Annotated in this window: 47 protein-coding genes and 1 riboswitch (1 of these 48 running past the window's edge); of the genes, 9 read left to right on the top strand and 38 right to left on the bottom strand. The window is 51.3% G+C overall.

Annotated features, from left to right (window positions below; all coding sequences use genetic code 11):
• Positions 1-1528: the 5' portion of an MDR family MFS transporter gene (locus AC1VOR_RS20470; RefSeq protein ID WP_482620596.1), read on the bottom strand. 17 nt of this gene lie to the left of the window's left edge; the window shows 1528 of its 1545 coding nt (coding positions 1-1528); its start codon is at positions 1526-1528; the stop codon falls past the left edge of the window.
• 144 nt (positions 1529-1672) lie between these two features.
• Here AC1VOR_RS20470 and AC1VOR_RS20465 point away from each other — a divergent pair, with 144 nt between their 5' ends.
• Both AC1VOR_RS20465 and AC1VOR_RS20460 read left to right on the top strand, forming a co-directional pair.
• Positions 1673-2758 (top strand): M24 family metallopeptidase, encoded by a 1086-nt coding sequence (locus tag AC1VOR_RS20465; protein WP_482620594.1) that lies wholly within the window; start codon positions 1673-1675, stop codon positions 2756-2758.
• Positions 2759-3020: 262 nt separating this feature from the next.
• Positions 3021-4712, top strand: a complete 1692-nt coding sequence (locus tag AC1VOR_RS20460; protein ID WP_482620592.1) for a methyl-accepting chemotaxis protein — start codon at positions 3021-3023, stop codon at positions 4710-4712.
• Positions 4713-4859: 147 nt separating this feature from the next.
• On the opposite strand, the gene AC1VOR_RS20455 is transcribed toward AC1VOR_RS20460, so the two are convergent.
• From AC1VOR_RS20455 to AC1VOR_RS20400, 12 genes are all read right to left on the bottom strand, one after another.
• The gene (locus AC1VOR_RS20455) at positions 4860-5243 is read right to left on the bottom strand and encodes a retropepsin-like aspartic protease (RefSeq protein ID WP_482620590.1); all 384 of its coding nucleotides are present in this window, start codon (positions 5241-5243) and stop codon (positions 4860-4862) included.
• Positions 5233-5490 (bottom strand): hypothetical protein, encoded by a 258-nt coding sequence (locus tag AC1VOR_RS20450; RefSeq protein ID WP_482620588.1) that lies wholly within the window; start codon positions 5488-5490, stop codon positions 5233-5235. Before AC1VOR_RS20450 ends, AC1VOR_RS20455 begins: the two co-directional genes overlap by 11 nt.
• Before the next feature lie 134 nt (positions 5491-5624).
• Positions 5625-7253, bottom strand: coding sequence for a cobyric acid synthase (locus AC1VOR_RS20445; RefSeq protein WP_482620587.1), 1629 nt, complete (start codon positions 7251-7253; stop codon positions 5625-5627).
• 33 nt (positions 7254-7286) lie between these two features.
• Positions 7287-8141 carry an adenosylcobinamide-GDP ribazoletransferase gene (gene cobS / locus AC1VOR_RS20440; protein ID WP_482620585.1) on the bottom strand — a complete coding sequence of 285 codons (855 nt, stop codon included), beginning with the start codon at positions 8139-8141 and terminating at the stop codon, positions 7287-7289.
• On the bottom strand, positions 8138-8707 hold the full coding sequence (cobU, locus tag AC1VOR_RS20435; protein WP_482620584.1) for a bifunctional adenosylcobinamide kinase/adenosylcobinamide-phosphate guanylyltransferase: 570 nt from the start codon (positions 8705-8707) through the stop codon (positions 8138-8140). The genes cobS and cobU overlap by 4 nt, the downstream gene beginning before the upstream one ends.
• The gene (cobT, locus tag AC1VOR_RS20430) at positions 8704-9783 is read right to left on the bottom strand and encodes a nicotinate-nucleotide--dimethylbenzimidazole phosphoribosyltransferase (RefSeq protein WP_482620583.1); all 1080 of its coding nucleotides are present in this window, start codon (positions 9781-9783) and stop codon (positions 8704-8706) included. The genes cobU and cobT overlap by 4 nt, the downstream gene beginning before the upstream one ends.
• A gap of 36 nt (positions 9784-9819) precedes the next feature.
• Positions 9820-10614 carry an ABC transporter ATP-binding protein gene (locus AC1VOR_RS20425; protein WP_482620581.1) on the bottom strand — a complete coding sequence of 265 codons (795 nt, stop codon included), beginning with the start codon at positions 10612-10614 and terminating at the stop codon, positions 9820-9822.
• The gene (locus AC1VOR_RS20420; protein WP_482620579.1) at positions 10611-11660 is read right to left on the bottom strand and encodes a FecCD family ABC transporter permease; all 1050 of its coding nucleotides are present in this window, start codon (positions 11658-11660) and stop codon (positions 10611-10613) included. Before AC1VOR_RS20420 ends, AC1VOR_RS20425 begins: the two co-directional genes overlap by 4 nt.
• Entirely contained in the window at positions 11657-12670 is a 1014-nt protein-coding gene (locus tag AC1VOR_RS20415) for an ABC transporter substrate-binding protein (protein ID WP_482620577.1), read from the bottom strand. The genes AC1VOR_RS20420 and AC1VOR_RS20415 overlap by 4 nt, the downstream gene beginning before the upstream one ends.
• Positions 12671-13141: 471 nt before the next feature.
• Positions 13142-13354, bottom strand: a riboswitch (cobalamin riboswitch).
• Positions 13355-13418: 64 nt separating this feature from the next.
• Positions 13419-14372 carry a THUMP domain-containing class I SAM-dependent methyltransferase gene (locus AC1VOR_RS20410; RefSeq protein WP_482620575.1) on the bottom strand — a complete coding sequence of 318 codons (954 nt, stop codon included), beginning with the start codon at positions 14370-14372 and terminating at the stop codon, positions 13419-13421.
• Positions 14373-14556: 184 nt separating this feature from the next.
• A complete protein-coding gene (locus AC1VOR_RS20405; RefSeq protein ID WP_482620574.1) occupies positions 14557-15411 on the bottom strand; it encodes a TIGR03915 family putative DNA repair protein in 855 nt (284 codons plus the stop codon).
• Positions 15396-16718, bottom strand: a complete 1323-nt coding sequence (locus AC1VOR_RS20400) for a putative DNA modification/repair radical SAM protein (RefSeq protein ID WP_482620572.1) — start codon at positions 16716-16718, stop codon at positions 15396-15398. The genes AC1VOR_RS20405 and AC1VOR_RS20400 overlap by 16 nt, the downstream gene beginning before the upstream one ends.
• Before the next feature lie 133 nt (positions 16719-16851).
• On the opposite strand from AC1VOR_RS20400, the gene AC1VOR_RS20395 reads away from it, so the two are divergent.
• Complete coding sequence (locus AC1VOR_RS20395) at positions 16852-17328, top strand: RNA polymerase sigma factor (protein WP_482620570.1); 477 nt, start codon at positions 16852-16854, stop codon at positions 17326-17328.
• Positions 17325-17654, top strand: a complete 330-nt coding sequence (locus AC1VOR_RS20390; protein WP_482620569.1) for a zf-HC2 domain-containing protein — start codon at positions 17325-17327, stop codon at positions 17652-17654. The genes AC1VOR_RS20395 and AC1VOR_RS20390 overlap by 4 nt, the downstream gene beginning before the upstream one ends.
• Positions 17655-17823: 169 nt before the next feature.
• Here AC1VOR_RS20390 and AC1VOR_RS20385 read toward each other — a convergent pair whose 3' ends face one another.
• From AC1VOR_RS20385 to AC1VOR_RS20370, 4 genes are all read right to left on the bottom strand, one after another.
• Positions 17824-18564 carry a histidine phosphatase family protein gene (locus AC1VOR_RS20385; RefSeq protein WP_482620567.1) on the bottom strand — a complete coding sequence of 247 codons (741 nt, stop codon included), beginning with the start codon at positions 18562-18564 and terminating at the stop codon, positions 17824-17826.
• A 473-nt stretch (positions 18565-19037) separates the two neighbouring features.
• Entirely contained in the window at positions 19038-19994 is a 957-nt protein-coding gene (cbiB, locus tag AC1VOR_RS20380; protein WP_482620566.1) for an adenosylcobinamide-phosphate synthase CbiB, read from the bottom strand.
• On the bottom strand, positions 19994-20725 hold the full coding sequence (locus AC1VOR_RS20375; protein WP_482620564.1) for an adenosylcobinamide amidohydrolase: 732 nt from the start codon (positions 20723-20725) through the stop codon (positions 19994-19996). Before AC1VOR_RS20375 ends, cbiB begins: the two co-directional genes overlap by 1 nt.
• A complete protein-coding gene (locus tag AC1VOR_RS20370) occupies positions 20722-21819 on the bottom strand; it encodes a pyridoxal phosphate-dependent aminotransferase (RefSeq protein ID WP_482620562.1) in 1098 nt (365 codons plus the stop codon). Before AC1VOR_RS20370 ends, AC1VOR_RS20375 begins: the two co-directional genes overlap by 4 nt.
• Before the next feature lie 223 nt (positions 21820-22042).
• Here AC1VOR_RS20370 and lplA point away from each other — a divergent pair, with 223 nt between their 5' ends.
• Both lplA and AC1VOR_RS20360 read left to right on the top strand, forming a co-directional pair.
• Positions 22043-23047: a lipoate--protein ligase gene (gene lplA, locus AC1VOR_RS20365; protein WP_482620560.1), complete on the top strand. Its 1005-nt coding sequence runs from the start codon at positions 22043-22045 to the stop codon at positions 23045-23047.
• Positions 23048-23090: 43 nt separating this feature from the next.
• On the top strand, positions 23091-23891 hold the full coding sequence (locus tag AC1VOR_RS20360) for a Cof-type HAD-IIB family hydrolase (protein WP_482620558.1): 801 nt from the start codon (positions 23091-23093) through the stop codon (positions 23889-23891).
• 167 nt (positions 23892-24058) lie between these two features.
• Here AC1VOR_RS20360 and clpP read toward each other — a convergent pair whose 3' ends face one another.
• The 7 genes from clpP to AC1VOR_RS20325 all read right to left on the bottom strand — a co-directional run bounded on the left by clpP (position 24059) and on the right by AC1VOR_RS20325 (position 30555).
• The gene (clpP, locus tag AC1VOR_RS20355) at positions 24059-24643 is read right to left on the bottom strand and encodes an ATP-dependent Clp endopeptidase proteolytic subunit ClpP (RefSeq protein WP_482620556.1); all 585 of its coding nucleotides are present in this window, start codon (positions 24641-24643) and stop codon (positions 24059-24061) included.
• A gap of 18 nt (positions 24644-24661) precedes the next feature.
• A complete protein-coding gene (locus tag AC1VOR_RS20350) occupies positions 24662-25525 on the bottom strand; it encodes an RNA polymerase sigma factor (RefSeq protein ID WP_482620555.1) in 864 nt (287 codons plus the stop codon).
• A gap of 194 nt (positions 25526-25719) precedes the next feature.
• A complete protein-coding gene (locus AC1VOR_RS20345) occupies positions 25720-26496 on the bottom strand; it encodes an MBL fold metallo-hydrolase (RefSeq protein ID WP_482620553.1) in 777 nt (258 codons plus the stop codon).
• 27 nt (positions 26497-26523) lie between these two features.
• Positions 26524-27588: a sulfate/molybdate ABC transporter ATP-binding protein gene (locus AC1VOR_RS20340; protein ID WP_482620551.1), complete on the bottom strand. Its 1065-nt coding sequence runs from the start codon at positions 27586-27588 to the stop codon at positions 26524-26526.
• 255 nt (positions 27589-27843) lie between these two features.
• Entirely contained in the window at positions 27844-28440 is a 597-nt protein-coding gene (locus AC1VOR_RS20335) for a TetR/AcrR family transcriptional regulator (RefSeq protein WP_482620549.1), read from the bottom strand.
• 5 nt (positions 28441-28445) lie between these two features.
• Positions 28446-29078, bottom strand: a complete 633-nt coding sequence (locus AC1VOR_RS20330) for a YigZ family protein (RefSeq protein WP_059051485.1) — start codon at positions 29076-29078, stop codon at positions 28446-28448.
• Positions 29079-29199: 121 nt separating this feature from the next.
• Positions 29200-30555, bottom strand: a complete 1356-nt coding sequence (locus tag AC1VOR_RS20325) for a glucose-6-phosphate isomerase (RefSeq protein ID WP_059051483.1) — start codon at positions 30553-30555, stop codon at positions 29200-29202.
• A gap of 230 nt (positions 30556-30785) precedes the next feature.
• On the opposite strand from AC1VOR_RS20325, the gene AC1VOR_RS20320 reads away from it, so the two are divergent.
• Positions 30786-31682, top strand: coding sequence for an NAD(P)-dependent oxidoreductase (locus AC1VOR_RS20320; RefSeq protein WP_482620547.1), 897 nt, complete (start codon positions 30786-30788; stop codon positions 31680-31682).
• Between the two features lie 88 nt (positions 31683-31770).
• Here AC1VOR_RS20320 and srtB read toward each other — a convergent pair whose 3' ends face one another.
• Both srtB and AC1VOR_RS20310 read right to left on the bottom strand, forming a co-directional pair.
• Positions 31771-32577, bottom strand: coding sequence for a class B sortase (srtB, locus tag AC1VOR_RS20315; RefSeq protein WP_482620545.1), 807 nt, complete (start codon positions 32575-32577; stop codon positions 31771-31773).
• Between the two features lie 75 nt (positions 32578-32652).
• Positions 32653-37005 carry a DUF7601 domain-containing protein gene (locus AC1VOR_RS20310; RefSeq protein ID WP_482620543.1) on the bottom strand — a complete coding sequence of 1451 codons (4353 nt, stop codon included), beginning with the start codon at positions 37003-37005 and terminating at the stop codon, positions 32653-32655.
• Positions 37006-37311: 306 nt separating this feature from the next.
• On the opposite strand from AC1VOR_RS20310, the gene AC1VOR_RS20305 reads away from it, so the two are divergent.
• Complete coding sequence (locus AC1VOR_RS20305; RefSeq protein ID WP_482620541.1) at positions 37312-38736, top strand: hypothetical protein; 1425 nt, start codon at positions 37312-37314, stop codon at positions 38734-38736.
• A gap of 80 nt (positions 38737-38816) precedes the next feature.
• Here AC1VOR_RS20305 and ppnP read toward each other — a convergent pair whose 3' ends face one another.
• From ppnP to AC1VOR_RS20245, 12 genes are all read right to left on the bottom strand, one after another.
• Entirely contained in the window at positions 38817-39134 is a 318-nt protein-coding gene (ppnP, locus tag AC1VOR_RS20300; protein WP_482620539.1) for a pyrimidine/purine nucleoside phosphorylase, read from the bottom strand.
• Between the two features lie 30 nt (positions 39135-39164).
• On the bottom strand, positions 39165-41189 hold the full coding sequence (tkt, locus tag AC1VOR_RS20295) for a transketolase (protein WP_482620537.1): 2025 nt from the start codon (positions 41187-41189) through the stop codon (positions 39165-39167).
• A gap of 232 nt (positions 41190-41421) precedes the next feature.
• A complete protein-coding gene (locus AC1VOR_RS20290) occupies positions 41422-44358 on the bottom strand; it encodes a VWA domain-containing protein (protein WP_482620535.1) in 2937 nt (978 codons plus the stop codon).
• Positions 44342-46456 carry a vWA domain-containing protein gene (locus AC1VOR_RS20285; protein WP_482620534.1) on the bottom strand — a complete coding sequence of 705 codons (2115 nt, stop codon included), beginning with the start codon at positions 46454-46456 and terminating at the stop codon, positions 44342-44344. Before AC1VOR_RS20285 ends, AC1VOR_RS20290 begins: the two co-directional genes overlap by 17 nt.
• Positions 46457-46520: 64 nt before the next feature.
• The gene (locus tag AC1VOR_RS20280; protein ID WP_482620532.1) at positions 46521-47408 is read right to left on the bottom strand and encodes a DUF58 domain-containing protein; all 888 of its coding nucleotides are present in this window, start codon (positions 47406-47408) and stop codon (positions 46521-46523) included.
• A complete protein-coding gene (locus tag AC1VOR_RS20275; protein WP_482620531.1) occupies positions 47405-48394 on the bottom strand; it encodes an AAA family ATPase in 990 nt (329 codons plus the stop codon). Before AC1VOR_RS20275 ends, AC1VOR_RS20280 begins: the two co-directional genes overlap by 4 nt.
• Positions 48395-48420: 26 nt before the next feature.
• A complete protein-coding gene (locus tag AC1VOR_RS20270) occupies positions 48421-50118 on the bottom strand; it encodes a phage tail tape measure protein (protein WP_482620530.1) in 1698 nt (565 codons plus the stop codon).
• Between the two features lie 29 nt (positions 50119-50147).
• A complete protein-coding gene (locus tag AC1VOR_RS20265; protein WP_482620528.1) occupies positions 50148-51164 on the bottom strand; it encodes an ABC transporter permease in 1017 nt (338 codons plus the stop codon).
• Positions 51151-52089 (bottom strand): ABC transporter ATP-binding protein, encoded by a 939-nt coding sequence (locus AC1VOR_RS20260; RefSeq protein ID WP_482620526.1) that lies wholly within the window; start codon positions 52087-52089, stop codon positions 51151-51153. The genes AC1VOR_RS20265 and AC1VOR_RS20260 overlap by 14 nt, the downstream gene beginning before the upstream one ends.
• Positions 52086-54455, bottom strand: a complete 2370-nt coding sequence (locus AC1VOR_RS20255) for a DUF7408 domain-containing protein (protein WP_482620524.1) — start codon at positions 54453-54455, stop codon at positions 52086-52088. The genes AC1VOR_RS20260 and AC1VOR_RS20255 overlap by 4 nt, the downstream gene beginning before the upstream one ends.
• 228 nt (positions 54456-54683) lie before the next feature.
• A complete protein-coding gene (gene purU, locus AC1VOR_RS20250) occupies positions 54684-55583 on the bottom strand; it encodes a formyltetrahydrofolate deformylase (protein ID WP_482620522.1) in 900 nt (299 codons plus the stop codon).
• A 34-nt stretch (positions 55584-55617) separates the two neighbouring features.
• On the bottom strand, positions 55618-56730 hold the full coding sequence (locus AC1VOR_RS20245; RefSeq protein ID WP_482620520.1) for a deoxyribonuclease IV: 1113 nt from the start codon (positions 56728-56730) through the stop codon (positions 55618-55620).
• 142 nt (positions 56731-56872) lie between these two features.
• Here AC1VOR_RS20245 and AC1VOR_RS20240 point away from each other — a divergent pair, with 142 nt between their 5' ends.
• Complete coding sequence (locus tag AC1VOR_RS20240) at positions 56873-57352, top strand: DUF2621 domain-containing protein (RefSeq protein ID WP_482620518.1); 480 nt, start codon at positions 56873-56875, stop codon at positions 57350-57352.
• Positions 57353-57671: the final 319 nt, after the last annotated feature.

Genomic DNA, 57671 nt, shown 5'->3' with positions numbered 1-57671 from the left:
GATCATCTTGAGCGTTGCCCAGCATCCGGTTCTTAGGCATGAAGAACACGATCACCACCGCACAAGCTGCGGGAATTAATGCCCACATAAAAGTATGCGCAATGGAGGCCGCCAAGGCCTCCGTTATGCTTTTTAGCACCTCTGGTGGAATCTGTGCCCTTCTCTCCGGGCTTAACGCCTCTTGCGCGTTCCCAAAGGCAGCTCCGATCGACTCACTCCCCGCAAAAGCTTCTAACATACGGCTCGACAGCAGATTTCGCTGCGCGATACCAAAGATGGTGATCCCCAGCGTCATCCCCAGTGAACGCAAGAAAGAGTTCGTAGAGGTGGCCGCTCCCCGGTGACGCATATCGAAATGATGTATGGCCGCCATGCTCAGCACCGAGAAGGAGAAGCCGACGCCAAACCCGGTCAGAATACTGTACGCCGTCAACACGAGTCGTGAAATATCACTGCTGAGTGTTCCCAGGGCAAAAATTCCACTTACAAAGCAAATAGCCGATAACAACATGACTGCCCGATAGGACATCCGTGAAGCCAGCATCCCTCCCAGCATACTAGAGGCCACCGAGCCAATCATCATCGGCATCAGCACAACACCGGAATTCGTTGCCGAACCTCCGAAGACGCCCTGTACAAAAATCGGAATATAGACGGTAGCTACAATAAATGCACTCCCATAAAGCAAGGCAAGCAAACAGCTTGTGGCAAACAGTCGGTTCTTGAACATGGCAAAGGAAATAATCGGCTCGCCAGCCCTCGCCTCCACGAACAGAAAAATGATAAACAAAACAAGAAATCCACCAAGCAACCCGAGAATCGCTGCGGAATTCCAGGCATACTTGTCCCCACCCAGTTCCAATGCAAACATCAAGCATACCACTGCACCAACCAGCGTGAAGGCACCACCCCAGTCAATGCGCTGCCGCTCATGCGTCACGGACTCCTTATAATAAATGATAATCAGCAGCAGAGAGACAAGACCAATCGGGATATTAATATAGAAGACCCAATGCCAACTGAGGGCATCCGTAATCAAGGCACCGAGTAATGGGCCGAAGATACTGGACGTGCCAAATACAGCGCCCATAAGCCCCGTCATCTTCCCACGCTGCTCCACCGGAAAAATATCATAGATAATTGTAAACGCAATCGGCATTAACGCCCCACCCCCGATGCCTTGAATGGCCCGGAACAAGCTAAGCTCCACCATGCTGCCAGCAAATCCGCACAACACAGACCCAAGCAAGAACATGATAATACCGAACAGAAAGAATCGCTTGCGCCCATACATATCCGATAACTTGCCGAAAATCGGGGTTCCCGCCATTACAGTTACCATATAGGCCGAGGTCACCCATACGAACTGCTCCATACCTCCAAGATCGCCCACGATCGTTCCCATGGCTGTCGTCACAATGGTGTTATCCATCGCGGCCATCAAGATGGCCAACATCAAGCCGAGCAAGATATATCTGGTTTGCTTTTTATTTTCCGCTATCAACAGAGCTCTCTCCTTTACATGCATCCTATTCATTCTTATTGAGACAAGCTCTCCTCATTTTATTGAATTTCCATCAAAAGTAAACCTTTTTCTGCAAGCTACCGTTCTCAACAGGTTTGACCTATAATAGAACCAGAGGTTTTGTAAGGAAAGGACGATGGTTTGAAAATGAATGCCAAATGGTTGGAGATTGAACGCAAGATGCATGAATCAGGTGTGAATACCGTATTGATTACGGACCCAAAACATGTATATTACCTCACCGGCTTCCTAAGTAACCCGCATGAGCGCTTCCTTGGAGCAATTCTGCAAGCTGGAAGTAAGCCCTTTCTGCTCGTTCCTGCACTGGATGAAGAAGTTGCTCGCGCCGCCGCTGATGTGAGCGAAATCCTGACCCATGGAGATACCGATAATCCCTATGAAGTGCTCAAATCGAGACTTGGTGAGGTAAAGGGTACGTTTGGCTTCGAGAAGGAGCAAGTGTCCGTCGCTAAATTTGAGCAAATGAAAGATACGTTAGCCTTTGCCGGATACATGGACGTTGGTACATGGCTTCGCGATTTGCGAGTCAGCAAGAGCGCTGCTGAAGTAGGTAAAATCAAGCATGCCGTTCGCCTGATTGAGCAGGTGCTTAGCGAAACGTTGCTTCAGGTTCAAGAAGGTGTGACCGAAAATGAGCTCGTGGCACAGGTGGAATATCAAATCCGTAAATTAGGGGCAGATGGCCCCTCCTTTGACTCGATGGTGCTATCGGGCGAGAAAACAGCGCTGCCGCACGGCGTGCCTGGCACCCGACAAATCCGCAGGGGCGATCTGTTGATGTTCGACATCGGCGTTTATGCCGATGGCTACGCCTCGGACATTACCCGAACTTTCGCGGTTGGAGAATTGTCTCCGGAACTGATTAAAATTTATGAAACCGTGCTTGCCGCTAACGAGGCAGCGATTGCAGCTATCAAACCCGGGGTGACCTTCGCCTCTATTGATCTTGCTGCACGACAGGTCATTGAAGCGGCGGGGTATGGCAAGTATTTCCTTCATCGGCTTGGCCATGGCCTGGGCATCGATGTCCATGAGTTCCCTTCCGTCCATGGTGAAAATGAATATCGGCTGGCAGAAGGACATGTATTTACGGTTGAGCCGGGCATCTACGTACCTGGGGTAGGTGGCGTGCGCATTGAGGATGATGTATTAGTCACGGCAACCGGGGTGGAAGTGTTAACCAGTTACCCTAAGAACCTCACCTATATCTAACACTTGATGTAACTGTAAGGAGCTTTGATGCCCTTCTCAGGGCTCAAGGCTCTTTTTATTTTTCTATTTACCTACATTTCTAGGCATTTTTACATAAATAAAAGCCTAAAAACCAAAATAAATATGACAAACTCATTTTCAAAGGGCATATTTTCCTATAGAATAATGCTTATGAACCAGTGGTAGAAAAATAGACACTGCAGTTCCTATGAAAACCAATATAAATAACAAATATTCTAAGGGAGATTGGAGAGGATTTTCTTTGTTTAAGGGCATAAAACGCTCTATAAGCCGCAAGCTGATGACTGCATTTGCGGCGGTCATCGTCATTTCATCGCTATTGTTTAGTGTCAGCTTTTATTACATTTCGATGGGCATCATTAATCAGAATGTGCTGCCTCAATTCGATAAGGTTCTGCTGACCAGTACCCAGGATATTTTCAAACGCCTGGATACCACCCAATCGTTGCAACTATTAAGTGGTAACGAAAACTCGCGGTTTACGGTAGAGAAGTATTTGACTTCCAGTGCCTCCGAGTTTCAGCTTAACACCGCTTATCTGATTCACCTTCAGGAAGAAGGCGCTACCGTGCTCGCCGCCAATGAGAACTCAGGCATGGCTCCCGGTGATAAGCTGGAGATTCAAACGGCCATGACAGAAGCAGCGAGTGGCGGAGTCAAGATCAGTGATCTCTACTCCGACAGCTTTGGATCACACAAGACGGCATTTATTGCCATTCCCGGCAGCAAAGCATTACTTGCTGTAGGTCTCGATGCTACCTTTATTGATGAGAAGCGCGCAGAAATACTAAATATCTGTATCGGCATTACCGCTCTCGTTATTGTGCTCGGCATGGCTACCGCCTACCTGATCAGCACACGCATCACGAAACCAATCAAGAAGCTGGTTGCCGCCACTGACAAAATGGCGGTTGGCGATTTCCGGCAAACGATTGAAGTCAAGAGCCAGGATGAAATCGGGCAATTGGCCAGCAGCTTCCGGACGATGACGACCCAACTCAAAGAAATGTTTGCAACCGTAATGCAAACCTCTCACTCCGTTGTGGGCGCCTCTGATCAACTGTCAACATCGGTAACGACCTTCGAAGATTTGATTGCCCGCTCCAATATGGCTACTCAGGAGATTGAGTCCGGCAGTATGACGATTGCTTCAGCCGCCGCCGAAAATGCCAGAGCCATGGAAGAAATCTCCCAAGGCGTACAGCATATCGCTTCTTCCTCCGCTGAGGTAAGCGACCGGATTGGACAAGCTACTGCCCAGGCAGGAACCGGGAATGAGCTGGCTCAAACCGCCGTACAGCAAATGCGCCATGTAGAGGATGCAGCCAACCGTACGCTGGCGTACATTCGTAATCTCAATGACCGCTCAGAGTCAATTGCAACGGTGGTAGGGACGATTACCGATATTACAAAGCAGATCAATATCCTGGCCTTAAATGCAGCGATTGAAGCTGCTCGGGCGGGTGAACATGGCAAAGGCTTCGCTGTTGTTGCTGAGGAAGTACGTAAGCTGGCAGAGCAATCCCGGCTGGCCATGGAAGAGATCAGCGAGAACCTGCTCAGTATTCGCGAGGAGTCGGAAAACTCGGTCAATGCGATGCAGAATGCCAGCGAGGAGATTATCTCGGGTACAGAACGCGTGAAGCAAGCCGGTCAAGCTTTTGAACAGTTGACTGAATTAATTCACAACGTAAACCTGACCATTCAATCCGTCTCGGCTTCAACTCAGCAAGTATCCGCTGGCACAGAAGAAGTTACGGCCTCTGTTGAGGAATCAGCCAACATTACGGCCAAATCGCTTGAGAATATGGTGCAAATCTCTGACTATTCCCAACAGCAGCTTGCCGAAATGGAAGGCCATGCTCAAACCGTTCATTCCTTGCACAAGCAAGCGGTATTATTACGCGAGTCTGTTGAGAAGTTCCAGATTTAAAAGCCTGTTGCTTCCGAAGTCGTTTTCTCCGAGAACATGTAGCTCGCTACTCAGTCCCTGACTTCATCCAACTTTTTTATCCCTATTGATAGATTGTCTACTCAAATAGAGCAAAATAAAAAGATTAGGCGTCCAAACCTAATCTTTTTATTTTGCCGAGTACATAACAAGCCCCGCCAAATCCAGCACAATATTAGCCTCCATCAAAAGATCTAAACCAAGCAGCCCATTAATCGCAAGCTTCTCGTGAATAGATCCAACATCCAGCTTATAATTATCAATGTTTAAGTTACCTAACTGAATTGAATCAAATGTTTTGCGAAAACAGCTTTCTTCCCCACCAATGCCAAACGCAGTAATGATTTCATCTCCAGTCTCGAAGTAAACGCCAATATCTGCTACAGCATCAGCAGATAACAAAGTATGAGATGCGCCTGTATCAATTACAAGTTTGTCGATAGTCAGAGCATGTCCTCTATAAATCAAGGTTAGAGATGTTAGTAGCAACCCATCAACATATTCAATTTTCATGCTGTACGACTCCACGCAATCCGCGAAGCATTCGAATTTCAACCTTCAGCTCCTCGTTTCCAGTGTGTGACACAATCACACCATTCTGAGATTGTAGTAATTCTTGAGTCGCTTCTTTCGGGTCCTGAATGGCACAAATGAGTGCGACTTCATCAACAAGCTTGGTGTTGCCTACGGTATGTGAAGCAAGGATTTGCAGCTTGACGTATTGGTCAGGATAAATCTTACGAACTTCTTCCCATTGCACGGCTGGCACCTCCAGTTCGGTTTATCCATATTGTATCAGATTATTGGACATAAAAAAGCTCTCCAAAACGATGTACTGGTATTATTCCCCTTCAAGGAGAGTTATGTAGCATAGCTTGCACGGTTAACCACGGCTTATGCCTCAGACTTGCGCTGAACACCAGCAATCTCATATAGCTTCTCCATCTGCAAATGTGCGCGGACATGATCAGCAAGCCGATCGAAGGCCTCCTCCTTGCGTGCTGCCATAGAGATAGTAGCTTCCAAAGGAGCTAATCCCTTGCTCACGCGAATCCCGTTGAGCCAAGCACGCCTCCAGTCATCATTATGAAACAATCCGTGCAAGTAGGTCCCGAACACTCTCCCATCCTTGCGGGCTGCCCCTTCAAGATGAGCCTTCTCTACTTGCGCATTGTGGCTGGTGCCTTCAGTGGAACGGACTGCAAATAATGGGGCAATGGATACGGGAGTACCTTGAGCAGGCATCGGTGTAGTGACCCCGGCATGAATCTCATAGCCCTCTATGAATAATTTATCTTCCGTCGCGTGCAAGCGCAGCGGTGAATCATTTAGCGTCGTTCCTTGTACACGGACAGTCTTCTTTCCGGGAATAAAGGTGGTCGTCAACGGTAGCCAGGCCAAACCTACGGCAGACCTTGAAGCCGTAGCTTCCACTCCCTCAGGATCATGGAGCTGCTCCCCAAGCATTTGATATCCTCCGCAGATCCCAACCAATTGCGTGTGTGTGTCACGCCGCAAATGACGGGATATTTCCTGTTCCAGTCCTTGAAGACGCAAATAGTCCAGATCGCCGAGCGTATCCTTCGTCCCCGGCAGGATAATGACATCCGGGTTCCCCAGATCTGCGGCCTTATCTACATAGCGGACCGAAACATCAGGCTCTACCGTTAATGGATCAAAGTCGGTGAAATTTGAAATCCGAGGGTAGCGGATTACGGCGATGTCCAGTTCCGTCTGCCCTGAGGCTGGTGGAGCCAAAGCATAAGTATCCAGTACGACAGAATCCTCTGCTTCAATATCCATATCAGGCATGAAGGGAATGACGCCTAGTACAGGGATGCCGGTACGCCCCTCCAGCCAATCCAGACCAGGCTTCAGGAGAGATACGTCACCACGAAACTTATTGATGATGAAGCCCTTTACGCGGTCCCGTTCATGCGGCTCTAGCAGTTCCAACGTCCCGACCAAAAAGGCAAATACACCACCCCGGTCGATATCTCCGATCAGAATAACCGGAGCATCTGCCCAACCTGCCAAATTCATATTTACGATATCCCTATGCTTAAGGTTGATTTCAGCCGGACTCCCCGCACCTTCCATTACAACGATATCGTATTGCTGGCGCAGCCGATTCAGAGCGTCCATCACCAGCGGCTGAGCTTTGGGTAAGAACTCTTCCCGGTATCTAACCGCACTGAGATGCTGATGCGGACGACCATGAACTACGATCTGCGAGTGCATGTCCCCCGTCGGCTTGAGCAGCACCGGGTTCATATCGGTTGTCGCTGCGATTCCGCAGGCCTCCGCCTGCGTTCCTTGTGCACGACCGATCTCCTTGCCGTCTGGCGTAACATATGAATTCAAGGCCATGTTCTGGGACTTGAACGGGGCAGGTTGCAGTCCATCCTGTACAAAAATGCGGCACAATGCCGTCACAATTACACTTTTCCCTACATCCGATGCTGTGCCTTGCACCATTAGAACTGCACCGTTGTTGGCAGTTGTCTTGTTACTACGCTCCATTGCGCTTCGTACTCCTCTCTCGCCAGCCCGTTCTCACGGCAAAATCAGCACAGCCAGCAGTAACAGCAAAGCTTCCAGCCCTTCATTCAGCGCTCCGTAGGTATCCCCCGTCAAGCCCCCCAATTTGTGGCTGATTCGTCCCGCTGCCCAGGTGCCAGCTCCCCAAGCCACAACCGGATGAAGGATGATATAGAGCATGGTCTTCATCAAAGCAGACTGCTCAATCCCTTGAAGAGCCAGCAGCAGAAAGAATAGCATGGCTGCAATCGTGAGCAACAGGGCAAGTACGGTAGACTCCTGAGTCTCGCGTCCCCCCACAGCACGGAATTGTCCGGCCAGCCCTTCTCCTTGTCTGGCCTTTGGCCAGTGCTGCATGGCCCGGGTCATGAACCAGCGACTCCATATCGCCGCCGTCACAATGGCTAAGCCCGATTGAACAGGACTATTTTCCAGTAAGGATAAGATTAAAGACAGCTTAAGCAACACCAGCAGCAGGCAAGCGAGTACGCCCATGGCACCAACCCGGCTGTCCTTCATAATATCCAGCATTCGCTCCCTGGACCGGTAGCTTAGCAGCCCGTCAGCCGTATCCATCCAGCCATCCAGATGCAAGCCACCCGTTAGCCACACCCAGACGATCAGAGCTAGCACAGACGCAGGCCAGGAAGGCAGCAACCAGGCGAATAAAAGACCCGCAGCCCAGACGCAAATACCAATCGTTGCTCCAACCAAAGGATAATATACTGCGCTACGTCGCAAGAGATCAGGTGTAAAGTCCAGTTCCTTCCGAATCGGAATACGGGACAGGAATTGGAACGCCACAGCAATTTGATGAGATAGGGGATAAACGATATTATTTTGCGGTTCTTGAGATTTAGGTTCGCTCATAAGCGATACTCCCTGCTTTTTAATTCTATCGGGATGCCTGCTGTTACTAGAAATACCTGGTCTGCCAACGCTGCAATTGTCCGATTCAGCGTGCCGGCCAAATCCCGATATTGCCGCCCCAGCGGATACTCCGGTACAATTCCATGCCCTACCTCATTCGTGACCATCACGAGCGTACCAGGGAATTCAGCGACAGCCGCAGCAAGTTCTTCAATTTGCCCCATGACTATTTCGGTCGCCAGATTAGGCTCATCTCCAGCATCCAGCAAGATATTGGATAACCATAAGGTCAGGCAATCGACCAATACAACGGGAGACCGTTCTCTGCTTCGGTCTGCACCTAGTTCCATTAATAAGGCCGGAAGTTTGTAGGGTTCTTCCAGCGTAGTCCAGCCATATTCTTGCTGCTCACGCTGTTGCCGGTGAAGAGCAATGCGTTCCCTCATCTCTTCATCAAAGGCTTGTGCCGTGGCAATGTAAGTGGCCGAGCCCGCTTGCTTCATTACAAAGCGTTCGGCAAACGTGCTTTTTCCGCTACGCGCTCCCCCGGTCACCAACACCTTCATCGGCTTAGCTCTTCGGAAGCAGTACCATCCGATACTCCCGCACTTTCGAAGGTAGCCATCTCGCTCATAACCTGGCAAGCGGCATCCACGAGATGCAATGCAAGCACCCCTCCTGTGCCTTCACCCAGGCGCATGTCCAGCTCCAGCATAGGCGCAAGCTTCATGGATTCAAGTAATTGGCGATGCCCTTGTTCGTGAGAAACATGGGAAGCAATGACGTAATTAGCCGCTTCTGGTGCTAAGCGTACGGCTACTAATGCAGCCACTGTAGAGATGAAGCCATCAATAACAACGGGGCAGTGCAAAGCAGCGGCCCCCAGGATAATCCCGGTCATCCCGGCAATCTCCAATCCACCCACCTTGGACAGTACATCAAGCGGGTCTTCTGTATCAGGAGAGTTAACCTCCAGCGCTCGTGCCACCACATTCCTCTTGTGCTCCAGACGCTCATCTGTAATCCCTGTTCCCCGGCCCACACTTTCCAGCGGAGAATAACCTGTAAGGCTACTCATTAAGGCTGCACTGGCCGTCGTATTGCCGATCCCCATCTCTCCGGTTACGAACAGCCGGGCTCCCCGCTCGGCTTCAGCAGCAACCACATTCGCCCCCACCAGTATAGCCGCTTCCGCTTCCTCCCGGCTCATCGCTGGACCTTTAGCCATATTCGCGGTGCCATAACGGAGCTTGCGCTGAAGTAAATTCGGATGCTTAAGCTCTGCGTTTACCCCGATATCCACGCAAACAACCTCGGCTGACGCTTGGCGAGCCAAGACATTCACAGCCGCACCGCCAGCGAGAAAGTTAAGCACCATCTGCGGAGTCACTTCTGCCGGAAAGGCACTTACTCCCTCTTCGCATACTCCGTGATCCGCCGCCATAACGACAACGGTCCGTTTGGAGAATGAGGGCTGCATTTCCCCGGAAATACCGGATAGCTTAACCGCCAGTGCCTCCAGCTTGCCAAGACTGCCGGGCGGCTTCGTCAGAAGGTCCAAGTGCTCCCCGGCTGCCTTCATCGCTGCCGAATTCAGTGGGGTAATCTCCCGTATTAACTGTGCTAATGATTGAAATTCCATGTTCATTCTCCCTTTCTCAGCCATTCCTGCCTTTGCTTACGGAGTAGCGTCCCCTCGCCGCAGCAAAAGCTGGGGAATGTCCAGATCCGGGTGGGCAACCTGGTGCGCATGAACGCCAAATACCTTGGCTACCAGGTCTGGTGACAGAATATCCTGCGGAGCGCCCTGTGCCACGATACTTCCTCCACTCATAACAAGCAGGCGATTACAATACATCGCTGCCAAATTCAAATCATGCATCACTGAGATGACTGTTAGCCCTTCTGTGCGCTGCCAGTCTGCCACCAATTCCATGAATTGAAGCTGGTAACGCAAATCCAGATAGGTAGTTGGCTCGTCGAGCAATACCAATTCCGGCTGCTGAGCCATGACCTTCCCCAAGGCGGCCCGTTGCCGCTGTCCCCCGCTAAGTACACTGAGCGGGCGGTGTTGCAGTTCCATCAAATCCAGACGCTCCATGATACCGTCGATTAACCGGGCGCCTGCCAACGAATCACCTGGCTCACGCCCCCGCCAGTCCTGATAGGCAAACCTGCCCATCTCCACCACCTCACGGACCGAATAACCTACAGGCGGCAGACCATCTTGCTGCAATACAGCAATTTTATGCGATAACGCCTTGCGCGAGTATGTCTCCAGCAGCTTTCCATCCAAGCGTATCTCCCCGCCATTTGGCTTCTCTACACCAGAAATCAAGTTCATGAGTGTGGTCTTGCCGCTGCCGTTCGGGCCAATCAGACCCCAGAACTCACCGGACTGCACCTGCCAACTCAGCTTATCCAGTATGTTGTAGCGGCCAAAGGATTTGGATATGTTCGTGATCTCAATCAACGCATCTCCGCCTCCCTTTGCTTCTTCTTGAGGTATAACAAATAACCGAAGAAGGGTGCGCCCACAAAGGCGGTGATAATACCAAGCGGGATCTCGGTAGGGGCAAGCAACGAACGGGCGGCAAGATCACTCCACATCATGAAAATGCCGCCACCAATCGCCGACAACGGAATAATCAAGCGATAATCCGGCCCTGTAATCAAACGAATCATATGAGGAACTACCAGTCCAACAAAGCCAATAACTCCTGATACAGATACGGCTGCCGCCGTCATCAGCGTTGCCACCAGCAGCACCAGCAGCTTGGTCCGCTCTACGGCCATCCCGGAATGAGCGGCTTGACGCTCTCCCAGAGACAGCAAGTTCAAATGCTTGGCTCTACTCCATAAGTATAACGCTCCCAGCAGCAAATATGGGAAAAGGATGGCCGTATACGACCATCCACGCAAGCTTAAGCTGCCCATTGTCCAGTATAAAATTTCGTTGACCGTTTTCTTGGACATGGCCGTCAAAAAAGAGACCACGGCTCCAAGAAAGGCCTGCATAACAACCCCCGAGAGAATCAGGCTTTCGATCGGAATCTTGCCGTTCTCCCGCGCCAGCCACAGGACGATCCACAACGTGATTGATCCGGTGATAAAGGCGACAACCGGAAGTGTGAACACCCCCAGCAAGGAGAACTGCCAGCCAAAGAATATCAGGACGGCTGCCCCGATGGCCGAGCCAGACGATACGCCCAGCGTATAGGGATCAGCCAGGGGATTGCGCAGGACGCCCTGGAACCCAGCCCCGGCAACCGCCAGCGAAGCGCCCACAAGCATGCCGAGTAGCACTCTCGGAAGGCGCACCAGAACGACGATTTGCTCCGATGCCACTTCCCAATCAGGGGTAATCAAGCGGCCAAGCCCCGGAATCCGGTGCAGCAGAATAGCTGCAATCTCTCCAGCAGGCAAATAGACCGAGCCGATTCCGATACAAAGCAGCAGCGTCACTGCGAGCAGCAACAGCCCTATCGTTCCGTATCCGGCCAGTTTGCCACGAATCATGGTTGTACCAAGTCCGGATAGATCGCCTTTGCCACCTCAATAAGTCCTTGCGTAATCCGTGGTCCAGGACGGCTCAGCAAGTTATCTTCCAGACCAAAGACTTGATCTTCCTTGATAGCTTTGATCTGATCCCAACCACCACGGGCTTTAATAATATCAGCCAAAGTTTGATTGTTCTCATAAACCAGGCTCTTTGCGTACAAGATGACGTCCGGATCAGCCTGAATAATGTTCTCTTCATTGATTTCTGACCAGCCCTCAATGTCAGATGCTACATTAAGTCCACCAGCCAGCGAAATCATTTCATCCATAAATTCGCCCTTCCCCACCGTCCATCCCGGGGAAAACTCGATGTATACCTTTTTCTTCTGATCTTCGCTCACGGATTTGACAGCTTCGGTAACCAATTGCAGCTCCTGCTCCATCTTGGCCACTACTTCCGCCGCCTGGGCATGGTGATCAGTAATGGTGCCAATCAATTCAATATGCTCTATTGCGTCCTGAATCGTCTTGGGTTCGGACTGGAATACCTTGATGCCTAAATCACCCAAGCTCTTGACCGTAGCTTCGTTAATGAAGCTGGCGGTAACAACCAGGTCAGGCTGCGCAGCAACGACGGCCTCTACATTGACCTTGGAGGTCCCCATGCGTGGCTTGTCCTTCACGGCTTCCGGATAATCATCCAAATCGGATACGCCAACGATCTGCTCATCCAGTCCCAGTGCAAACAATACTTCGGTATCCGAAGGAGCCAGGGATACGATTTTTTGTGGAGCCGATTCGAAGGTAAATTCCTGACCACTCGAATCCTGTACGGTTAGCGGATATTCCGTATGAGCAACGGCTTGCTCGCTCCCTGCATTTGTACCTGCATTTTGCTCCTGAGCCGCAGGCGTGTTCGTGTTCGTTCCCTGATTCTGGTCTACAGCTGCATTGTTACTGCCGCAGCCTGCCAATACCAACAGCGTAGCCAGCAATAGACTACCCCAAATTTTTTGCCATTTCTTCATGCTTTGACCTCTCCTCTGTGTCTGAATTTCGCCTTATAGAGGTTGTTCCAAAAGTTGTCTTCCCAAGACGAAGCTGTTCAAGGAGTGAATTCGACATCAAATCTTGAATTCAACCGGGCCTAGCCTATGCTTACGTAGCATGTTTCTTGCAGAAACATTTGAGTTGCTCACGTACCCATGCTTCCGAAGTCGTTTTCTGCGAAAACGTGTAGCTCCGCTACTCAGCCCCTAGCTTCATCCAACTCAAGCGTTTTGAAAAAACGCACATCGAAAGCATAAGCTTCGGTCCTGAAAACCTAACTTTTGGATCACGCACTTACAGGCGTCAAAGAAAGCACTCAAAAAGAAAAACCCACTCCAGGTCGGATGGGCTACGTCTACAAAGTCATGCCAGCAAACGGTGGCTTAAGCCACAACAATCGCTATAGGCATGGGTGTCTTGGCAGAACGTTATCCTTTCCTCGAAGGACCGTCATTGAGTTCCCGTGGCAGGTCTCCTGACTTACAGGTGCCGACGATGCTCGCCTTCCCATCTCCCGTCTGACGGTAGACAGTGGCTATTGTGAGCTCGTCCCTGTTTACAGTGGCGGGACCGTGCCAGAGTTGCACCGGCTTCCCTTTTAACCCAAAGCTCACCTGGCGTTACGCCATGGCGGCATCGGGACCTACGGGTACGATTGTACGCTTGCTTAAGGCTTTCTTCTCTATTGGATTATAGGGGAAAAGCAGGATGCTGACAACCTGCATCCTAATGATGAACCAGCCAGATACGACGTGCAAACCTCCCCTTCATAGTCACACAACGATCCCTGATGTGAAGTCCGGCATCCTCAAGCTCTTCCTCCAACGGCTCGGTCGAGACGATAACCGCACGGCGACTAATCCGGCGTATACTGTCCAGCATCTGCCTTCGCTCTGCTAGCGGAAGCACTGAACAAAGATTATATGGTAGATCAACGATGGCCGCCGCATATTCCCCTTCAAGCTCCTTCAAATCCTGGATAGCCACGATGGCGGTATCCTCGTAACCAAAATGACGAAGATTACTTCTGGCCCCGCGTATCGCAACCGGGTTAATATCGCGACCAACGATATCCACGCCCATGGACAAGGCTTCAATCAGGACATTGCCCATGCCGCAGCAAGGATCAATAGCCTTCAGACCTTCTGGATCAGGTAATGCGATATTCACCAATGCCCTGGCGGTAACCGTAGTCAGCCCTGTGGAGTAATTATGTGGTTTATGCTTATGAGCGAGCCACACCGGATCGGCTGCATGGCAAATGCCAAGTGTCCATCCTTCCTCTCTGGCGAGCAAGCCGAAGGTCACATCTGGATTTTTCATGTCAGCTTTCCCCCGTATGCGACCACCGATCTGGCGCTCCGCCTCTCGCTGCTCCTCATAAGTGTATCTTAGCCCACATTTCAGATATACAACCTTGAACGTTGAACCCTCAAGGTACAAATCCCCGACCTGTTCCAAGAGCTCCTCCAGGCTGTCCCTGGCCAACAGCACATCCAGCCGCAAGGAGATGAACGGGCTGCGATTCGGCGCAAGCCGCCGCGCACTTACGATATAAGGCATCTCTGCATTAAAATCACCAAAGAGTGCCCGAAGTTCCATATGGCATAGCTCACGCTCGTTCTCATGGCTGACATACGGATAGATATAAGCTGGCCCCTGTTGTTGGATCAAATTCAAGCTGTACGACTTCCCCTCTGCATCAATGGCTTAGCTTACCACATATGTGAATTCTAGCTGGTATATAAGATTTGTCTGATGTGCAGATTTCTCTATCTCACATACCTGATTAATCCTATTGTATCAGATTTCACTGTAGTACCTGGCAGCCCAAGTGGTTTACTCTTAGCGGAAGATTCCGCGCTTACTTATCTTGTTTTGAACCTTCGGGCAACCGTTTTGATGCACCCGTCTTATACAGAAGATTCGTCTCCTGACTAGCAGACTGCTCTACTTCCTGCATCTCCGTTAATTGCCGCCAGTATCTCTTGGGCATATGTGACATCTGTCCGCGAGGATTCAAGCGTTCCCGTATCGCTACCGTATTGTAGAACTGCTTCCACAAACGACGGTATAGTTGCTCCTCTTCCCCGGCGGCGGGCAAAGTCAACTCATCAAGCTCCATAAGCTCAGTATGCCAAGCTCCCCCTTGTACTGGACGATGCACCAGAGCTTGTCCATGCGTCTTGTCATGAATGAGGAACATTTCCTGACTGTAACGGTCACAGAAATGAGGGGCTAGTAGCGGGAGAACGTAATTCTTTGGCTCAATCACGGAGACAAGCACCTCATCATACACCGAAAAGCGGACAAATCCCGTCAAGGCATGGGTCTCCGTATTTAAATGGCGCACCGCTTTGTTCAACCGATACACCGTATGATCGGTCAGCATCCCCATCACTGCGCTTCCCTTGGCAAAGCCTAATCGCAAGAAGCGGTAAATCAACAAATCCTTCTGCGGGTCACAAGTCAAGAAGCCTCGACGTACCAGCTCTTGAGCTGCGGGGGATATCTTCTGACCAATTCCCTTGTAGACCCTAGCTGCCTTCTCCTCACAGGTCTCGACAAATCGGGTTTGAAACAACGTATATTGCGGGTCAGCATCCGAGCGGAGATCAACTAGCTCCTCCTTCCGTTTAAAGCTATCGAACACGCAGCTAAGCAAGCCGTCAAAGCTGCCATCATAGCCATACGCCGCTTCCGTTAGCCAAGCAGCCATGGTGTTGGTTCCCCTCTCGGTGAGCCTATACCTGCCAGCTCTGTTTCATTAAATAGAGTGAGCTGCTCTACCTTCGGCCGGGGTAGATACATCTCAATCTCCTTGCCGGACAGCAGCGATCTTAAAATAGTGCTCTCGTTCACCTTGAGCCCTTCCAGTCTCCGGCCTGAGCAGGTAATGAAATACTGCGCCCGCTTCAACACCACACCCAGCTTCTTCAATCCGTGAAAATCAAGGCTTCCCGTTCGGCGCGCTGCCATAATTCGCTTGGCACTTCTTACGCCAATGCCAGGTACGCGCAGCAAGGTGTTGTAAGTCGCCCTGTTCACATCCACGGGAAAATGTTCGATATGTCGGATCGCCCAATGGCACTTGGGGTCCATCATCAGGTTGAAGTTCGGCGTGCTCTCGTCAAGCAGTTCCTTGGCTTCAAAACCATAGAAGCGCAGCAGCCAATCTGCCTGATACAAGCGGTGCTCCCGGAGCAACGGGGGCTTGCTGTCGATGGACGGCAACAGGGCATGCTCGGCTACCGGGGTATAAGCAGAATAATAAACCCGTTTCAACTCATATGTTCTATATAACGCCTCGGTCAGCTTCAGAATGCTCAAATCGCTATCCGGGGTCGCTCCAACAATCATCTGTGTGCTTTGTCCTCCAGGTACAAAACGAGGGGCATGACGGTATTTGACCACATCCGTACTATTCTCACGAATACCTTGACGTATAGCCGTCATCGGCCCGAGAATATCCGTCTTATTCTTGTCAGGTGCCAGCCGGAGCAAGCTATCCTGAGAGGGCAACTCAATATTTACACTCATCCGATCTGCCAGCAGGCCAAGCCGGGAGATCAACGCCGGATCAGCGCCCGGAATTGCCTTGACATGTATATATCCACGAAAATGGTAAGTCCTCCGCAACAGCTCCAGCACCCGAATTAACTGCTCTGTAGTATAATCCGGATTTCGCATGATGCCTGAGCTTAGAAACAACCCTTCGATATAGTTACGACGATAGAAGTTCATCGTCAGCTCCGCCAGCTCTTCAGGTGTAAACATGGCCCGCTGTGTATCATTAGATCTGCGGTTAACACAATATTTGCAATCATAAATGCAGCCGTTAGTCAGCAATACCTTCAACAAGGAAATACATCGTCCGTCCGCCGCGAAGCTGTGGCAAATTCCCGAAGCCACCGTATTGCCTGCGGAGCCTCCATTTCCTCCACCCCGTTCCACCCCACTTGAAGAGCATGAGGCATCATATTTGGCCGAATCGGCTAGTATCGTCAGCTTGTCATATACGTCCATTCCCGTTATCCTCCCTTATGTCTGTAATTATATTGCGAACATATGTTCTTGTCAAAGCAATCTAGTATGATGAATTTAAAAAACCTTGAAACGTTTTGGCGAATACCGGGTCTTATAGACAGGAGGTGAGAGAGTGCCGGACTTCGGAGAGATATACGCGGAATACTTTTCTGACGTGTATAAATATGTATTAACCCTGTGCCGGAACGAAGCGGTTGCAGAGGAAATCACTCAAGAGACCTTCTTCAAGGCCATGAAGCAGATTAACCAGTTTAACGGAAGCTGCAAATTGTACGTCTGGCTGTGCCAAATTGCCAAGAACACCTACTTCTCGCTTGCCGATAAACGATCACGTTTGGCTCCGGCCCTGGACCCCGAGTTTCCTGACAGGAACTCGGACCCAGTCAGGGACTTTTCAAATCAGGATATTGCCAGGCAACTGCACCAGCAGCTACATCATCTTAAAGAGCCCTATAAGGAAATCTTTACCTTAAGAGTGTTTGGCGAATTGCCCTTCTTGCAAATTGGTGAGTTGTTTGGGAAGAGCGATAACTGGGCCAGGTTGATTTTTTACAGGGCAAAAAAACAATTACAGGAGGCGATGAAATGAAAGTATCATGCGAGGTCATCCGAGATTTGCTACCCTTGTACCAGGATGGGGTATGCAGCGGGGATAGCAAGGCTCTGATCGAGGAACATCTGGCCAATTGTGCGGAATGCCAAGCTGAGCTACAAGCTATGGCCGGGGAGTTGTCCGGCAATCACGCTGAACGCAATCTGGCTCAGGCCGAAGTCGTCAAGAACATATCTAGGAAATGGAAATCCGGGATGCGAAGATCGTTGTGGAAAGGCATTTTATCTACTGCACTCATTGCTGTTTTCGTTATTCTGTTGCTTTACACTTTCATAGATATTCGGATCGTACCCCAGCCGTAAACCTATGCAAACACAGAGTTTGGCAGCTTGGTGAAGCCGTCTTAATGAACAAGTTAAAAAAGGAGGGCTAGGGCTGTATTGGATTAAGCTCACTGGTTCAGCACCAGACCGGATACCCATTCAACTCGCTCACCATGCTTCTCCCTCCATCCACTTATTCACTACTTTTCTATAGGGCAAGGCTAAGTCGCTGGATGCCTCCGGGTGCCACCCGGGTATCCCAGAAATTTAGCTCTGGCTGGACAAGTGAGCTAAGCTTTGCAATTACCCCACCATGAGTGACTATCAATAGATGTAAGGGGGAATTACTCGTTGGCTCCCGAAATTTGTCCCCTATAGTCGTCGGAGGCTTATCAATGCCATGAACCGGCGTATGGGAAGACAGGCTGTCTGGCGGCAAATGCAAAGGGCGATCTGGTGACAAATCAGGTTCTACTGACCCTTTTGGGGCTGCCTCTTGTCCTGCTGCCGCTCGCACCAGCACCTGCGAGATGGTCATTAGTTCGGCGTATAGGTCCATCACCCTCGCCTCAAAAGCTTGCCAGGATTCTCCCCCCGGCGGGGTCACCATCTGAGGATGATCAATCCATGACCGGTAATTCTCATTATCCTTAAGTTGCTCATACGTGCAGCCTTCCCAATGACCGAAATTCAGTTCCCGCAAGCGGGAGTCGGGCTGCATGATTCCAATTAAATCGGGCCGGGCTGTTGCCAGCGTTTCACGGCAGCGACGTAGATCACTGGCGTAGACTGCCGCGAAATCGACTCCCTTCAGCTCCCGCTTCAGCCCTTCCAGCCCAGCTTTTACTCCAGCTAATAACGGAATATCACTATGCCCCTGATATCGGCGTTCGCGGTTCCAAGCAGTCACCCCATGCCGTACCAGCCACCATTCTACCGTTGCCGCCATCCTCCCGCCTCCTTTTTTTCCTTGCATTGTACACAGTGGGTAATCTCATCGGTTATTGAAAACTAAAACATGTTGAATTATCAAGGGCCTGAAGACTAGTGTGGGACTCCGCTTGCCGATGCTACAACATCCACCCTAGCAAGTCCGCAAAATTCATAATTAACAGGAAATAATAACGCCGATATTAGCATGACATATTCCCTATAAAGTGCGCCTATGGCCTGTCACGCGTTAATTAGCGGGACTGTTTCCCGTTAATTCTAAAATCTCATTGTCTCATTAATGACCCCAGTATCGTTTTACTTCAAAAGCGGGCAACTTGGGGTTGAAGGACCACCGTGACTGCATCCTCCATTCTAGCTAGCCCCCTACCAGCTCTCGAAAGCTTGCTTTGTTCACCACATTTAGCTCATTTTAGCTTCCGTTTGTTTTATTCAGCTTAGTTTATTTTGTTCAGCCCCGTTTGGAGGGCTCTAGCGAATCTCCATGCCCAGCAGCGCCAGCGTTCCCAGAATGACCAGGGCATTTGCCACCCAAAACATCAGCTTGGACGTTTTCTCTACATCCTCTGGCTCAAGCTCTCTCGTCTTGTCGCCCATGTAAGCCCGGAACGAGGTTACGCCATGATAGCTGTTCTCCCCGCCCAGTCGCACGCCCAGTGCACCAGCTACCGCCGCTTCCGGGAAGCCACTGTTCGGGCTGGGATGAGCGGAAGCGTCGCGTCGCACAGCCCGCCAAGCTCCTCGGGCGTCTAGCCGCAGCGCCCCGGCAGCGGCGAACAGAAGCGCTGCGGTGAAGCGAGCTGGAATGTAGTTGGCGATATCGTCCAACCGGGCAGAGGCCCAGCCGAGATCGATGTATTTGTCGTTCTTATAGCCGACCATCGAGTCGAGGGTGTTGACCGCCCGGTAAGCCATCGCCAGCGGAGCGCCGCCCAGCAGGGCGAACAGCAACGGCGACACAACGGCGTCGACGATGTTCTCGGCGACGGTCTCCACGGCGCCGCGCACGGTCTCCGGCGCATCCAGGTGCGCCGTGTCACGGCCGACGATCATCCCGAGCGCGCGGCGGGCCGCAGGCAGGTCACCGCGCAGCAGGTGCCCGGCCACGTCCTGCCCCGCGTCGCGCAAGCCCTTGGCGGCGATCGTCGTCCAGATCAGGGCGGCCTCCACAGCGGCCGCCAGCCACGGGCTGACCTGGGCCAGCAAGCGCAGCAGCGCCCAGGTCACAGCAAAGCTGCCGCCAGCGACCAGCAGCGGCAGCAACACGCCCGCCACGCGGTAGTGGCGGGCAGGGGCGAGGCGGCGGATGGCCGCCTCCAGCGCGGCGATCACCTTGCCCATCCCCACCACAGGGTGGGGGAGCCAGCGCGGATCGCCAAGCAGCCGGTCGAGCAGGTACGCGACCGGCAGCACCCACCACGCCGCCATCACCCGCGCGCTCCCGCTGCGCCCACGCGCAGCGATTCGCTCACGGCGGCGTAGACCAGGCGGCCCACCATGCCGCCCAGGTCCGTAGCGGTGCCTGCATAGGCGTGCAATAGCGGCCATTCGGCCCGCTGACTCACGCCAAGCATGACCGCATCGGTCGTGGTGCCGGTGGCCGGAAGCCCGTTCTCGGCGTCGCATACGCCGAGGTCGCCCAGCGCGGCCGTCTTGGCCTCGGTCGCCGTGATTACGGCGTTGACCATCGCGGACGGCGTCAGCCGTCCATCTACGGCCAGCAGCACATTAATCGTTCCCGGCGTCCAGGAGGCCGGGAACGTCGTCCGCCGAACGCCTGCGCGCGCGGCGTTCGACACCCCCGCCGTCGCACAGCAGAAGACGGCGAAGTCCTCGCTGCGCTCCTCCGCTACCGCCGCATGGCGAAGCTGAACGGCCGTCAATAGTCCGGCCGTGCCCGCGGCGGGATACCCCCATTCTCGCAGCAGTTCTGCGATATCCCTTACCGGATCATCGCAGCGGTAGAAACGATCCACGTAGATGTTGGCCATCCGTTTGACCCCTCCACTTCCTCCACCAAAAACGGCGCTACCCAGCCCGTCCAATTCCTCGGGGGCCTCCAGCAGCAAATGCCGCTCTCCGTAATTCAATTGCAGGCCCGGCCATACCCGGGACGGATACACCGCCCCTGGCTGTGCTTCCAAAAATGGTGTCGTCATCTTCCCGTTCCCCCCATGACTTCCTTCATCTCCTTGATTAATTGACGGCAAGCCGCCGCCTCCTTAACGGCGAGCCTGATATCCCGCTCCGTCAAGCCAGCGTACATGGCACAGCTACGCACCAGCAACGACCGCCGCCCCAAGGCTTCTTGCATCTTAGATGCAGTCCAGGACTCCGGCAATCGAACCAGCAGGAAATTGGCCTGGCTTGGCCAAGTCACGCAGTCTAACTCTTCAAGTTCCCGGCGTAGCCAATCTCGTTGCTGCTCTACGAGAGCCAGCGTTGCTCGCTCATAGTCCCCGCTGACTCCCAGGCAAAATTCTCCGGCGACCAAGGCCAGTGAATTAACGCTCCAGGTTACCTGAACCGCTCTCATTTTGTCAGCTACCTCGGGACTAGCCAACGCATAACCCAGTCTTAACCCTGGAATCGCATAAAACTTGGTCATCGACCGAATCAAAATCAAATGTGGGTAAGACGATAATTCTGCGAGCAGGGTACAGCGCTGCTCTGCAGGGATAAAATCAATAAAGGCTTCATCCATAACCACATATGTACCATGTTGCTCCCCCGCTGCCGCAAATCGACGCAACTCGTCCAGCGTATATTGCACACCGTTCGGATTGTTGGGCTGGCCGATGAAGATCAAATCCGTATCCCGAATCAGCCGCTCTACCTCCTCCGACTCCGCCCGGAATTGACGCTCCTCTCCCCCATATACCGACATTACAAGGCAACCAAACTGCTCAGCCAATGTACGATATTCCGAGAAGCAAGGCTCCACAATCCCTACCTTGTCAGGTGCCAGGCCCAATAACGCCAGTGCCATATTCTCCGCTGCACCATTGCCAACAACGATGCCGGCCACATCCGTCCGGTGGTGCTCCGCTAACAAAGCCACAAACCTGCGATGACCGGGGTCCGGGTAGCGGACAATGCCCTCAAGGGCCTCGCTCAACCTATCCAGCAATCCTGGAGGTGGCCCCAGCGGATTAATATTTGCACTAAAATCCGTCACCTGCTGCGCGTCCACACCATAACGAGCCGAGGCCGTCAGTAAGTCTCCCCCATGTCCGTATACTTCCAAATCCATTACGAATCCCTCTTCCATTTATAAATACAGCTATGCGCCTGACAGCAAGCTTCAATGCCCTCATTATGGAGTTTTCGGTCCCCCCACGTCAATAACCGGAATTGAACAGACCTTTTCCCTTTGGTTTCCGGGACAATTGGTTTACAATAAAGAGTGAGCAAGTACATCTACATATCGGAGCTTTCCTATCAGGTTTGAAAGTGTAAATAGGAGGATGAGAACCATGTTGTTCATTGATAACGAAGGAATTACGGATGCGTCCGTCAATTTGGCCATCGAGGAGTACTCCCTGCGCCATTTGCCACTGGAGGATGACAGCTATCTGTTGTTCTATATTAATGCGCCATCCATCATTATTGGCAAGCACCAGAACACGATTGAAGAGATTAACCAGGAGTATGTCAAGGAGCATGGCATTCAGGTTGTGCGTCGGCTGTCCGGAGGCGGAGCTGTATATCATGACCTGGGCAACCTGAATTTCAGCTTCATCACCAAGGATGATGGACAATCCTTTCATAATTTCCGTAAATTTACCGAGCCTGTCGTTCAAGCACTTAAATCCTTGGGCGTAAATGCCGAAATGACTGGACGCAACGACCTTCAAGTGGGCGAACAGAAGATTTCCGGCAACGCTCAATTTGCTACCCGTGGACGGATGTTCAGCCACGGCACGCTGATGTTCAATCTGAATCTGGAGGATGTACAAGCCTCGCTTCATGCAAATCCGGAGAAATTTAAATCCAAAAGCACCAAATCGGTGCGCAGCCGGGTTGCCAACATCGTTGATTTTCTGGAACAGGGCATGACCATTGAAGAATTCCGTAGTGAATTACTGCGCCACATCTTCGGCATGGAGCCGCAGGCCGTTCCTCAGTATAAGCTGACCGAAGCGGACTGGAGCAAAATTCATGAGATATCTCAAGAGCGCTACAAGAATTGGGATTGGAACTATGGATTGTCCCCCGAAAGCAACGTGAAGCATGTCAAGAAATTCCCGGTAGGCATTATCGACTTGCGGATGAATATTAAGGACGGATACATTCAGGAGATCAAGATTTATGGTGATTTCTTCGGCGTGGGCGACGTTACCGATATCGAGGACAAGCTTAGAGGCATTAAATATGAAGATACTGCGGTCAAGGAAGCTCTGGATGGCCTCGACGTCAAACACTACTTCGGGAACCTGGAGTTTGATGATTTCATCGGTCTGGTGTTTCTTGAAGAATAATCATAGGCGCTTAGGCAACTTAGATAAAAAAGGAGAGAGAACATTGTACAAACTGATAGCTATCGATATCGACGACACGCTGATTAACGACAACCGAGAAGTGACTCCTGCCACGCAGCAGGCTCTTGAGCAAGCAGTTGCCCAAGGCGTCGTCGTTACCCTGGCGACGGGCCGCGCCTATGCTTCAGCACAGGCCATCGCTCGCCAAACCGGCCTTAACGTGCCGATTATTACCTACCAGGGAGCCCTGGTCAAGAATTTGCTGGACGAGAAAGTGCTGTATGAACGCTATATGCCGCAGGAGGCTGCCTACAAGCTATTTGAATTCTGTATCGAGCGTAACCTCCATCTGCAAACCTATATTGATGACAAGCTGTATGCCCGTGAAGAGAACCAGAAGCTGATCGACTACACCACCCTTAATGGAACCGCTTATTATGTGGAGCCGGATTTCTCCAAGCTGGTTGCCCAGCCAACGCCTAAGATGCTCATCATCGACGAGCCAGATTATCTGGACCAGATTGCTCCGGAAATTCGTGAGCTACTGGGAGATGGCGTACATGTGACCAAATCCAAGCCAAACTTCCTGGAGATTATGCACCATGAAGGCACCAAGGGCCATGCGCTGAAATTCCTGGCTGGCCACTTTGGCTGCGATCTCTCACAAACCATTGCGATCGGTGATTCGTGGAATGACCATGAAATGCTGGAAGCCGCCGGTCTAGGCGTTGCTATGGCCAATGCAATTCCCGCACTCAAGGACATCGCCGATTACGTCACTCTGAGCAACAACGAGGATGGCGTGAAGCATGTAATTGACAAGTTCGTACTGAATGCGGAGTAATTCGTAACGACTTATATTCTCCAAGAGCAAGAAACAGCCTTGAGCAGTGAGTTAACTCGCTGCCAAGGCTGTTTCTGATTTGAGGAACCTCCCCCGCCCTACTGAGCATCGTTTGTGGGGGGGAACTCATGCAGGATTTGCTGAATTACTCTCCCTCATGCAACTGTTCATTCAGCAGCAGATATAACTTTATCCACCAGGCCATACTCTACCGCTTCCTCTGCGGTGAGGAAATAGTCTCGATCCGAATCCCTCTCAATTCGCTCTAGCGGCTGTCCCGTATGGTCAGCTAGCAGCTTATTAAGCCGCTGGCGATGCTGAATGATACGGTTCGCGTGAATCAGCATATCCGACGCCTGTCCCCGCGTCCCCCCATGAGGTTGATGAATCATAATTTCACTGTTGGGCAGAGCGAGCCGTTTCCCTTTGGTTCCACCAACCAGCAGAATCGTCCCGAAGCTCGCCGCCATGCCTGTGCAAATCGTTGAAATGTCCGGCTGCACAAATTGCATCGTGTCATAGATAGAGAATCCGGCGGTTACCGATCCGCCAGGACTGTTGATATACATCTGGATATCCTTCTTCGGGTCCTCGGCAGTCAGAAACAATAGCTGCGCTACGATGGCATTCGCCATCTGATCCTCAATTTCTCCTGACACCATAATGATTCGATCTTTCAGCAATCGCGAATAAATATCATAGCTCCGCTCGCCGCGAGCTGTTTGTTCAACGACATAAGGTACATGATTCATTCATTTGGCCTCCCTTGGTCAGGCAACCATGATGAGCGAATTCCCTCCTCCATATGACATGCTGGAATAGGAGGAATACCCAACCATCATTGGCTGCATCGATTGGGACGGCAAGGACTGCTGGATGATGGCTCCTGCCACGGCCATTGGATCATCGGTGCAGTTCAGGCACAGCTCAATTAGACGCGCGGTGTCTCCGTTGCGAAAAGCCATTAAATAATGTCGCAACTGTTCTGTATCTTGCAAATCTCCACCTGCTTCACTGACCTTTTCTGCCCCCGGTTCCTGTTGACTGCGTCTGACATGGCTCAGGGCAGATCGGGCACGATTCAAGGCCGCTTTGACCGCTCCTTGCGATGTATCCAGCATCTCTGCAGTCTCTGCCGTCGTGTAACCCATTAAATCACGCAATACATATATTGCTCGCTGCCATGGCGGCAGCTCATCGATGAGGATTTGAACAGCAGACTCCATCTCCTCAAGTCTCTCTTCCTCTGCAACCTCTTGCATAAACGGTTTCATGCTATCCAGCTTGGAAGCCAGTCTTTCTTGCTTCCGTATCATGTCGATCCATGTATTGCGAGCAATCCGAATCATATAAGCCTCCCAGTTCATTTCCTGCTTCGTACCGGGTGTCCGGATGGCCGAAGAAGCCAAAGCTTTCACGCAGGTATCCTGAACCAGATCCTCCGCCTCCCAGGTTGAACCCGTCATGGACAAACAATAAGCGTACAAAGAACCCAGCAGGCTCGGCAATACACTTTTAATGTTTTGTTCCAGCGGGTAGTTAGCCTGATTACCGGACTTGCTATGTGATTCAACCTGTTTACTGTTATCATGTGGTTTGTTGCTACTGCCATCCACGGACTTCACAAAGGCCATATTGGGGGCCCCCCTTTGCTGGTTCCTTATTGCTCCTGCATATATGCATTTTTTGTCTTACATGATGTAAACGAAGAACTTGTGGCAAAGGATACGCTCTTCTGACTGCCTCCAAACCAATGCAGAGTCATCAGGCGAACTGATGACTCTGCATTGGTTTGATCACCTTCAATAAGCTGCACTAACAGAATAGATTAATTGTGCAGCAAGACCGTTAACCCGCTCACGGCAAATTCCGCTCCGTTCGGTAGTTCGTAATTACGTCCGAGATCAATATCATGAGACATATGCGTAAACAAAGTCCTTCCCGGACGAACCTCGCTCAGCAACTCCAACGCCTCAATTACATCGTAAACGGAGCGAGTCGCAAATTCTGCCTGCTCGTGGTAGAAGCTCGTTCCCAGCACCAATAAATCGAGATGATGGAGCGGCTTCTTTTGTTCCTCAGGCAAATCAATGGAATCGGAGCAATATGCCCAAACATATCCCTGTTTCTCCAACCGGTAAGCATAGGAGTAGCCATTCTTGCCATGAAATACCTTCCACCCACGAATGTCCCAACCTGCCAACTGGCAGCCCTGCTCATCCAGTGAATGCAGGTCCAGATTGCCGGGCAGCCACGGATACTGCCTGATGATCGTATCCATCACTTCAGCCGGCGCATATAGCTGCCCTCGTCTGCCCAGCCAGCGGCAAGCATCTGCCCATTCAGGCAATCCACCAATATGGTCAAAGTGGGCATGAGTAATGAGAATATGCTCGGCAAATCGCTGCTTACGGAGCTCCATGCCACTTCTCCAGTCCGGGCCGCAATCGATGAGGAAAGCCCCGTCCTCTCCCTCAACCGCTACGGAGGAGCGGTATCGCCGGTTTAAGCCGGTGCTTCGTGCTTCCATACACACCTTACAATCGCAATACACTCTTGGCACTCCCATTGCGTCCCCGGTGCCTATAAAAACAAGCTGATCCATTCAGGAGTCCTCCCTCAAGTTATCACTTTAGATGATAACACTGAGCGGATCACGCTTCAACGGATTCTCCAGTACCCAATTTCGTTCTTCATTATATAGATAGGCACGGTGCACCAGCACCCGAACCTCCTGTCCCGGCTTCAAGCTCTCCTTCTCCAGAGAGCGGAAGGTGGTCAACGTCTGCCCGTCTACTTCCACCTCTACCAGCCATTCACTGCCGCGAAAGTGCAAATGCTTAACTACACCCGGGGAAGTGGCTGATAGCAAGGCAAATTCATGCTCAGGGCCAACTTCGATATATTCCGGGCGAATCAAAGCCTTCGTAGCCGCTCCACCGCTCTCTTCCTCGAAGCCCTTAAGCGTTGCCGCGCGCTCCACCAGTGTCGATTGGCCAATAAATGAAGCTACGAACGGAGTAGCCGGTTCCTTGTATATATCCCAAGGCGTACCTTTTTGCTCCAGGCGTCCTTGGTTAATAATCATAATTTCATCAGCTACCTCGATGGCTTCATCCTGATCATGAGTTACGAAGATGGAAGTAATTCCAACCCGTTCGATGAGATTGCGCAACCAGGAGCGTAGCTCTTGGCGAATCTTCGCATCTACCGCTGCAAACGGTTCGTCCAGCAAGAGCAATTGCGGCTCTGGAGCCAAGGCCCGGGCAAAAGCAACCCGTTGCCGCTGTCCACCAGACAATTGATGCGGATATCGACCTTCGAACCCGCTAAGTCCGGTCAACTCCACTAGTTCCATCACGCGCTCCCTGATCTGTGCCTTGGCTACCTTCTTGACTTGGAGGCCGAAGGCAATGTTATCGAATACAGTCATATGCTTGAACAAAGCATAACTCTGGAAGACAAATCCGATGCCCCGCGCCTGTGGCGCCAGGTCATTCACCCGCTGTCCGTGGAATACAATTTCTCCGTCATCCGGCTGCTCCAATCCGGCCAACATACGAAGAATCGAGGTTTTCCCGCCACCACTTGGACCGAGCAGTCCGATCAGCTTCCCCTTCTCAATAGCAAAGCTCACGTTCTTCACCGCGTGGAAGCTACCAAAATGTTTGTCCAGATTCTGCACCTCTACATGCATGCGGGCAACACATCCCTTCGACAAATAGATTCATTTCAAATCATTAACTAACAATATTCCGATGAATTTACTATATTTTATGTTACAGATAGATTATCAAACCGCTGCCATCCCGTCAACGCTCCTAAAAAAAATAAAACCAGGTGAGCACGGGATCTATCCTGCCGTGTCAAGTGGTTTTGTCAATTAATGTAACACAGTGCTACTGCTATGCTAGTGTAATTCAATAAAGTGCGAAGCTAAAACAAAAACGCCTTATGACGTTAAACGGTAACTACTGTGGCTTAACATTTTCACATGCGCCACAGCCGCCGGCTTGATCTCTTCAAAAGTAAGCCGATCTTGAATGTAATAAGAGATAAATCCGTGCATCCCTAGAAACATACTTAATGGCAGAGAAGGATTACTCTCCAACGGATGCCGCTCTTCTTGCAAAAAACTGCGAACAATCGACTCAAACATGTTGAAGCACTTCGTCTGTTCGTTGCGACAATAAGCTAGAATTTCCTCGTCTCTCAGCATAAACATGATTTCGTATTGATGCGGATGCTCCAAGCCATACTTGATAAATTCCAACATCAGTTGTTCAGCCTTGGTGAGACCTTCCGCTGGCGTACGTTTGGTTACCTGCTGACACAGGTGGGTCAACGACTCAAAGTCTTTTACCACGATGGCGTAAAATAATTCGGCCTTTTCCTTGAAGTGATAATAAAGCGAGCCGTGACTGTATCCCAAATGCTGACCGATGCTTCTCATGGAAATGCCACGATAGCCCTTGGTAATAAACAGGTGCCTTGCTGCTTCCATGATTCTTTCTCTCGACAACTCCTGATCTACTGCTCTTCTTGCCATAGGCATTATTCCCCTTCAATAAAGTAAACCTTGTCACCTTCCGTCATCACAGCCTGCCCTCCGGTCAGATCAGTCATCCAATCGATAAAGGCCTTCGTTTCTTGATGGAAAGGCAGACAGCACAATGTTACCTTCTCCGTGAACATCGTCTCTCCTGTACGAATGCTCCGGCTTCGCAATTCATTCTCCACCTTGCCCAGCCATGTATAATCCAGTTCCACATATACTTCCTGATGAAGCACCTTCGTAACAGCCTCGCCCGCCTCAATTGCCGCGACGGCTCCGTCCGTGTAGGCACGAATTAATCCTCCCGCTCCCAGCATAATTCCACCAAAATAACGGGTGACCACGATAGCTACATTCTTTAGGCCCTGATTCTTGATAACTTCCAGAATAGGCTTACCTGCGGTACCACTAGGCTCCCCATCATCGGACTGCTTCTGAATCTCATCCCGCTCCCCAATCATATAGGCCGAGCAGTTATGCGTCGCATTCCAATGCTTCTTCTTGATCTCCTCAATGAAGAGGATGGCATCAGCTTCGTTTTCTACCGGTTTGACGTATCCGATAAACCTCGACTTTTTAATTACAATTTCCTTCTCGCCGGCCTGTCGAACCGTCTTGTACTTCTCCAGCATATAAAAACCCATCCTTATGAATGTGCCAAGAAGCAGCTCCTCCGAAAATCTTCGGCGAACTGCTTCCTGGCGCTGATGTCCTAGTCATCTAAAGCCATTATGCGACTTACAATGAGCAAATTTATTCGGAAAGTCTGGCTTCCAATTCAGCCTTTTCCTTCTCGTAACCCGGTTTGCCCAGCAAGGCAAACATATTCTTCTTGTAAGCTTCAACACCCGGTTGGTCAAATGGATTAACACCCATCAGATAACCGCTAATACCGCAGGCCTTCTCGAAGAAATAAACGAGATAACCAAAGGAATATGGCGTCATATCCGGTACATTAACGATCAGGTTAGGTACCTGTCCATCCGTATGCGCCAGTAAAGTACCTTGGAATGCCTTCTTATTAACGAAGTCCATCGTTTCGCCGGCCAGGAAATTTAGTCCGTCCAGATCGGCAGGATCAGACTCAATCGTAATATGGCTAGGTACTTCGCTTACTTGGATCACCGTTTCAAAAATATTGCGGTTACCCTCTTGAATGAACTGCCCCATGGAATGCAGGTCTGTAGAGAAGTCCACAGAGGCCGGATAGATTCCTTTATAATCCTTACCTTCACTTTCGCCGAAGAGTTGTTTCCACCATTCGGAGACATAGTGCAGGGATGGTTCGTAGTTCACGAGAATTTCCGTGGCTTTCCCTTTACGATACAAGGCGTTCCGCACAGCAGCATATTGATAACTGACGTTCTCCGCCAAGTTAGGATTGCTGAATTCCTGCGCCGCATCGGCTGCGCCCTTCATCATTTCCTCAATGCTGATTCCTGCTGTAGCGATTGGTAACAAACCTACGGCAGTAAGCACGGAATAACGTCCGCCAACATCGTCAGGAATAACGAAGGTCTCATAACCTTCCTCATCAGACAGCTTCTTGAGTGCTCCCTTGGCGCGGTCCGTTGTTGCATAAATACGCTTGCGTGCTTCTTCCTTGCCATATTTCTTCTCAAGTTCTGCACGGAAAATACGGAATGCAATCGCTGGCTCCGTAGTCGTTCCCGATTTGGAAATGACATTTACGGAGAAGTCCTTGCCTTCAATTAAGTCTAGTAAATGATTTACATAGGTAGAGCTGATATTGTTCCCCGCGAAATAAATTTCCGGTGTCTTGCGCTTGTCCTTTGGCAACAAATTGTAGAACGAGTGGGACAAGGACTCAATCGCCGCACGAGCGCCCAGATAAGAGCCGCCGATGCCGATCACGATCAGCACTTCGGAATCGCTCTGAATCTTGGCCGCCGCCTTCTGAATGCGAGCGAACTCTTCTTTATCGTATTCGGTCGGCAGGTTAATCCAACCTAGATAGTCTGAACCTGCACCCGTACCTTTATGTAACTGCTCGTGAGCTGTACGAATCGGCTCAGCCAAATAATCAATCTCATGCTGTCCGACAAATTGCAAGGCTTTGCTGTAGTCAAACGTCACTTTTTTGGACATTGCTGAAACTCTCCTCCGTCTATTTAATATCTCACTGACCCATCCTTGAAGAGGTCACATCCAAACGCCAATAACTGGAAGAATTAAGCCCGATTTGAACAACCTCTCAAACAACTTAAACCTAGGATACTGTAAAACAGGCATGAAGACAAGGGTACAATATACACCTTTTGGCCAAGCATGGTAAAATAATTAAGTGATGTTCAATTCTTAAGAGAAGGTGACTAGACTTGAAAAAGATCGGATTTATCGGCCTGGGCACGATGGGTTCTCCCATGGCTGCAAATCTCCTGAAGCAAGGTTACCCGGTAACCGTATATAACCGGACAGCGTCCAAAGGAGCTGCTCTTGCCTCCCAAGGCGCCTCCCTGGCTGCCACTCCTCGCGAGGCTGCTGCGAGCGCCGATGTCATTATTACAATGGTAAGCAATGACGCCTCTATTGCAGCGGTGTATGATGGCCCGGATGGCGTGCTAGCTGGCATTCGCCCGGGAACTACGGTAATTGACTGCTCTACGATATCCCCGGCATTGGTCAAGAAGCTGGCAGCAGACGTAACAGCGCTTGATGGTGCCTTCCTTGATGCTCCTGTAACCGGAAGCTCGCCAGCGGCGATTGATGGCACACTGTTGTTCATGGTAGGTGGATCGGCAGAGGTACTCGCGAGTGTGATGGACCTGTTTGAAACCATGGGGAAAAAGGTGCTGCATATGGGCGACAACGGCAGCGGATCTGTAGCCAAGCTGGCACACAATACCATTGTTGGCATTAACAATCTGGCGTTGGCTGAGGGTTTCGCTATTGCTGCCAAATCGGGGCTTCCGCCCGATCTGTTCCTTGAGCTTGTCCAGCTTGGTTCCGCCGGAAGTAAAGCTGCCGAGCTGAAGGGGCGCAAGATTATTGAGCATGATTTTACCAATCAATTCTCTTTAGCACTGATGCTTAAGGACTTGAAGCTCGCTTCGGCACTGACAGACGGCTCGGATATTCCTTCTCCCATGCTCAGTCTGGCCCGCAGCCTGTTCCAGGCCGGGCAGACACAAGGCTACGGCGAGGAGGACCTCTCTTCCGTAGTGAAGCTGTATGAAGGCTGGATTGGCCAAAAAATCGGCGACAACGGCAAATAAGAGACTTTATTCAAGCATGACAAACAGCAAGCCAGAGGATTTGTACTCCTGGCTTGCTGTTTTTTTCTATCCTAATACGGATGTTCCCCTACCTGACAGGAACCAGCTTCCCGAACAAAGCATACCTGGCATTATTGAACTCATAAGAGCAAGTGCATAAGGCAACGATTCGGTCATTTGCTTCGATGTCTACCTCCGCTTGAAAAGTAGATGCTTCTCTCAATTCCGTGGTATAGGCCATGAAATCCTCATTATCCGTAAACTGATAACGAATGAATTCATAGTCGCCATCAGCCACAATGCCGGCAAAAAATTCAATCGTATAGGCTCCATCCGGAGTATATAACTTCATGTGCGGATGAGCCGCGAAGTATTCCTGGTCTTTATATTTCGTCAAGGAAGAGAACATGGAGCCATCCTTCATGTTATGTCCATAAATGATCGTATTCCTGGCCGTGAAGTCACCTGGCGTGCGATAATCTACAAACAGACTCCCCAATTTATTCGGAGCCCTGGTGAACAAATGATTTAAATAGTATTCATTATCCTTCCCCTGTACAACCGGATAGTCCACAACACTTCCCTCTGCCGTAATCCAGGCTGTGACATCCGAATTCACCTGTTGTAACTGCTCAAAATCGATGAACTTCACAGTTCCCTCATCTAAAATGTCCAAGGCTTTGGCAAACGACTTCGACTCATCTGTAGCCAGATTCATCCCCATGTCGCGGCGAAGCTGCTCGTAGGATTCGTCCCCGGCAGCATACTCCCTGTTCGCAGAGATAAGCAGATAGCCGGAGATCAGAGCCCCAAGCAGGCTTATTCCCATCAACACACGTAATATGCTACGGATAACGACATTGCCGTTCTTTTGCCTTGTCTCTTTGTCTACCATATAATCGTCCCTCTTCATTAAAGAGGGCTTGCGCCCGCTCAATCTCTCTCGCAGCACAAGCCCTCTCAAACTCCACTATTTCATGACGCTCTTTCTATTTCTTAACCGGAGCAAGTAATATGCCCCAGACCATACCAGCAAGGATAGCAGCGAGATCCACAATCCAGCCTGCGCAATTCCTTGGTATAAGGAATCCCCGGTTTTAGGTGTGCCATTCCCGGAGTGACCTGCCTGGTTGCCTGGAGAAGCTGGCTTCTCCAGATCATCGCCACTGCCTGCTCCAAGCTCGTCATCCTCTGTTCCCTGTCCCTCGTTCTCAGCATCAGGAGTGGATACGTTGCCGCCGCCCTGATTGTCTGTGTCTCCACCAGTCCCGCCAGAATTTTCATCTGGATCATCATTTGGATTACCAGGTACTACCGTTCCCGGAATCGTTGGAATACCTGGCTCCTCCTCAGGCTCATCATTAGGCTTTCCTGGCTCCTGAGGGAGAGATGGCTCTTCAGGCTCAGAAGGTGTGGAGCCACCAGGATTTGACGGTGAGGTGATGATGTTCTTAGTATTGGTAAAGGCAGCCGTCTGCACTTCATCCGTTCTAATCACACCGGAGTCTCCCGTACTCGTCGTTCTATAACCTTCCTTGGCATAGTCTTCCTCAGTCACCGTATAAGTGGTGTCTTTGGGCAGACCTTGAATCGCAATGCTCTCCCCGTGAGCCAGCGATACCGTATCCCCGCTCTGAAGTGTTCCGTCTGCAGCTCCCCCAATTCCCGTATAAGCATACGTTCCGGAAGCACCCGCAAAAGTAACGGTAAAATCAAACTTCTTGCTTTGGTCTCCGGCGTTGCCAGTCACCGTTTTGCTAATAATCAAGCTGCCTGGTTTATCCTTGGTATTTGTATACGAGACGGTCTGAGTATCATCAGCGATGATCTCTCCAGCAGCATTCTGACTGACCGTAGTATAACCTTCGGCCGAATAATCAGCTTCGGTTACGGTATACGATGCATCCTTAGGCAACCCCTTAATCTCAATACCTTCACCATGAGCTAGAGAAACTGTATCTCCACTTTGCAGGACTCCGTTCCCTGCCCCACCTGAACCCGTGTAGGAATAAGTCCCGTTCGCTCCATGAAAGGTAACGGTAAAATCAAACTTCTTGTTCAAGTCCCCGTCATTTCCGGCTACAGTCTTAGCGATAGCCAGATTTCCGGCCGTACCTGTTATGAAGTTAGCCACAGTCAACTGGTTTGAGCCTGTTCCTGTCTTGCCATCAATGGAAGTGGTAATTTGACTTCCAGTGGTTGAAACGATGACCTCATGCTCTGTACTGTCCAAAGTATATCCAGCAGGTGCAGCCGTTTCCCGGAGTACATATTTCCCATCCAGGATCACCTTCAGTCTGAGCGTACCACTTGCTGTTGTGATACCTTGGCGAATGATGGTACTTCCATCTTCGGAGAACAAGGTGAATTCTGCTCCTGACAGCCCTGTAGTCCCATCTGTCTTGGTGATTTCGAGCCAGCCGTTTCTTTGCAGCGTGGCTGCCGCATCTGCACTGCTGATGGCATAATTCACCGCGTTCACAGCCGTATCTACATTGCCGCTCGACAAGCGAACATGGTTAGTTACTGTACCTGATTCACCCGTGATGTCAGTCACATAAGTGAAGCGAAAAGCCTTACTGGTATCTTCAAGAATGAAGCTTAGTACACGACTCTGATTGTCATACGTTACGTTCGTTCCCAAGGTCAGCGGAATGACCGCACCTTCCTCCAGCGTACCATCCGGCTTTAAAGTCATTTCCTTGGCTGTGATATTCCCATCAATCAGCAAGTTCCCTTGAGCATCTGTACGCAGATCCAAACCTGTTGGTAGCGTATCCTCAATGGTCTCGCCGATATCCTGAAGCTGATAGGGATTGTAATCCACGGTCCAATGGAGTGTGCCTGCTTGTGGAATCGTGTTGGATTTCTTAACTAGCTGGCTTGCAATGGAGACGCTTTGATTGACCCGAACCCCATTACTCCAATTAGCAGCAGACAAATTCAGTTGATTGGTCATGGAAGAATTTTTGTTATTATCAAAATAATTTGCAAGCGTTGCATCCGTTGGTTTTGCCTTCACCAAAATGACGTAAGGCTGATCCAGCGTAGCAAAGGTAAAGGTGGCTGTTCCGCCTGCCACATTCGCTGCTTGCAGTAACACCGGGTTGCCAGTGGCGTCAACAGAAGCTACGTTGCCCTTCGCTCCTGCAAATGCAAGATAGGACTGGCCTGGCTCGATGTCTACGAACTCCCAGCCTGTAGGCAAGGTATCCGTTACAGTAATCTCGCCCAACACTTCATCATCTGCGTTCTTCACGCTAGAAAAATCAAGACTATCCGCATTTACACTAAGCCGGAAAATCACTGACTTATCGGTGTAATTAAAACCTTCTGCCGCAGCTCTCGTGCGATTATTGACCTCGGTTATCGGATCAACAATCGCTTCTCGCTTCAGTAATTCCTTAGCCAGCAGACTGCTCTGATACTCTACATCAGCGGTGTTATAGTTTAATTGGGTCGTCCCGCTGTATAACATCGCGGTGTTGTATACGGTGGACGTTTTATTTCCTGCGTAAATATCCGGGTTTGTAATCAAACTGTCAAAGCTAAAGCTGTTTGGGACAGTAGTAGATAATCCCGAAAATTCCAATAAATCAGCTACTCGCTCTCCGCCCTGCTCAATCGCAATGACATTCAAGCTTCCAAGACCAGAGGCAGTAGCAAAACCGCCTGCATATTTTTGATCGTAACGTGGGGTCAGATCTTGTTGGTTCAGGCCAGCAGGAATGCCTGTTACCTGATTCAGGTCAATGCTGTTACCATAAACCAGCAGATCATAGACCTTCAGTTCCGGGATAGGCTGACCTTTTGTATCCACGTTCACCGTCCACTTCACCTGACGGCTATCACGATCTACTACACCAGATTTGCTAATCGCATTAAAACCGATACCTACAGTTTCACTATCCTGTGGAGTGGTTCCGGTTCTTCCCGTCCAATCCACACTTGCTGTATTTCTAAATGTTATTTCTCCAGTGGTATGGTCAGTGTTCTCCACCTTAGTGACGATAGTCAGTACCACCTTCTCGCTCACAACAGTCGCAGGATACGTGTAAACCCCACCCACTGGCCCAGCAGCAACCGGGGTATCGACATTGCCTGTGGTCCACTTGGCAGACTGCCATTCCAGACCTTGCGGCAACGGGTCTGTGATCGTCAGGTTTTCTAATGTAGCCCCCATTTGATTCGCAGTGATTGTCCAGGTGATGGTACGATTGCTAGGGTCGTAAACGCTGCCGTTATTGATGTATTCGTTGTCTGCTTTACCCGTCTTCTCTATCCATTCAGGTGTAAAGGAGACCCGGAACGAAGGCGTCTGTACAACTTCATCCTGTTGATTTAATAGTTGAGCTTGATTGGAAACACTCTGAGCGCCTCCGGCATAATACTTTTCATCCGGAATCGTCGTCTGGAACGTGATGATTTGCTCACCCACCGAAGGATCTGCAAAGGTATGAGCTAGTTCAGTCCCCGTCACATCAGGAGTTGTTGGAGCTCCGTTAACTTCAAAGGAACCGGGAACGTACTCTCCAACCTGAGCCAGCTCATCTTTGAAGGTGTAATCCTTCAAATCAATGGGGTTCCCGGATTGTGTGGCGCCCACCTTGACCTCCCAAGTGATCCGTTTGTTCGCCAGATCCGCAGTTCCGTTCTTGGACGAGGTATAGATAATTTCTGCTGGCGGCACGTTTACGGTGTAGGTCTTGCCGAGAATCATAACGCTGTGATCCCCTTCGTCTCCACCGTTACCGCTGGCATCATACAGCAATTCAGCATTAAACCGGCCTACGACCGTATTAATTCCGGTGGTGCCATCAAAGACCTCGTCATCGCCGTCAAAGACAATATTGGCGGTGACCTCCTGGGTATTAGCATCCGTTACAAGCTCAACATGGGCTACCGGAAGACCGCCAAAGGTTAGTTGGAAGGAAGTCCCCGTAACCACCGTAAAGGCTTTACTGAGCTTAAAGGAAGCCGTATCTCCTTTCCTGATCGGATTGGCCGGAGTAGGTTCATCCCCCTCTACAGGCACTCCGAAAGAGATTGACACCGAGATCGGGTCTGTATGACTGATCTTGTCATTTACAGTAATCTCCTTGCCATTCTGAGTGATACTGGCGGATAAATCCGTCAAAGCAGATGACTTATCTGTTGCAGCTAACGCCAAAGGCAGCGTGTAAACCGCATCGGTCACTGAATAGACCGAATCTGTTACCGTGGGGGCATTTTCAGAAAATGCCGCATGGGAAGGAAAAACCATACCGATGAGAACAAGTAAAGCCATTAACCCGCTCATCCATTTTACCCTCATGACTTTCATTACTTTAATTCCCTCCTCGCTCTAGTTAGCGGCTCGCCAGACTGCTCCAAGCTAAGCCTAAAAAACTTCCTGTCGAACAGCATAACAAGGGCGGGATTAGAGCGCTTGAAAAAGCCAACCAGAAAACATAGAAAATTTTCTGAGCTAGGAAAATATAATCATTTTTTGAACTCTGCCGAGAAAACAGCAAGATTCAAGCTGTGCAGTGATATAATCACTATAAAAGGTGAAATATCCGTTAATTTGTGACATTTCATAGACAACTTACCTTCATATAAATTTTTTTCAAGAAAGGAACAAATGTGTGTGAACCCAAATACAAATATGAATTTAGGCTATTTACTCGATGAATTGATTAACATTGCACAGAAGCCTAAAACCGATTTTGCCATCAGCATGAATATGACACCTAGTGGACTCAGCAAAATTTTAACTGGTAGCCGTTTGCCCTCCCTGAAGGAAAAGAAGTTGTTTATCCAGCAAGCCGCCGATTATTTTGCCGAAAGCATTTATTCCCATGGCTGTTACCTGAAGCTCATCAACTTGTTTCCAGTCATTTATAATTTTAAAGCGATTGATGACTTGCGTACTTTCTTGACCTATGCCCTTGAATTCGCGCTCGATAACGACACCGCCGGGGCCCATCAGATTAATCTGGAGTTCAACAAACGAGGATTTTTCTATCTGGGTACCACACCTGTGCTCAATATGCTGTGCATCATGTTATCTCACTATATCAACAGCAGTCCCGATGAATCATTGGAGGTATATAGCACCATCCCCACCTATGATCCCGCATACTCGGACATTCTGCTCAAGACCTTATTGATCAATCCCAACAAATGCACGCATGTCACGCTAAATCAATTTTTTGATGGCTCAATTCACGAATCTTCAATAAAAGGGAAGGGGATTTCCCTCAACTTTATTACATTCAGTCAGAGAGGGTTCAAGTTAAATCTTTGGTCAGCCGCTGGCGATTTGGGGCAACCCTTTCTTCTATTAAAAGGAAAACTCCTCTTCATGTTCGATTCTCAAATTGATGGAACTCCATTGTTAGTTCCCATCATTCATAGAAGCTATCTGAATTTGTTCTATAACAGTTTGATGAATAAGGATATTCAGAAAATAAGTTATGGACGCGATGAGGTTATTGAGTATTTGCACAATAATGGCGAGGCTATTTCACAGATTTTAGAACGAGGAATTGATAGTGTATACGCCTTTTTACCCATAGCCTACCTGCTTGAGAAGTATGAAATTCAGCTTATGGGACTAGGACAGGATATGGCGGATTTTGTTTGGCAATTACTTCAGAGTCTCCTGAATAAACAAACTCAGATTTTCTTTTCACGTAAAGACCTGGATGATTTCCCCTTATCAGGTAAGGTGCTCATTCCCTTTCTAGGTACGTATTCGGTTGCTAAGGAGCAAAGAATTGAGTATATGCAACGCTTGAATACCCATTTACAGGCTGATGAGCACGGAGCAAAATTCAAGATTATTAACAGCAAGCTTAGTAAATTAGCTATCATCTACATTGAGGAAAAATGTTTGATCTACAGCTTCGATGATGAATACGCCATAGAGAAAGTTCACATTTTTAATACGGATAAAGTAAAGCCCATGCTTGACCGCTTGTTGCTCCCAAACCAGGCCACAGCCTTGAAATTCTCTGGAGAGTTATGGCAAGCCTATCAGGAGGATCTGCTGAGCAGGACTTACGTGTAGCCTGCCGGGCCAAAATAAAAATCGCAAGCTCTGAATGAATCATTCATCGAACTTGCGATTTTTTAGATTAAAGTAAGCTGTTAGGAACCGTAAGAGCAGCAGTAGTCTGTTACACTACTCACCTCAAGCTTGAAGGAAGAGTTGGCTGGCACCGTGAACGTTCCGCGTCCGCTGATCTCTCTCCATACGGCTTCGCCGGGGAGCTGTACCTTCAACTCTCCAGACAGGATATCCATCACTTCCAGAGAATCGGTACCAAATTCGTATTCCCCGGGGAGCATGATCCCCAACGTCAGTTTATTTCCATCCGGTAACCAGACGGTCCGACTGGTCACTTTACCATCGAAATAAATGTTGGCTTGTTTGTCTACGGTCACATTTTGCAATTGTTGCGTCACGTTCCCCTCTCCCTTCGCTCTTACGATATTTTAGCTCAATTGAGCTTTAACATGCTTCACGACATTTTCTACAGTAAAACCATACTCAGCAATCACCTTGTCGCCAGGCGCCGAAGCACCAAATTTGTTGATGGCGATAATCGAACCCTTCTCACCTACGAAGCGGTCCCAACCAAACGGATGAGCCATCTCTACGGCTACACGGGCTTTGACCTCAGGCAGAATAACCGAGTCCTTGTAAGCTTGATCTTGCTTGTCGAACAGGTCCCAGCTCGGCAAGCTGACTACACGGACATGGATACCTTCTTCAGCGAGTGCCGCTTGTGCCTTAACGGCAAGTTGCACTTCAGAGCCGGTTGCAATGATTTGGGCCACGGCTTTGCCATCCTTAGCCTCCGATACGACATATCCCCCACGTTTTACCCCTTCACGAGCCGCTGCTTCAGTAGTGTCCAGGATCGGGAGATTTTGCCGGGTCAGTACCAGCGCTACCGGATTCCCCTGATTCTCTACCGCATAGGCCCAAGCTGCAGATGTCTCGTTACCATCTGCCGGACGAATGACCGTCAGGTTCGGGATGATCCGAAGCGAAGCCAACTGTTCAATCGGTTCATGAGTAGGTCCATCCTCACCGACCGCGATGCTGTCATGTGTCAGAACATAAGTTACTGGCAAGTTCATCAATGCGGACAAGCGTACTGCCGGGCGCAGGTAATCCGTAAATACGAAGAACGTACCACCGAATACCTTAAGACCGCCATGCAGCGTAATTCCGTTCATTGCAGCCGCCATGCCAAATTCACGTACGCCAAAGTACAGGTTACGGCCATCACGAGTATCCGGCGTGTACACCGTCAAGTCGTTCAGATGCGTCATGGTCGAGCTTTCCAAGTCGGCCGAACCACCAAGCAGTTGAGGAACGCCTGCCGCAAGGCCATTCAGTGCCTGACCGGAAGCTACACGAGTGGAGACCGCTTTGTCAGAAGCCGAGTATTTAGGCAGCTTGGCATCCCAGCCAGCAGGTAATTCTCCAGCGATGGCTTGCTCGAATTGGGTAGCCAGCTCAGGATACTGCGCTTTGTATTTGGCAAAGGTTTCTTGCCAAGCCTGGTAAGCCGCAATACCACGTTCCTTGACTTTAGCAAAATGCTCACGGACTTCCTGCGGAACATAGAAATCCTCTTCATATACCCATTTGTAGAAATCCTTGGTCAGCTTGGCTTCATCCGTTCCAAGTGGAGAACCATGCGTCCCACCGTGACCGCCTTTGCCTTGCTTGTTCGGACTGCCATAACCGATGACCGTCTTCACTTCAATCAACGTAGGACGATCGCCATCTGCCTTGGCCGCTTCAATCGCAGCTTCAATCGCCGCCAGATCGTTGCCATCCTCAACAAGCAGCGTTTGCCAGCCGTAAGCATCAAAGCGTTGTCTTACATTTTCCGAGAAGCTAAGATTTAGTGTACCGTCAAGGGTAATGTCATTGGAGTCATAAAGGAAGATTAATTTGCCGAGCTTCAAATGTCCAGCCAAAGAAGCAGCTTCACTCGCCACACCTTCCATCAAGTCGCCGTCGCCACAGATTCCATAAGTATAGTGGTCAACTACTTTGAACTCACCCTTATTGTAAGTTGCCGCAAGTTGTGTTTCTGCCATCGCCATACCTACAGCCATGGCCAAACCTTGACCCAGTGGTCCAGTCGTTGCGTCTACCCCGGCCGTATGCCCAAACTCAGGGTGACCTGGCGTCTTGCTGCCCCATTGGCGGAACTGCTTGATTTCTTCCAAAGGCAGATCATATCCACTCAGATGAAGCAAGCTGTAGAGGAGCATGGAGCCATGACCTGCAGACAGGACAAAGCGGTCGCGATTGATCCATCTAGGTTCATCCGGGTTATGATTCATCGATTTGGCAAACAATTGATATCCCATCGGTGCGGAGCCCATCGGCATCCCCGGGTGACCGGATTTTGCCTTCTCAATAGCATCGATAGCCAGCGTACGAATCGTTGTAATTGACAAATTGTCAATGGTGTTGTTGTCAGAAAGTGGCATTCGTTTTCCTCCTTAAATGTAAACCTGCTTTTGAAAATACTGAAAATTTACGCGGCGATTACAAAACATTCATTTTGAAAAAATCATTTTGACTTTATCTATTGTACCACTTCAACCACCCGTTTTCCATACCATTATTCCAACATTTCCGGACTTATAGCCCTCTCTACGATATGGAACAGCCCGGCATGCCATGCAGCCGGGCTGGTGGAGCAGCGGCGCCGCGCATAGGCTAGCGCCGCCCCCGACGCTTGGCCTCAAGCAGGCGGCCAAGCCGCTCTTGGCCGGGCGCAGACTCCGTCTCCGCGCCGGCCTGCCCTGCCGTCTCCTCCACAGGTGGAGACGGGGCCCCGGTCCGCGCGCCTGTGGCCGCGGACCTTGCGTCCGCCCCGCTACGCGGCGGGCGGACCTCCTGCGGCGCCTCCGCCGGGGCGCCGCTTGCTTCGCTGACCTCGCGCACGCGGTCAGCGCTACCGCTACTGCCGCCGCCATAGAAGGCGGCAGTGCGGGACTTGCGGGCCGCCAGTCGGCCCAGCCCGCCAGGCTCTGGCGGCGCGGCAGGCACAGCGCCGCCTGCCGCGGGCCGGGCGCTGCGCCGGACCGGCCGGCCGAGCCACTCCAGCAGCCGGCTCCATGGCACGGCCAGCCGGCGAACAGCAATATCGCCAAGCCACAGCAGCAAGGCCAGGATCAGCAGCAGCCGATCCCAATTCTCCAGCTTGCGGTGGGGCTGCGGTGCGAAGCCAAACGCCGCCTCCGGTGCATCCCAGGCCAGCAGCCTGCCTCCGGTCAACTCGGCTACTGCTTCCAGGCGCTCACCAGACAGACTGTCTGTAGCCAGACGGTACTCCGGCGAATAGGGAATGACGAACCCCGTACTCATGCTGCTAGTCGCCTGCTCACCTTCCTCTACACTTTGTACATGAAGCAGGAAGGAACCTGGCTCCGTCACCCTCATATTACCTTCATAAATCCCCGGTGATACCTGGCTTAAGCGAAGTTCTGTCTCCTCGCCATTGTTGCCGGTCACCTTTCCGGTGAGTTCACGCGGGTAAGGCTCTCCCGCAGCTCGTACCGTAAAACGAACCTCGTCTCCCGTGTGAGCCGTCTCCACCTCGAAGGCGGAGGAGGAGAACTGTGGGAACGTCCATTTAACCATGTCGGTGAACAGCCCCGCATAACCGGACCAGGCGACCCAATCTCTGGACCATTTCCCGGTCAAATCGCTCGTCCATGCTACCGTTCGACCTGAGCCGTATTGCCATCTGGCCAAGAGGGGGTCCGGCTCCGGGCTCGACAGTACCGTCTGAGCCGTAGATTTCGGGGTAGCAGCGACATAACCGTATATTTGCGGCAAGCCGCTCTGGAACCAGGAGCTCCAATCTCCAGGTTGAACCTGCGCCGGAACAAAGGGCTTGTCTACGATATAGGTTCTGGCAATAATGGTCGCCTCACGGCTAAAGATCGCCGGAAGCGTCGTCTCGTCCTTAACCAGATAGTAACGTCCCTTGGCCCCGGATGCCAGAGTTTGCAGCAACTGCACATCGGCATCATCGCCGACAGCCACCGTCGACATTGTGATTTTGCCTTCCACCATGCTATCGATCAAAGTCTGATAAGCCGAATTGCCCGCCGACTGACCATCCGTTAGCAAAATAATATGTTTGCGCTGCGCCTCAAGCTCCAGCATTTTGCTTGCAGCCTGGGACACCGCTGGATAAATATCCGTTCCTCCACCGGACGGAATGCCATGGATGCGCGAAATAACATCTTCCTTGTCAGCAAGCTTCTGCGGCTCTACCACCCACCAAGGCTGATCGTCAAAGGCGATAACTCCCACCGTATCCTTCTCACGCAATAGTTCCACCGTACGGATCGCCGACTCCTTCGCAAGCCTCAGCTTGTCGCCGTCCATGCTCCCCGAGCGGTCAATGACAAGCACCAGCCCCAGGGATGGAATTTCTCGCTTACCTGTAAGTTCCATCGATACCGGCAGCAATCGCTCGATCGGTGTCTTGAAGTAGCCCCCCATCCCGAAGCTATCTTCGCCTCCGACCATCATAAAGCCAACACCATAGGAGCGAACAGCCTGCTCTATCAGATCCATCTGACGTCCGCCTACCTTCTCACCGGATACATTGTTGAAGACGATGCTATCATAAGCGGCATATTTCGCCAGTTCGGAGGATAACATGCCCGGGGCTACAACAGAATAATCGACTAACCCCGCTTGCAAAGCGTTCTCCAGATTAGCCGAAGTCCCCGGCTTCCCTTCTACAATCAGCACCTGGGGAGTCCCGGTCACCCGGGTAAAAGCATAATGTGCATTATTGGCCGACTGCTCGTCACCCTCCAGAAAAATCTCGGCCCGGTAACGATGCAATCCCGGCTCTCTCGCCAAGCCTTGCAAGGAATAGCGATTATCTCCCCGCTGCAGGGTAACCGCATGTCGGCCGATTTCGCGATTATCCTCATATAGCCGAAGCTCACCGCTACCGGCATAGGTACTACGAACAAGCACCTCGAAAGCGAACGACTCGGCAGGATACAGCTTCTCCGGAACAAGGAATTCCTCGATAGACGCATCATTCTCTTCCAGCGCAGGAACGGACAGTACATCGACGACAATGCCCCTATCTTTGAGCAGCTTGGCCTCCTCCAACACGGCTCCAACGTTTTCCTTACCATCTGTAACGAGAACCACTCTGCGGTTCGCTTGCCCCTGGAACAGACTCCCGGCCAGCGATACCGCATGCTCAATATTTGTGAACTCCCGGGATACCTCATTTTGGCCCCATGGCGGAATTTCCGGTGCTTCACTCAAATGTTTATCAATAACTGTATTTAATCCAAATGAAACCGTCGCGGCTAAGTCACCATTGTCCTTGGCCTTTACGGCCTCCCCGACCCAATCATCAATCGGGGCCGTAGATGGAACGCTGGCCGAACGATCGGCAACAAACACAATCTCCTTAATCAGCACCAGGGTAAAGGTATGGAATCCAGCCAAAATGAGCACTAACAGCACGCAAATTGCCGTACGCAAGCCAATGGCCCATTTCCTTCGACCCCCACTCAGCCTGAAGTCTTTACGGTAAGCGTACACCGCACCTACTGCAAGTATAGGCAGCAGAAGCAGCAGCCACGGATGATCAAATTGAACGCCCACGCTGGTACACCCCCCATTCCCCCAGAATAACCAATAAGGCCAGTAATACGATCCATTTGACTAGTGGGGCGGCATCGCGCTTCACCCCTTCGCTATTTGCCTGGGTCAACGGACTTGCGGGAGTATCGTCGTTACTCTGACTACCCTCGGCCTCTGTGTTGACATCCGTCTCCTGGCTTCCTTCACTACCCTGTTGCTCCACTCCGCTGCTCGCATGCTCTGCTCCGGCTTGCAGCTTCGCCGCTAACTGCTCCGTCGGAGCCGTCTCCGACTCCAGGGGATCAGCGGTGACCTCCAGCAAATATCCAGGTTGCTCTGTGCCGTCGCTTCCCGTAACATCCAGCCTCCACAAGCCAGGAATACCCGGGGCCTGTTGGCTGGAAGAAACAGCACCACTATTTAGAAGAACGGCCGGGACTGGCTGTGCTTCTGCCGTCCGCGCATAACCATCCATCGCCGTCCATACGGCAGATGCCGCATCCTGGGCTACAGGAATGTTCATCTCTGTTCCAGCCGCTGCTCGGCCCAGTCCGGTTCTTAATCCGGACTTGAGCCAGGCTACCGCATTATCAACCAGAACAGGAAATTCCGGTTTAAGTGGCAGATCTCCGTCCTCCAGCCTGAACAGGAAGACCAGCTTCGGCCGACCGTTCTCGGTTCCGGCATAAGCTGCCGTCTGTCCCCCTACCGTGAGAATCGACTTAGCCCAGGGAGGCACCTCTGCGTCGATTAATCGGCCTGCCGGGGGCTCCTTGAGCTGCAAATAACGGGTGACCGGGTGCTTAATCGTTTGGGTGTCTGCGCTTTCCAGCGCTATGCCTTGCTCACCCTCGCCGATCATCCACAACGGCGTCTCTGCGAGCAGCTTCGCCCAAGCCCCACTCTTCGTATAGGATGGCAGCGAGCCTTCAATCACTACCGCATCAGGCTTGCTCTCAGGCAAAGCAGGGGCAGCAGGGGCAGCAGATCCCCCTTCTCCACCGTTTGGCGCAGTCGCAGCAATTCGGGTTATTTTCGCGCCCGTCAACTGCAAAGCCTTCTCCAGAAACAAGTTCCCTGACGAGATAAGCCATACATTGGCATCTCCCGCCTGCTCCCGGAAAGCAAAGGCTTCATTGTCAAGGGAATACGCATCCTCAGCATTCAGGGACAAACGGTACACCTCAGCGGATGACAACCCACTGAACTGAACAGTCATTCTCTCTCCTTGCTGAACCGTCAATTCGCGAGAGGCAAGCAATTTGCTATCTCCGTAAAGGTCCAATATCAAATTGCGAGCCTCTCCGTCGTTACGGATAACAGCTACTCCGTGCTGGACTCCTTCGGTTGCTCCATTCTCCAGCCCTTCGCCTTCTTCCGTTCCAGACGAACGCTTAACCCCAAACTGCTCAATCGCAGTGTTGTCCTGTCTATCTGCACCAATGGGCATGATTTGAACAGGCACATCAAAAGCCACTGCTCCAGCGCCAATTCTATCCGGCCAACGCGTATCCGTAACTAACAGCACTTTGGCCTCTTCCCCTCGGGTCAAAGCTGCCGCGAGTGACAACGTTTCGCGGTAAGCCGCGCTCCCGTAGTCTATAGACAGATTATCGATCACGCGGGACAACGAGGCAGTGTCCCTTTCGCGGGTCAATAGCACTTCAGGCCTGTTACCCAGCCGAATTAAGGTTATTTCTTCGCCCGCTCCAGCTTCTCGGACATAAGTATGAAGCTGCTGCTTCATCAGATCCAGCTTGCTGCCTGACCCGGAGTTGCCGGGATTGTCGGAGGAAGCCTCCAGGGATACGGTAGCGCTCATGCTGGCCGAGGTATCGGCAATCAGGACGGTATGCCCCTGATGCTCCCCGCTTCGCCATAGGAAAGGCTGCATCAGCGCAAGCACCAGCAAGGCAGCGGCCAATAACTGGAGCCAAAGCAAGAGCCGATTCTGCAGCTTCTGCCAAGGACGGTTCGCTTCCATATTCAAAAGCACCCGTCGCCAGAGCAAATGGCTAGATACGGGTGTATCGATATAGATACGTTTGAACAAATATAAAATGATGATGATTGGAAGAGCCAGCGCAAACCAGAGACTTATCCATGATCCGATCCCCATATCCGCCTCCTCCTTCCTCAGTGATCTTTATGTTTCTTGAAGCCCCCGATCGCGTTACCCGCTCTCAATTTCCAGAAGCTCCTGCTCCACGCAACATGGCAAATACCGCCTGCTCCACCGGCCAATCCGAACGAATTTGCACATATCGTGCGCCTAGCTGGGCGCAAGCTTCCTTCAGTTCATAGGTGTACTGCTCGACTTCCCGCTCATATGCTTTGAGCACTTTACCACTCATGGCAACCTCCTTACCGCTGCCTAGTTCACTATCAATCAGCCGCAGGTCGCCACTATACCCTGGAGCAAGCTCTTCTCCCGATACAATCTGCACCAGCACCGGCTCTTGCCCCATCGCCATAAGCCTGACAAGTAAGGCCCTCATTTCCTCCGGACCACCCTCCAGCCAGCAATCTGAGAAAATCCAGGCCATCCCCTTCTCTCTGGGACGGACCTGAACCTGCCGTAAGGCCTCTGCCACGTTCCCCCCCGTTAAGACGGAGGCCTCCTGCAAGAACTTGAACAACCGCGAGCTTGCGGCTTTCCCCCTAAGTGGAGGCAGCTTGTCCGAAGGACGATTCCCAAGCAGCAGCGCCTGCACCTTATCCTCGGAAGAAAGGGCCATATAACCTGCGGCTGCGGCCAGCCTTTTGGCCATATCCAGCTTCTGTCCAAAATTCATTGAAGCGGAAATATCCAGATACAGACTTAGGGTCAGTTCCTGCTCATCCCAGTATTGACGAATGAACGGCCGGCCCGTGCGGCGGTACACTCCCCAATCGAACCTTCTAATATCATCACCTGGCGTATACTCCCGGTAATCAGCAAATTCAAGTGAAGCACCAAGCTGCCCGGAGCGTCGCTTGCCCTGCGTAGTGCCGCGCACATGCCGCTTGGACCGGATAGACAAGCGCTCGAGCTTGGGTAACATGGACGGCGGTAGCAGGGAAGCCGTCATTTCCTGTTCTCCAGCAAGCCAAGAATCTCCTGTATTACATCATCCGTAGCAATACCTGACGATTGGCCTTCAAAGTTCAAGAAGAGCCGATGCCGCAGCGCAGGAATAGCTACAGCCGCAATATCTCCCGTCGACACATGCATCCGTCCCTTGCTGACCGCTCTGACCTTGGCTGCCGATATTATCGACTGAATACCACGCGGCCCGGACCCGAAGCGTACGTAGTTGCGCACCATCTCCGGTGCACCCTCCTCCTCGGGATGGGTCATCATTAGCAGACGGATGCCATAATCCAACACCTCGTCAGCCAGCAGAACCTCTCTGGTGGCCTGCCGAATGTCCAGCAGTTCTTGCGCAGAGGCTGCCTTGTCTGCCGATGGCATCAGAATGGAGGTGGTTCTTCGTACAATTTCCTTCAATTCGTCTTGAGAAGGATAACCGACATGAATCTTGAGCATGAACCGGTCCAACTGGGCTTCAGGCAAGGGGTAAGTTCCTTCCTGCTCCAGCGGGTTCTGCGTGGCCAGGACGAAGAACGGCCGCGGCAGACTCCGCGTCTCCCCGCCCACCGTTACCGTCTGCTCTTGCATCGCTTCCAGCATTGCACTTTGGGTCTTCGGTGAAGCTCGGTTAATCTCATCGGCGAGGACGATGCTGCTAAATACCGGACCCGGCTGGAACGTCATCTCGGCACTCCCTTGCGGACCAAACGAGATGACATTGGTACCGGTGATATCACTTGGCATCAAGTCGGGTGTAAATTGGATACGTGAGAAGGATAATTCCAGCGTATCGGCTACCGTTCGAACGAGCGCTGTCTTCCCAAGTCCCGGAATGCCCTCCAGCAAGGCATGTCCTCCTGCAAAAATGCACCACAGCATCTGCTCAACGACATCCTCTTGTCCGACGATGACTCTGGCAATTTGCTCGCGGACACCCGCAATCGTATCACTCCATTTTTTCACTTCAGCCGTTGGCTCCAACATCAACATTCCCCTCTCTTCTCACGCGCTTAATGGCCCGGATCAATCTCGGTAAAATAACTCTCTACCAAACCTTGCAGGCTCTGCGGAAGCTCACCTCGGTTCAAAGCCCGCTTCGCCTCAGCTTCATAATCGCTGTACACCTCTTCATAAGGGCGGCTCGCTCCGTCAAACACCGGGCCCTGCCCTCCCTTCTGCACTTGGCCACCGCTGGTAGGGCCATTATCCACTTCAACATTGCCACCGCCTGATGAGCCTTTACGAGGGGTGGTCACCAGCGACCGGCTACCACTACCGAGTCCCGCACCAGCGCCTTGGCCCTGACCTTGTCCCTGGCCTTGACCAGCCCCTCCACTACCTGAGCCTTGACCACTGCCGCTTCCCTGACCACCTTGACTTTGGCCGTTGCCTCCTTGGCCAGAACCCGGACCTTGACCTTCCATGGCGCCATTACCTTCGCCACCTTCGCCTCCCGGTGAACCTCCGCTACCGGCTGCCGAAGCCCACTGCTCGGCGCTGCCGCCCATCGACCAGGTATCCGATACCGGGAATCCCGCGGCGGACATCTCTTCCGCCAGTCCAAGCCCTTGCTGCGCAAGGGCGGAGGCCAGATCGGATGTCGCTGCCGCCTGAGACCCGCTTACTCCGGAAGACTTCATTTCCTCCTCCAGGGCCGCTGCCAGCTCAGACAAGTCGATCTCCGCACCACTCTGGCTCTCGGCTATGTTCTGCGCCGCTTTGCGGAGCGCTTCAGCAAGCTCCTTGGACTGCTCACCTTCCTGAGGCAGTTGCTCAGCTAATTGTGACAACGCCTCCGCAAGTTGTTCCTTCTCTTCAGTAGATAGCTTGGGAAGCTGCTCCTTCAGCTTGTCAAGTTCCTCCGAAAGCCCCTCAGCATCTTGCTGCTCCAGCGCTCGAGCAAGACCTTCGAGCTTGGGCGTCTGTCTCCAGGCATCAAGCCACTCCGAACGCTGCTGCTCTTGTAGCTCCTGACGCTCCGCCATCTCCTGCAACTGCTTCATGCTCTCTTCGAGCGACCGCAGAGCTTCCTCCGGCTGCTTCGCATTAGCCAGTTCTTGGCGGAGCTTAACCAGTTCTTCCCTCAGAGGCGCCTTTACAAGTGGCTCCAGCTCACTTGCCTCCAGTTCTTCCAGACTCTTGTCCGTCTCCTCCAGTTGGGCTTGGATCCAAGCCTGCTGCCGCCGCTCACGCTCAAGAATCTTATCCATTGGATTAGGCACCAGCACCAAAGCTGCAGCAACCATGGCAGCGCAACAAGCTATAATGAACCTACGACGAGGAGGCACAGGCAGAGGCAGAAAGTGCTTAAGCTTCCGTACATACTCGTCACCGTAGGCTGCCGCCTGCTCCCGCTGGAGTCGTGCAGCATAGCTATCGTTCCCGGCGAAGGACAACGCGGTCACCATCGCGTCCTGCCGCTCCCCTTCATCTGTACGATGATCCATAGTTCTTGCAGCAAGTAGCTTGGGCACCGGACGCAGCAGCCCCCACACGCCTCCGGTAATGATACACAGCAAGCCACTTAACGCGGTGTACAAGCCAAGGTAATGAATTGGCCACAATCTTCCCGCCGCAAGCCAGAGCAAGATCAGGGCAAGCGCGGCAAGACTGCCGTACCCGGCCCCGGATAACAGACGAATCAGCCGGACTCGCCACGTTACTTTATTCAGTTGCTGATGCAGCTTCTCCATGCCTGTCTGTTCCATGGACCGATGCTCCTTCCGGGAAAATCATATTATTTTCGTTCCTTGAACACTTCAGATTCTACCTTCTTCATCATTTCCGGCTCCCCGGGCGTAGTGGACACGCCCTCCTGAGTTCCGGCCTCACTATGCATTACAGTGGTCTGAGCCAAAGAGCCATCGCTCCGTTTGGAACGCCGTTTAGCCCGCACCGGACGGATTTTAAGGATAGCAATCCACAGCGTTAGCAGAATTACAACACTATAGACCAACAAAAATTGCTGCCAGAGCTGAATCGGTGCAGTAGCCTGGAGATTGCTCCCTTGCACCAGAAATACTTCCTTCGAGAACGAAGGCTCAAATATGCTGATTAACGCCCCTGCCGGATTCAGCCCGAGCAGGTAGCCAACCCAGGAATATGCACGCGGCGGCGCTCCTGACCCATAGTAATTCGCTTGATCAATGCCCAAGGCGAAGAGATAGGCTAACCCGGTGAACAAAAAGATGGCAAGCCCAACCCCATAGGTCATGATTACCGCCAGAATCGTTCTCTTAAACAACGTGGAGAAGCATACACCCAGCGCTCCCAGCAAGAGCATGATAAACAGATAGAACAGGAATACCGAGGCAAGCTGCCCCATGGATACCCCGCCGTACAGAAATACGATGCTGTACACCGGGAGTGTGGCCACAATGATCAACGCCATGAAACTAAGCGATGAAGTCAACTTGCTCAGGATGATTGCCGCCGAGCTTTGCTGTGTGGTCAGCAGCATGTTCAGCGTTTGCTTCTCACGTTCACCGCTAATTACACCCGCAGTAAGGGCTGGCGTCATGAAGGCAATTAATACAAGCTGCGCAATGCTGAGCGCATAGAACATCATTCGGCTTGTCTCCGAATCGATTCTGGATGTGCCCATTCCCGCCGTCAGTACATAAATAATCCCCATGGCCAGCAGCCCCGTGACGAGAACATAAGCAAGGACTGTAATTGCCGAGCGGGCCGAACGCATTCGCAGCCTGAATTCTTTGTCCAGCACCGGATTCATCACTATGCTACGCCAGTTCATGCGCTCCGCCTCCTTTTGTAATCTCCAGAAATACGTCTTCGAGATTGCTCTGTGCTTCGTGGAACGAGATCACCTGGAAGCCTGCCGCAAGAATACCAGCTAGCAAAACGGCCTGCTCGGCATCCCCACCATCGAAATGGACATGCACCCCGGTCTCATCACACAGTACCTGACTGACATGCAATTCATCACGCAGGCGCTGCGCAAGCTCCTCAGATCGGTCCAGAAGCCGGATATGCAGCACTCTCTTGACCCGCAGCCGATTCTGGATATCGGCGACTTTACCTTGGGCCACCATTCGGCCATGCTCAATAACTCCGATTTCATCCACCATCTCTGCCAGCTCGGGAAGGATATGGGACGAAATAATAATGGTCTTGCCCATCAGCTTCAGTTCCTTGAGAATCTCCCGCATCTCGATTCGCGCACGCGGGTCCAATCCGGAAGCCGGTTCATCCAGAATCAGCACATCGGGGTCATGAACCAGACAACGGGCCAGACATAACCGCTGCTTCATGCCTCGTGAGAGGCTGTCTACATAAACATCCCGCTTGTCGCTCAAATTGACCAGTTCAAGAAGCTGGGGAATCAGTTGCTCACGTTCCGCCCGGGGAATTCCATAGCTCGCCCCGTAAAAATGCAAATACTCGGTGGTCTTGAATTGATCGTACACCCCGAAGAAGTCCGGCATGTAACCAATTCGCTTGCGAACCTCATGAGGATATTCCGTCACCTCATACCCTCCCACCTTCGCAGAACCGGAAGTCGGAGCGAGCAGCGTCGCCAGGATGGACATTGTAGTAGATTTGCCCGCCCCATTGGGTCCCACAAATCCAAATACCGTCCCTTTGCCAATGGAGATGTTCACATCTTTCAGCGCAGCAAAGTTACCATACATTTTCGTCAGATTTTGAATTTCAATCATGGAGCCACCGTCCCTCTCAGCATAATCTCGGGCAATTGGAAGGAGGTCCATTCCGTGGTGGTATATTTCACCTTGACCGTCCCGCCCTGAACGTAATGCTCGGCAGCCTCAATAATGGCAGCTTCCCATTCGCCTGTATGCTCGTTCCAGACCTGCATTCCAGCATTATTAGGGAAGGTGGACCGGATTTGAATTTCCTGATATTTGATCCGCTCGTCTGCTGGCAGGACAAATTCCAAGATGACCTCTCCCGCAGACATATTGACATAATCGGTCCGTTCCCTGTAAATTTCTGTCGCCGTACTGCTGGCGATATCGGGAAGAATCATGCCAAACGGAATATCTACCTGTCCGTTCAGCTTGAAGTTTGGCTCAAAGGGCTGAGCCCACAGATTCAAATAATCCGTTTGGGGCTGCTTGCCATCGACCTTGTAGCCGTCCCCTTGATCAGGAGCAGCCGTGCTCCAGGCCAGGAGCGCATATCTTCCGTAACTTCCGGAAGCCTCCATATATCGGTTAATCATAGCTCGTTCCCGTTCCTTCTCCTCGTAAGAAGAGCCTCGGGAGTACCCGGAGTAGGGAAAGAGGGCCGATCCGTAGTCGCTGTTGTAGGCAGAAGTGAACGCCGCAGGAAGCTGAACCTGACCTCCACGTGGCAGCTCGCCCAGCGCATAAACCTGGCTGGCCGCAACAATATAAGCTTCCTTCAGATCACTGCTGGTCTCATTTGTCACCGTTCCTTGAAGCGTTCCTTGACTATCGAATGACACGTCAATCTGTAGCTTGCCGGTATTCAACGACTCGGGATGCTCCATCCACAGCTTGGCCATCGACCGAGGCGTCATCTCGCGGAGCGTCAATTCAGTCGCCTCCGCTTTTACCCGGAGCAACTGACGATTGCTACCGCCCGCTTGACCGCCAAACGGATTGCCCTCACGCTCAACCAAAACCCGGGTTCCCGCAGGAAGTTCAACCTGATAAGTGCCAGCCCGAGGCACAAACAAAGCGGAGGAAGCCGATTTGACCGCTTCTCCCTGTCCGTCAAGCTCGATAATGTTCAACGTATGTGAGCGAATATCGCCTCTGCCACTGGTACCCGCCAGATAGATCGATACACTGGCAATAATCGCGATAAGTGGTATGAGACCCCAAGCCCACTCCCTCCGATCAAACCTCTTCAACACGAAGTACAGAAGCGGTGCAACCAGAACGGCATACAGCACCAGCATCCAGAACAGCAGTGAAAACGGCGGCGGTGTTAGTGATGGAAAATAATCTAGTACATAGGAAAATCCGCTCATTAAATTCCATTTGGATTGCCCTCCGTGGAGCATGCCCGTTCCCATAAAGGGCTCGCGCAGAATTTTGGTCCACAGGTCAGTATGACCACGCCAATGATACACGGGGTCCATGGATATATCGTAAGCCGCATAGATGACATTTCCTTTGCCCACGGACTGCGAGGCTACCAGAGGCAACCCATCCGAGGACATCACGCTCTCCGCTCCCTCCTTCAGCACTGCCGAAGATACGGGGAACGGCTCGGCAAGCTTCAGCGGTTCACCGGTTGCCTGACTGAACGCGGTCAATTCATTTAAATCTGCGTTGCCCTTAACCTCCACGGGAGCCATGTCTTCAAAGCCCTTGGACGTCTTGGCATACCCTTGTCCACCGGCCAGAACGAGACTTCCTCCTTGTTTGACCCAATGACGCAACGCTTCAATCTGCTTCTCCGACAAGGTATCTGCCGGGTAGTTGTTCATCACGATAACATTCAGCGTGGATAATAGAACTGCATCCTCCGGCACCTGCTCTTTCCCAAGTGGAGCCACTACAGTATTTTGTCTATTCCCGCTGGCCGTCATAAAATTCAGGGTATCCGGGTCAGCCGCCAGAACACCAATCATCAGGCTGTCTACTGCTGCGCCTTGTATGTAAGCACGGCCGGTGCTGAACGGAATATACTTCCCTTTTTCCACCGTTCCCTCGTAAAATTTGATACTGTTGTTATCCTTGCCATAGCTATTGCCCAGCACGGCGAACTGAACAGTCTTCGCCTCCCCTGCTGTCAAATCCACTCGCTCAACAAAGGAAGAGGACGTCCCTGTATACGGGTTGTCTGTCTCTACAACCAATTCCCCGGAAATATCCCTGTCACTGAGCAATTTGACTGACAGCGGTCCCCATTCGTTCATGGTAATTTTACCGCCGTAGCCCAGCTCGGATTCTACTGTCAGTTTAGGCTCGGCCGCTTGCACCGTAAGCGGCGCTGAAACCCCCAGCAAAAAGCATACTGTCAGCAGTACGAATACCACCTTCAGCATGAGTCCCGTACGCCTTGATTGATTCGATATCGATAAATGCACGCATTCCTGCCCCTCTCCAACTGAATTCTCATTTCTGCACTTTTTCTTGCACTTATTGTCATTATAACGTATCTGGACTCCCTAAAGTTTCCCTGCCAAAGCCTACCGCTGCCAGATGGACATGCTAACTACCTTAGACCTGCCTGCGGTTTATTTTAGAAAAAGCCCCGGGACAAGCGAAACTTCCACCTGTTGGCCCGAGGCTAAATCCATGGTTTGCCCTACAAATTAATTAAACACGACAGTCTTATTTTGATGCACGAGAATACGATCTTCAATATGCCATTTTACGGCTCTCGCCAGCACTACACGTTCAATGGTACGCCCAATCCGCTTCAATTCCGAGACATCATCCCGATGACTGACACGCTGAACGTCCTGCTCGATAATCGGGCCACCATCCAGTTCTTCGGTCACGTAATGGGCGGTAGCGCCGATAATTTTCACTCCCCGGTCATAGGCCTGGGCATACGGCTTCCCACCCACAAAAGCAGGGAGAAATGAATGATGAATGTTAATAAGACGATTGCGATACGGTTCAATCAAAGCCGGCGACACAATTTGCATGTATCTGGCCAGCACAATAAGATCTACTTTACCGTTAACAATATCCAGTTGCTGCTGCTCCGCCTCCCGCTTGGTGCTAGGGGTTACCGGAATATGATGATAAGGAATACCGAAAGATTCCACGTATTCCCGCATATCAGGGTGATTGCTGACCACCATCGTAATCTCGGCATCCAAATCACCCGCCTGCCATTGCCAGAGCAATTCGACCAGACAATGGTCCTCCTTGGATACGAAGATCGCGAGCTTCTTCTTGCGGCTGAGTTGATGAATGTTCCACTGCATATTAAACCCTGCGGCAACCTCATCAAAGTCCGCACGCAAGTCCGAAATCCGATCATCCAATGCTTCCAGGTCAAATTCCACCCGCATAAAGAACATCCCGCCTTCGGGATTCATCGTGTACTGATCCGATTGTACGATATTCGCACCATGCTCATGCAGAAAGCGGGATACTGCTGCCACAATACCCGGTCCATCCGGGCAAGATATTAACATGCGCGCACGGTTGTTTTCATAAGGCTTAACGGGTTGTCTTCCCGTCTTCGTAGGTGTATCCATCGTTTGCATATCCCCCTGCCATCTATTCTGTCATCTACGATCCTTGGGCAAACCAGGCCACCAGCCGGTGGTTAATCTCTTCCTCAGTACGGTCAGGGAACAAGCCTGCCCCCATGACTACATCATATAACCGTTCCATAGGTTCTCTTGGGTCGGCCTTCTTGGCTTTGGCATCATTCTTGAGCATATGCCAGGTGTCCAGCACGTAGGATCGTGCTCCAATTCCCTCTTTAGTGAAGAAATCAGCTAACCGTTCCACATCATTCAGGAAGGCCTCACCAAAACGTGCTTCCACCTCACCGCGTAACAAGGCAATTTCCACCTCATACATCGGACGCTGCGTTTTGGGGTCCTTTCCAACCCAAGGTGTTTCCAGGATGAACGGACGACCACTGAGCGCTTCATGATGCACCACGCGCTGAATCGCCTCAAAGCCAATCCAACCGGAGCCGATCGGCGTATGGCGATCCTTCCCTGCGCCAACCGGATTTTTACTGTCATTTACGTGCACAACTTCGATCCGTCCTAATCCGACCGTATCGTCGAAATGACGCAACACGCCATCCAAATCATTTACGATATCATAACCCGCATCATGAATATGGCAGGTATCCAGACATACTGTCAGCCGATCGTTATGCTGCACCTTGTCAATAATTTGCGCGAGTTCCTCGAAGCTGCGCCCCATCTCCGTACCTTTGCCAGCCATAGTCTCAAGCGCAATGCGAACCTCGGTTTCCTGGGTACCATTCAACACTTCATTCAAGCCTTCCGCAATCCGCGCTACGCCATATTCAGCATCCTTATCTGTAAAGGCACCGGGGTGTAATACGATATTGCGTACGCCAATGGCATGAGTACGGCGAATCTCCTCTTGCAAAAAATCAACCGCCAATTGATAAGTGTTCGATTTATAGGAGCCGAGGTTAATGATGTACGGGGCATGAACAACGATCTCGCCGATTCCGGCCTGTTCCATCGCCTGCTTTCCCTCTACAATATGCATCGAGTCAATCGGCTTGCGCCGCGTATTTTGCGGTGCTCCGGTATATATCATGAAGGAAGTGGAGCCATATGAAGCTGCCTCTGCTGTCGCACTAAGCAGACCCTTGTCCGAAAATGAAACGTGAGAACCAATTTTTAACATATATATTTCTGCCTCCTTTGGGACGGTAAATCGCTAAACATCCCTTATTTTAGCTTGAATGCTGAAATAAATAAAGAAATAAGGTATAATTTCAACAGATTAGCTCATTTTTGAAATAAAAAGCGAATTGATCTTCGAGGTGATGACGGTGCTACAAGGTACATTTGTTTTCCTGATGGCAACTTCTGAGGGACCCAGCCGCTGGTTCATGAATAGCATCGCTTTCTGGGGTTTTGTGTTGCTGGGCATGATGGCCATTGGCGGTTTCTTCATGTTCCGCAAATTTCTCAAAGTGCTGCCCAAGGCGGATGGCATGTCCAAGCTGGACTGGCAAAATCACTGGGTCGAACAGAGCCGCCACCTATGGACGGATGAAGCCAAGGCTTTCCTCGACAAGCTCGTTGAGCCCGTGCCCAGCCCCTTTCGCGATATCGCCAAGCATTCCATTGCGGCTGAAATCGGCAAGACCGCTCTTGAGGATAACGCCTCTGAGGTAACACAGGAGCATTGTATCAAAGGATACATCATAGCCACGCCCAAGCGCGACAACAAATTTTTGGTACATTTCCTGGAGAAGAATCAGATCGACTATCAGCCATATCGTCATTTGCTGAACAAGTAAACCGCAATCCTGTGAACATACCTTATGAATCTACATGACTACATGATAGAAAAGGTGCTGCTTTAGAGCGTACAGACTCTAAAAGCAGCACCTTTCTCTTTTTTATACATTACAACCTGCAAACGTACCGCTCTCCACGACACGTAACAAAATTATATACAACAGCCATTCGAACACACGGCCTCGTTCTTCGATGAACAGGAAATCCTCCAGCTAATTATGGACAAATCTCTCTATTTTGCGATTTAGCGGGAAATTGTCCTGTTAATTCTCCCGTTTCAGTCCTAAAAGCCCATTATCGGCTAATTTATAGGGAGGT

This window comes from Paenibacillus sp. 1SOY10 (genome assembly GCF_056836745.1).
Note: the sequence above shows the minus strand (reverse complement) of the source record. Positions and strands in the feature narration are given on the sequence as shown.

Excerpts from the sequence above, each read along its gene's own strand:
- AC1VOR_RS20270 (WP_482620530.1), bottom strand. The coding sequence starts at position 50,118 with ATGGAACAGACAGGCATGGAGAAGCTGCATCAGCAACTGAATAAAGTA.
- AC1VOR_RS20245 (WP_482620520.1), bottom strand. The coding sequence starts at position 56,730 with ATGTTAAAAATTGGTTCTCACGTTTCATTTTCGGACAAGGGTCTGCTT.
- AC1VOR_RS20325 (WP_059051483.1), bottom strand. The coding sequence starts at position 30,555 with ATGTCCAAAAAAGTGACGTTTGACTACAGCAAAGCCTTGCAATTTGTC.
- AC1VOR_RS20275 (WP_482620531.1), bottom strand. The coding sequence starts at position 48,394 with ATGTTGGAGCCAACGGCTGAAGTGAAAAAATGGAGTGATACGATTGCG.
- AC1VOR_RS20335 (WP_482620549.1), bottom strand. The coding sequence starts at position 28,440 with ATGGCAAGAAGAGCAGTAGATCAGGAGTTGTCGAGAGAAAGAATCATG.
- purU (WP_482620522.1), bottom strand. The coding sequence starts at position 55,583 with ATGGATACACCTACGAAGACGGGAAGACAACCCGTTAAGCCTTATGAA.
- AC1VOR_RS20260 (WP_482620526.1), bottom strand. The coding sequence starts at position 52,089 with ATGATTGAAATTCAAAATCTGACGAAAATGTATGGTAACTTTGCTGCG.
- AC1VOR_RS20285 (WP_482620534.1), bottom strand. The coding sequence starts at position 46,456 with ATGGGGATCGGATCATGGATAAGTCTCTGGTTTGCGCTGGCTCTTCCA.
- AC1VOR_RS20310 (WP_482620543.1), bottom strand. The coding sequence starts at position 37,005 with ATGAAAGTCATGAGGGTAAAATGGATGAGCGGGTTAATGGCTTTACTT.
- cobT (WP_482620583.1), bottom strand. The coding sequence starts at position 9,783 with ATGGAATTTCAATCATTAGCACAGTTAATACGGGAGATTACCCCACTG.
- AC1VOR_RS20415 (WP_482620577.1), bottom strand. The coding sequence starts at position 12,670 with ATGAAGAAATGGCAAAAAATTTGGGGTAGTCTATTGCTGGCTACGCTG.
- AC1VOR_RS20420 (WP_482620579.1), bottom strand. The coding sequence starts at position 11,660 with ATGATTCGTGGCAAACTGGCCGGATACGGAACGATAGGGCTGTTGCTG.
- AC1VOR_RS20385 (WP_482620567.1), bottom strand. The coding sequence starts at position 18,564 with ATGGCGGCAACGGTAGAATGGTGGCTGGTACGGCATGGGGTGACTGCT.
- AC1VOR_RS20400 (WP_482620572.1), bottom strand. The coding sequence starts at position 16,718 with ATGGACGTATATGACAAGCTGACGATACTAGCCGATTCGGCCAAATAT.
- AC1VOR_RS20390 (WP_482620569.1), top strand. The coding sequence starts at position 17,325 with ATGAAAGTATCATGCGAGGTCATCCGAGATTTGCTACCCTTGTACCAG.
- cobU (WP_482620584.1), bottom strand. The coding sequence starts at position 8,707 with ATGAAGGTGTTGGTGACCGGGGGAGCGCGTAGCGGAAAAAGCACGTTT.
- AC1VOR_RS20240 (WP_482620518.1), top strand. The coding sequence starts at position 56,873 with ATGACGGTGCTACAAGGTACATTTGTTTTCCTGATGGCAACTTCTGAG.
- AC1VOR_RS20375 (WP_482620564.1), bottom strand. The coding sequence starts at position 20,725 with ATGACGACACCATTTTTGGAAGCACAGCCAGGGGCGGTGTATCCGTCC.
- AC1VOR_RS20455 (WP_482620590.1), bottom strand. The coding sequence starts at position 5,243 with ATGAAAATTGAATATGTTGATGGGTTGCTACTAACATCTCTAACCTTG.
- AC1VOR_RS20265 (WP_482620528.1), bottom strand. The coding sequence starts at position 51,164 with ATGAACTGGCGTAGCATAGTGATGAATCCGGTGCTGGACAAAGAATTC.
- cobS (WP_482620585.1), bottom strand. The coding sequence starts at position 8,141 with ATGAGCGAACCTAAATCTCAAGAACCGCAAAATAATATCGTTTATCCC.
- AC1VOR_RS20370 (WP_482620562.1), bottom strand. The coding sequence starts at position 21,819 with ATGGATTTGGAAGTATACGGACATGGGGGAGACTTACTGACGGCCTCG.
- AC1VOR_RS20280 (WP_482620532.1), bottom strand. The coding sequence starts at position 47,408 with ATGACGGCTTCCCTGCTACCGCCGTCCATGTTACCCAAGCTCGAGCGC.
- srtB (WP_482620545.1), bottom strand. The coding sequence starts at position 32,577 with ATGGTAGACAAAGAGACAAGGCAAAAGAACGGCAATGTCGTTATCCGT.
- clpP (WP_482620556.1), bottom strand. The coding sequence starts at position 24,643 with ATGAATCATGTACCTTATGTCGTTGAACAAACAGCTCGCGGCGAGCGG.
- AC1VOR_RS20405 (WP_482620574.1), bottom strand. The coding sequence starts at position 15,411 with ATGGCTGCTTGGCTAACGGAAGCGGCGTATGGCTATGATGGCAGCTTT.
- AC1VOR_RS20330 (WP_059051485.1), bottom strand. The coding sequence starts at position 29,078 with ATGCTGGAGAAGTACAAGACGGTTCGACAGGCCGGCGAGAAGGAAATT.
- AC1VOR_RS20350 (WP_482620555.1), bottom strand. The coding sequence starts at position 25,525 with ATGGCCTTTGTGAAGTCCGTGGATGGCAGTAGCAACAAACCACATGAT.
- AC1VOR_RS20345 (WP_482620553.1), bottom strand. The coding sequence starts at position 26,496 with ATGGATCAGCTTGTTTTTATAGGCACCGGGGACGCAATGGGAGTGCCA.
- AC1VOR_RS20445 (WP_482620587.1), bottom strand. The coding sequence starts at position 7,253 with ATGGAGCGTAGTAACAAGACAACTGCCAACAACGGTGCAGTTCTAATG.
- AC1VOR_RS20465 (WP_482620594.1), top strand. The coding sequence starts at position 1,673 with ATGAATGCCAAATGGTTGGAGATTGAACGCAAGATGCATGAATCAGGT.
- tkt (WP_482620537.1), bottom strand. The coding sequence starts at position 41,189 with ATGCCACTTTCTGACAACAACACCATTGACAATTTGTCAATTACAACG.
- AC1VOR_RS20340 (WP_482620551.1), bottom strand. The coding sequence starts at position 27,588 with ATGCATGTAGAGGTGCAGAATCTGGACAAACATTTTGGTAGCTTCCAC.
- cbiB (WP_482620566.1), bottom strand. The coding sequence starts at position 19,994 with ATGGCGGCGTGGTGGGTGCTGCCGGTCGCGTACCTGCTCGACCGGCTG.
- lplA (WP_482620560.1), top strand. The coding sequence starts at position 22,043 with ATGTTGTTCATTGATAACGAAGGAATTACGGATGCGTCCGTCAATTTG.